Genomic DNA, 55,900 nt, shown 5'->3' on the forward strand with positions numbered 1-55,900 from the left:
GGTTTCTTGCGGCAAATGACAGCTGGAAAGCGCAACACCCAGACTGAAGGTGTTATTGGCCGCGTATTGCGCTTCACGCAGGACGGTGGCGAGGTTGTAGCCGCGTTCGGCAAAATAGCCGGCGATTTTATGCACCAGGATGGTTCCCGCAATGCCGCGCGGGTGTTTGTTATCCGGCAGGGAGATGTCATCGCCGACAATCAGCATTTCAACGTTGTAACCAAGGCGACGGGCTTTCTCGGCGGCAAGACCGAAATTAAGACGGTCACCGGTGTAATTTTTCACGATCAACAAACAGCCCGCCTCACCGGTTACCGCCTGAATGGCGGTCAGTACCGCATCTACGCTCGGGGAAGCGAACACGTCGCCACAGACCGCGGCCGTTAGCATACCTTTACCGATAAACCCAACGTGCGCGGGTTCGTGCCCTGAACCGCCGCCGGAAATGACCGCCACGTTATTTTTGTTAAGGTCACGGCGGACCACGATGCGAATAGCCGGATCGCTTTCCAGACGCGCCAGATTATTCCACGGGCTGGCGATAATCGTACCGTCGATGACGTCGCTCACGAGATGGGTGCGTTGATTAAAAAAGAATTGAGACATAACGGCTCCTTGAGGTTGAGTGTAAGACAAACCCCCGGAAGCATGGTCATGGTGCGGAGGCGATAGAGAGATTCTGGCGAAGTCAGCGTGGAAAAAAACAACGTTAAAATGAGTTTCATTACGGAACGTTGTTATTGTTTTTTGTTCCGAAATGAAACCGAAAAGAACGGGGAACGACCACAATGCGAGCTTGCTCGACTTTTTCCTCTCGCGATGAATGCAGGTCACACTGCACTGTCAGCTTTTTTTTACCGGTATTTTGGCAAGTGAGTGGGTAAAAGAGAAAGTGAGATTCGTCTGTGCCGGAGATTTGGTGGTAAATGAACGGATCGGGATCGCAAACCTTATATTTTTTATGGTTAAGCGTTCCAATATGAAACATGTGTTGTTTTTATCTGTTTCATATCAGAACAAAAAGACGAAAGATTTTTTTGTGCACGCCTCGCCATACAGTTATTGCATCGCTCCGGTACCTCCCGTTTTCGCCGTCAGCATCAGGCTAAACAGGTTAACGCCAGGGCTCACCATGTAAAAACATGTACTTATTTGAGGATGAAAGGAATGCTAAAAGTTATTCAATCTCCAGCCAAATATCTCCAGGGTCCTGACGCTTCCACCTTGTTTGGTCAATACGCTAAAAATCTGGCGGACAGCTTTTTCGTGATTGCGGATGACTTCGTGATGAAGCTGGCGGGAGAGAAGGTACTAAACGGCCTGCACAGTCATGACATTAGCTGCCATGCGGAACGCTTTAACGGTGAATGTAGCCATGTTGAAATTAATCGCCTGATTGCCATTTTGAAACAGCACGGTTGCCGCGGCGTGGTTGGGATTGGTGGTGGGAAAACGCTGGATACCGCCAAAGCGATTGGCTACTACCAGAAGTTGCCGGTGGTGGTGATCCCGACTATCGCGTCTACCGATGCGCCAACCAGCGCGCTGTCCGTTATCTATACCGAAGCCGGTGAGTTTGAAGAGTATCTGATCTACCCGAAAAACCCGGATATGGTAGTGATGGACACTGCAATCATTGCCAAAGCGCCGGTACGTCTGCTGGTGGCCGGGATGGGCGATGCGCTCTCGACCTGGTTTGAAGCGAAAGCCTGTTATGACGCCAGAGCGACCAGCATGGCGGGCGGACAGTCCACCGTGGCGGCGCTGAGCCTGGCGCGCTTGTGCTATGATACCCTGCTGGCGGAAGGCGAGAAGGCACGCTTTGCCGCGCAGGCCGGCGTGGTGACCGATGCGCTGGAGCGTATTGTCGAAGCTAACACTTACCTCAGCGGCATCGGTTTTGAAAGCAGCGGTCTGGCAGGGGCGCATGCGATCCACAACGGCTTTACGATTCTGGAAGAGTGCCATCATTTGTACCACGGTGAAAAAGTCGCCTTTGGTACGCTGGCGCAACTGGTGCTGCAAAACAGCCCGATGGAAGAGATCGAAACCGTGCTGAATTTCTGTCAGAAAGTAGGCCTGCCGGTAACGTTAGCGGAAATGGGCGTGAAAGAAGACGTTGACGGCAAGATCATGGCCGTAGCAAAAGCGACCTGTGCAGAAGGTGAAACCATCCACAATATGCCGTTCCCGGTAACGCCTGAAAGCGTACATGCCGCTATTTTGACGGCAGACCTGCTGGGACAGCAGTGGCTGGCGCGTTAATCAGTCGTCGGTAGGTTTTTATCCGGCATCTTCTCCCCCTCTGACAGTCTCTGCCGGAGGGGTTGTCTATGGTTAAACAGCGGAAAGGGATATGACGGCGCACACGCATAGCATCGGGAAGGAAGTCTCTTCAGTCATTGCCCAGTCATGGCATCGTTGCAGCAAGTTTATGCAGCGGGAAACCTGGCAGGCGCCGCATCAGGCGCAAGGGCTGACCTTTGAGTCGATTTGTCGTCGCAAGACGGCGTTGCTGACGATTGCTCAGGCTGCGCTGGAAGATGCCTGGGAGTTTATGGACGGCCGCCCGTGCGCGCTGCTGATTCTGGATGAATCAGCCTGTATTCTCAGCCGTTGTGGTGATCCGCAGACGGTGGAGCAGCTGGCGGAGCTTGGGTTTCGCGACGGCAGCTACTGTGCGGAAAGCATCATTGGCAGTTGTGCACTGTCGCTGGCGACGATGCCGGGCCAGCCGACAAAAACCTCTGGCGATCAGCATTTTAAACAGGCTCTGCATCCGTGGTCGTTCTGCTCGACGCCGGTCTTCGATAACCATGGTCGACTGTTCGGCTCCATCTCGCTGTGTTGTCTGGTGGAGCATGAGTGCGTTTCTGATTTATCCCTGACGCTGGCGATTGCCAGAGAAGTCGGCAACTCTTTGCTGACCGACAGCCTGCTGGCTGAATCCAACCGCCATCTGAACCAGATGTACGGGCTGCTGGAGAGTATGGATGATGGTGTGATGGCCTGGAACGAACAGGGCGTATTGCAGTTTCTCAATGCGCGTGCGGCACTGCTTTTGCATCTCGATGCGCAGGCCAGTCAGGGAAAAAACATTCACGATCTGCTCAATCTCCCCATGCTGCTGCGCCGGGCGATCAAACATGCCCGCGGCCTGAATCACGTCGAAGTTACCTTTGAAAGCCAGCATCAGTTTGTTGATGCGGTCATCACCCTGAAACCGATTGTTGAGGAGCAGGGCAACAGCTTTATCCTGCTGCTGCATCCGGTGGAGCAAATGCGCCAGCTGATGACCAGCCAGCTTGGCAAGGTGAGCCACACCTTTGAGCAGATGTCGACTGACGATCCGGAAACCCGCCGCTTGATCCACTTTGGACGCCAGGCGGCGAGGGGGAGTTTCCCGATCCTACTGTGCGGGGAAGAAGGCGTTGGTAAGGAGCTGCTGAGCCAGGCCATTCACAACGAAAGCGAGCGCGCCAGCGGGCCGTATATCGCCGTGAACTGTCAGCTTTATGCCAACAGCGTGCTGGGGCAGGATTTTATGGGCAGTGCGCCAACCGACGATGAAAATGGCCGGTTGAGCCGTCTTGAACTGGCGAACGGCGGCACGCTGTTTCTGGAAAAAATTGAATATCTGGCGCCGGAGCTGCAATCCGCGCTGTTACAGGTGATCAAGCAGGGGGTATTAACCCGCCTGGATGCCCGTCGGTTGATTCCGGTGGATGTCAAAGTGATCGCCACCACCACGGTTGATCTCGCCAATCTGGTGGAGCAAAACCGCTTTAGCCGTCAGCTGTATTACGCGCTGCACTCTTTTGAGATAGTGATCCCCCCGCTGCGGGCTCGGCGTAACAGTATTCCCTCGCTGATTTATACGCGGCTGAATAGCCTGAAAAAACGCTTTTCATCCAGTTTGAAGATCGACGACGACGCGCTGGCACAGCTGGTGGCCTATTCGTGGCCGGGCAATGACTTTGAGCTGAACAGCATTATCGAAAACATCGCCATCAGCAGTGATAACGGCCATATTCGGCTGAGCAATCTACCGGATTATCTGTTTGCCGAACGTCCTGGTCTGGAGACGGCGTCTTCACTGCTGCCAGCCAGTCTGACCTTTACCGCTATCGAAAAAGAGGCGATTATCCATGCTGCTCGCGTCACCAGCGGACGCGTACAGGAGATGTCGCAACTGCTGAACATTGGTCGCACTACCTTGTGGCGCAAGATGAAGCAATACGATATTGATGCCAGTCAGTTTAAGCGCAAGCATCTGGACTAGTTTCTTCAATTCTCGCCATCGAGAACAGCGCGTCTGACAGTCGGTTGATATAGCGTCTGGGTTCATCGCGTAACGTCAGCGTTCTGCTCATCGCGATAAGGATCCGCTCCAGTCGGCGGGTTAGGGTTCGCGCAACGTGTAGCTGTGCCGATGGCAGATTTTTCCCCGGAATAACAAACTCTTTGAGCGGGCCGCTTTGCGCCATATTGCGGTCAATAATCTGCTCCAGCGCCTGAATATCCTCCTCGCCAATACGCTGTTGTAAGCGCGCGAGTCCTTTCTCATCGCTGGCGAGTTCCGCACCCAGTACAAACAGCATCTTCTGCATGGCGTGCAGATCCTGGCGTAGTTCAGCCTGGTGCGTGCTGGCATAGCAGACGCCAAGCTGGGAAATCAGTTCATCCACCGTGCCATAGGCCTCAACGCGGATGTCGTCTTTATCGATACGGCTGCCGCCAAACAGCGCGGTCGTGCCTTTATCGCCGGTTCGGGTGTGGATGCGGTACATTTATTTTATCTCGCTGAAGGGAAGTACTTTGACCAGTTGACCGGCATTGGCACCAAGCGTTCGGATCTGCGCAATTCCGGCGCGGATATGCCCACGGATCAGCGCCCGATCTTCGGGCAATTGGGCGTGGGTTAAAGCAATATCACCCGTGGCGTTAAGACCCAGACCGACACGTAGCGTTGAGCTTTTGGCCGCAAGTTTGCTCAATGCCAGCGCGCAGTCATGCTGGTCGCAACAGATTGCCCGGCAAGGGACGCCTTGCTCTTCCAGTCCCCAGCACAGCTCATCAAGCACGCGAGTATCCTGCCAGCGTGAGTGATAAAACAGATGTACGCCCGGTGATGAAAGTGACATTGCGCCCCCTGCGTTATCAGAATGCCTGACGGAAGATCTCGGCAATTTCTTTCTCGTTCCCTTTACGCGGGTTGGAGAAGGCATTGCCGTCTTTCAGCGCCATTTCCGCCATATACGGGAAATCGGCTTCTTTAACGCCCAGATTGCGCAAATGCTGCGGAATGCCGATGTCAGCGGAGAGGCGGGCAATGGCGTGAATGGCCAGTTCGGCGGCATCCATGGTGGAAAGTCCGTCAGTGTTTTCGCCCATAAATTCTGCGATATCGGCAAATTTCTCCGGGTTAGCGATCAGGTTATAGCGCGCCACGTGCGGGAGCAGAACGGCATTCGCCACGCCGTGTGGCATGTCGTACAGACCGCCAAGCTGATGCGCCATTGCGTGAACGTAGCCGAGGTTGGCGTTGTTGAAGGCCATGCCCGCCAGCAGAGAGGCGTAGGCCATGTTCTCGCGAGCTTTCAGGTTGCTGCCCAGCGCTACGGCCTGACGCAAGTTGCGTGCGATCAGGCGAATAGCCTGAATAGCGGCGGCGTCGGTGACCGGGTTGGCATCTTTGGAAATATAAGCTTCTACGGCGTGGGTCAGGGCGTCCATACCGGTCGCGGCGGTCAGCGGAGCGGGTTTGCCGAGCATCAGCAGCGGATCGTTAATGGAGACCGACGGCAGGTTGCGCCAGCTGACAATCACAAACTTCACTTTGGTTTTGGTATTGGTCAGCACGCAGTGGCGGGTGACTTCGCTGGCGGTACCGGCAGTGGTATTCACCGCAACGATAGGCGGCAGCGGGTTGGTCAGGGTTTCAATCCCGGCATAGCTGTAGAGATCGCCTTCGTGAGTTGCCGCGATACCGATGCCTTTACCGCAGTCATGCGGGCTACCGCCGCCAACGGTAACGATGATATCGCAATGCTCTTTGCGAAAGACCTCCAGACCATCGCGCACGTTGGTGTCTTTGGGATTTGGCTCAACGCCGTCAAAAACCACCACGTCAATGCCCGCTTCACGTAAATGGGCGAGGGTTTTATCTACCGCACCGTCTTTAATAGCCCGCAGACCTTTGTCCGTAACCAGCAGCGCTTTTTTACCGCCTAACAGTTTGCAGCGTTCGCCGACAACGGAAATAGCATTGGGGCCAAAGAAGTTCACATTTGGCACCAGGTAATCAAACATACGATAGCTCATAATATACCTTCTTAGATTTAAATTATAATTCAGAGAAACAATTCAGTGCGGTTTCTGCTAATAATATGTCTTGTTCGACAGTGCCGCCGCTAACGCCAACGGCACCAATTAATTTACCGTTTAATATGACAGGTAAGCCGCCGCCGAAAATAACAATGCGCTGTTGGTTAGTAAGCTGCAAACCATATAGCGAAGCGCCAGGTTGTACCGCGTCGGTAATTTCATGGGTACCCTGACGCAGGCAGCAGGCGGTATACGCTTTATTAAGAGAGATATCACAGCTGGTGACAAACGCATCGTCCATGCGTTGCATTAGCAGCGTATTCCCGCCGTGATCCACCACGGAAAAGACCACCGGAACATTGATCTCAAGCGCTTTAGCCTCAACGGCCTGCGCCATTTTTTTTGCAGCCGCCAGCGTAATGGTGGCAATTTGTTGGCTCTTATTCACAGTCTCTCCTGAAAATGTTGTAGGGCTGAGGTCACGAAACATATCGCGCAACAGCTATTTTTATCATTGGCTTTACCTTATTTTCTCGCCGCACGTTATTAAGTCAATAGGGTGGATTTTTCATAAAGATTAAATTCATTTCCCTGATTTTGCGTTTATTGATAATGATCATTTAACCTCGTCACAATTCACGATGAATATTCCTGAATTGCGTTTCAATATGGAACGATGCGTTTTTATTAGGTGCCAAATTGGAACGAAATTAATTTTATTTTTTTATTGCTTGGCTCATTTAGAGTTCGGCCATTGCTGATGAAAGGCGAATGCCGGGTGTGGTGTCCCCGGTAATGCGGCCCGGCGTCCCTATTTTTTACCTTTTGAGTCAATAAATCATGAGAAGATCAAAACGATTCGAAGTGCTTGCGAAGCGGCCTGTAAATCAGGATGGGCTGATTGGCGAATGGCCTGAAGAGGGGCTGATCGCCATGGAAAGCCCTTACGATCCGACGTCGTCGGTGAAGGTGGAAAATGGTCGTATTGTTGAGCTGGACGGTAAGAGCCGCGCCGAGTTTGACATGATCGACCGTTTCATTGCCGACTATGCGATTAACGTGGCCGAGGCGGAGCGCGCCATGCAGCTCGACGCGCTGGAGATCGCCAGAATGCTGGTGGATATCCACGTCAGTCGGGAAGAGATTATTGCCATTACCACCGCCATCACCCCGGCGAAAGCGGTGGAAGTGATGGCGCAAATGAACGTGGTGGAGATGATGATGGCGCTACAAAAAATGCGCGCCAGACGCACTCCCTCCAACCAGTGCCACGTGACTAACCTGAAAGATAACCCGGTACAGATTGCCGCCGACGCTGCTGAAGCGGGGATCCGCGGCTTTTCCGAGCAGGAAACTACGGTCGGGATCGCCCGCTACGCGCCGTTTAACGCCCTGGCACTGCTGGTGGGTTCCCAGTGCGGTCGCCCCGGTGTGCTGACGCAATGTTCCGTTGAAGAGGCCACGGAGCTGGAGCTGGGGATGCGCGGGTTAACCAGCTACGCCGAAACGGTATCGGTATACGGTACAGAGTCGGTGTTTACCGACGGCGATGATACGCCGTGGTCCAAAGCGTTTCTCGCCTCGGCCTATGCGTCGCGTGGCCTGAAGATGCGCTACACCTCCGGCACCGGCTCGGAGGCGCTGATGGGCTATTCCGAAAGTAAATCGATGCTTTATCTGGAGTCGCGCTGCATTTTTATCACTAAAGGCGCGGGCGTACAGGGGCTGCAAAACGGTGCGGTCAGCTGTATCGGCATGACCGGCGCTGTGCCGTCAGGGATCCGCGCGGTGCTGGCGGAAAACCTGATTGCCTCAATGCTCGACCTTGAAGTGGCCTCCGCCAATGACCAGACCTTTTCCCACTCCGATATTCGCCGTACTGCCCGTACCCTGATGCAGATGCTGCCGGGTACCGACTTTATTTTCTCCGGTTACAGCGCGGTACCCAACTACGACAACATGTTTGCCGGGTCGAACTTCGACGCTGAAGATTTCGATGATTACAACATTCTGCAACGCGATCTGATGGTTGACGGCGGTCTGCGGCCGGTCACGGAAGAGGAAACCATCGCCATTCGCAATAAGGCCGCACGCGCCATTCAGGCGGTGTTCCGCGAACTGGGCCTGCCGCTGATTAGCGATGAAGAAGTCGAAGCTGCTACTTATGCTCACGGCAGCAAAGATATGCCTGCGCGTAATGTAGTTGAGGATTTGGCTGCCGTGGAAGAGATGATGAAGCGCAATATCACCGGGCTGGATATCGTCGGTGCGTTGAGTTGCAGCGGCTTCGAAGATATCGCCAGCAATATCCTCAACATGCTGAGACAGCGTGTTACCGGTGATTACCTGCAAACGTCGGCCATTCTGGATCGCCAGTTCGACGTCGTCAGCGCCGTCAACGACATCAATGATTATCAGGGACCTGGTACCGGCTATCGCATCAGTGCCGAACGCTGGGCGGAAATTAAAAATATTGCGGGCGTGGTTCAGCCCGGCTCGATCGAATAAGGCGGTACACAGTGGAATGCACAACTGAACGTAAGCCGGTTTTCACCTTACAGGTGAGCGAAGGCGAGGCAGCTAACGCGGATGAACGCGTGGATGAGGTGGTGATTGGCGTCGGCCCGGCATTTGATAAGTATCAGCATAAAACCTTGATTGATATGCCGCACAACGCGATTTTGAAAGAGCTGGTTGCTGGCATCGAAGAAGAGGGACTGCATGCGCGAGTAGTGAGGATCCTGCGTACCTCGGATGTTTCTTTTATGGCATGGGATGCGGCAAATCTCAGCGGCTCAGGCATCGGGATTGGTATCCAGTCGAAAGGAACTACGGTGATTCATCAGCGCGATCTGCTGCCGCTAAGTAACCTGGAACTGTTTTCTCAGGCTCCGCTGCTGACGCTGGAAACCTATCGTCAGATTGGTAAAAACGCCGCGCGCTATGCACGTAAAGAGTCGCCTTCTCCGGTGCCAGTGGTCAATGACCAGATGGTGCGCCCTAAATTTATGGCCAAGGCCGCGCTGTTTCATATCAAAGAAACCAAACACGTGGTGCAGGATGCTGCGCCCGTCACGTTGCATATTGCACTGGTAAGGGAATGACCATGAACGACAACATCATGACCGCGCAGGATTACCCATTAGCCACCCGCTGCCCGGAGAAAATCCAGACGCCTACAGGTAAGCCGCTAACCGACATTACTCTTGAGAATGTGCTGGCGGGCCGCGTAGGACCGCAGGATGTGCGTATTTCTCAGCAAACGCTGGAGTACCAGGCGCAGATTGCCGAGCAGATGCAGCGTCATGCCGTGGCGCGCAATTTTCGTCGTGCGGCAGAACTGATTGCGATCCCGGATGCCCGCATTCTGGAGATCTACAACGCGCTGCGACCGTTTCGTTCTTCGTTCGCCGAGTTGCAGGCCATTGCCGATGAACTGGAACACACCTGGCACGCCACGGTGAACGCCGGGTTTGTCCGCGAATCGGCAGAGGTATACCAGCAGAGAAATAAGCTGCGTAAAGGCAGTCAGTGACGGAGGCAGCATGCCGTTAATTGCAGGGATCGATATCGGCAACGCCACCACCGAAGTGGCGTTGGCGCAGGATGGCCGGTTTATCGCCAGCGGGATTGTCGCCACGACCGGGATGAAAGGCACGCGGGAAAATATCGCCGGGGTAGTCGCGTCCCTGCAGCAGGCGCTGGATAAAACGCCGTGGTCGCTGCAGGATGTGGCAAAAATCTGCATCAACGAGGCCGCGCCGGTGATTGGCGATGTGGCGATGGAAACCATCACTGAAACCATCATTACCGAATCAACGATGATTGGCCATAACCCGCAAACGCCCGGCGGCGTTGGCGTGGGCATGGGAACAACCATCGCCGTGGAGACGTTGGCGGCGTTGAGCGAGGATCGATTTGCCCAGGGCTGGATACCGTTGGTGGGTGAGGAGATGGATTTCCTTGAGGCGGTTTGGTTTATCAATGAAGCGCTGGATCGCGGCGTCAACGTGGTGGCGGCCATCCTGAAAAAAGATGATGGCGTGCTGGTGAATAATCGCCTGCATCGGCCAATACCGGTGGTTGATGAAGTCACTCTGCTGGAGAAGGTGCCGGAAGGCGTGCTGGCGGCGGTGGAAGTGGCGGCCCCGGGACAGGTAGTGCGGGTGCTGTCGAATCCTTACGGCATCGCGACCTTCTTTGCCCTGACTCCTGAGGAAACGCAAACTATCGTCCCCATCGCCAGAGCGCTGATTGGCAACCGTTCCGCCGTGGTGCTGAAAACCCCGCAGGGCGATGTGCGATCAAGAGTGATCCCGGCGGGTAAGATCTTTATCCGTGGTGAAAAGCGTGGCGGTGAAGCCGACGTAGCGCAGGGCGCTCAGGCCATTATGCAGGCGATGAGCGCCTGTGCGCCCGTGTGCGATATTCGTGGGGAAGCTGGCACGCACGCAGGCGGCATGCTGGAGCGGGTGCGTAAGGTGATGGCCTCGCTGACCGGTCATGACATGAACACGGTGCATATTCAGGATCTATTGGCGGTCGATACATTTATTCCGCGCAAGGTGCAGGGCGGCATCGCCGGAGAGTGTTCAATGGAGAACGCCGTGGGCATTGCGGCGATGGTGAAAGCCGATCGTTTACAGATGCAGGCCATCGCCAGTGAGCTGAGCGTCCGGTTAAACACTCTGGTTGAGGTGGGCGGCGTGGAGGCCAACATGGCCGTGGCGGGGGCGTTAACTACGCCCGGATGCGCCGCACCGCTGGCGATCCTCGACTTAGGCGCAGGATCTACCGATGCCGCCGTCATCAATAGCGACGGCGTAGTGAAAGCGGTACATCTGGCCGGCGCGGGGAATATGGTCAGCCTGTTGATTCAAACTGAGCTGGGCTTAAGCGATGCATTTCTGGCGGAGGAAATAAAAAAATACCCGCTGGCAAAAGTGGAGAGCCTGTTCAGCATTCGCCATGAGAACGGCGCGGTGGAGTTTTTCCGCGAACCGCTCAGTCCGTCAGTATTCGCCAAAGTGGTGTACTTGAAAGAGGGTGAGCTGATCCCGGTAGATAACCAGACCTCGCTGGAAAAAATCCGTCTGGTGCGCCGACAGGCTAAAGAGAAGGTTTTTGTGACCAACTGCCTGCGCGCGTTACGCCAGGTGTCACCCGGTGGCTCTATTCGCGATATGACTTTTGTGGTGCTGGTAGGCGGTTCTTCGCTGGATTTCGAAATCCCGCAGATGATCACCGATGCGCTGGCGCATTACGGCGTTGTCGCCGGGCAGGGCAATATTCGAGGTACCGAAGGGCCGCGTAATGCGGTGGCTACCGGACTGGTTTTAGCCGGACAAGCAAAAAAATAGCGCAGAAAACAGCCGCGCAAGCGTTTAGCTGCGGGGTAAGTCAAATAAAGGCGATGTTCTCTTTGATATCCCGGCGGAGTTGGGTACATAGTATAAATGTGTCTCTCACGTGGTTAATTTTAAGGATAAGAGCATGCCAACAGCAATTGAGAAAGCATTGGATTTTATTGGTGGTATGAACACTTCGGCGTCAGTACCACATTCAATGGATGAAAGTACGGCTAAGGGAATCTTAAAGTATTTGCATGACTTAGGTGTGCCAGCGAGTCCGGAAGTTGTGATGGCACGGGGTGAGCAAGAGGGATGGAATCCCGAGTTCACGAAAAAAGTGGCCGGATGGGCAGAAAAAGTCGCCTCCGGTAACCGTATCCTTATCAAAAACCCAGAGTATTTTTCAACCTATATGCAGGAGCAGCTCAAAGAGCTAGTGTGAGCTGACTATCGAATTAAACTCTAACGGACGTTTCCATCCCAGGATGGCGGCGTCCAAATGGTGTTGCCATTAACATGCTGTTTTCTGAACAGGTGTATCGCGTAAATAGCTTTAGTCCCCGCCAGCCATTTTCTTCCGTGTACTCATTCAACATATTAATGCAAGCAAGTATTGATTTTTCCAGGACAAACTCTTTTTTACTACATACCAATTTCTACGGATTACCCATAAAAAAAGGACCTGCGATTTCTCGCAAGTCCTTGAAATTTGGTGGCCCCTGCTGGACTTGAACCAGCGACCAAGCGATTATGAGTCATAAAATTGGCATGTTTTTAATTGTTCGTCATTGTCTCTATTTGTATTTTTAATTGTCTATAATCAATCAGTTATGAAGTTATTTTTGTTTCTGATTGGTTCTCTCATTTCCCCATTGTACTATCCTTACCTGACCCGTTACCTGACCCGAAATGGGCATCGGGTCAGGTAACGCATATTCTTAGAAAGGTAAACTTATGGCCGCTAATCTTACCGAGACTGCTATACGTGGATTGAAGACAAAAAGCACGGCGTACTACGTGTGGAGCAACAGTGCTCAACGTGGTACTGGCAGGCTTGGCGTTAAGGTTCAGCCGTCAGGCAGCAAAGTTTTTTATTTCCGTTACTACGTTGAGAAAGGTAAGAAAGAGAAGTTCATCCAGTTGGGCATCTGGCCTGAGATGAAACTGGTGACGGCCAATGAACTGGCGAAAAAGTACGGAGCCTGGCTTGTCGAAGGAAAGGAACCCCAGCAAGAGCTTGAGCAACAGCGCCTGGCCGAACAGCACATTATGCAGATCCATCGTTCTCAGGGATCTTTTGAAGAACTGGTGCATGGCTACGTCAACAAGATGAAGCTCGATAATAAGCGGACCTGGGCTGATGTTCTGAAACGTCTTGAAAGAGAGTGCTACACGGTTATTCCTCGTGAAACCAAAGCGAAGGACGTGACGCCTCTGCAGATCAAAACCATTCTATCAGGCATTATCCAGCGTGATGCGGTGGTCCATGCTAATCGGATTCGCTCGTATCTGATGGCGGCATTTAACTACGGCCTGAAAGCCGATAACGATCCGATGAATACCAGCGTAGGTATCACGTTTGGCCTTGAAGTTAACCCTGTGTCGGCAATACCTAAGCAGTCTTCGGCAGAAAAGGTGGGTGATACATGGTTAACGCTGGAAGAGCTACGTTTTGTCATGGAGCAGTTCGCTCAGGCAACTAACGTTGGGCCGCTGATGCAGCACCTAATCCGCTTCTGTGTTTATGCTGGCGGGCAGCGACCATTTGAAATGATTGCCAGCCAGTGGAGCGCGATTGACTGGCAGCAAAAGACGTTACTGGTTATAGCTGATGTATCGAAAAACAAGCGTGAGCACCTGATCCCGCTGACTGAATCGGCACTACAGGAATTAACCTCAGTGAAAGAACTGACTAAGGAAAGCAAGAGTCCCTATATCTTCCCACTCTCGACCAATGGAGAGCGCCCGGTACGTACCGATAGCCTGGCCCGTTCCATCATGTATTTCCGGGCTTTTAATCCTGAGTTTAAAGTTTTCACAGCGCGAGATTTACGTCGGACCTGTAAGACTCTGATGGGGGAGGCAGGGATCAGCAAAGAGATCCGTGACCGTATCCAAAATCACGCTTTGAACGACGTTAGCTCGAAACACTATGATCGTTATGATTACCTGACTGAAAAGCGCAGGGCGCTTGAGATCTGGGAAGATCGGATTAACAACTATCAACGACAGCAGGAAAACAACGTTGTGAACTTGTTTGGGCGGAGGTGAGAGCTTGGCAAAATATGAGCTTAATTCAGCAGAAGAGCGATATCAGCCGGGCTCTGGAGACTTGGTACTGGCTAATAAGTTAGGGATCACAGATGAAGAGAAAATGGAGGCGCTGGAATCTGGCCTTCTGCTGATGCTGTATGAGCAGCTATTTATTGAGGGCCAGCCGCCTGAAGCGCTGGCTTTTGAGCACATCAGCAGGTGGCATCGCCAATGGCTAGGGAATGTGTACGACTGGGCGGGAAGGCTGCGTAATGCCAACTTGACTAAGGATGGCTTTCAGTTTGCTGCTGCCGACAGGATTCCGCTTCTTCTTGATGGTTTCGAGAAGCAGTTTCTCTCCAGGTCTGGTGAACTGAAATCTCTGGCTCGTCCGGATCTGGTCAATTATCTGGCTGAATGCCACGTGGAGTTTATTTTGATCCACCCATTCAGAGAAGGTAACGGGCGTCTGTCGAGACTGCTTTGTGATGTGCTGTCGGTTCTGGCAGGGAAGGGCTTACTTGATTACAGCCTGTGGGATGAGCACAAGGCGTTTTACTTTAAGGCAATACAGGCAGGTGTATCAGGGAACTACAGCCCTATGAAGCAACTAGTGAGCGATATCTTGCCAGATTAACGGGCGAGGCCAACGGCTTTCGCCTGTGCCTGGTTTTTTTTGAGTTGCTGCTCAATTTTTTGCACAGAAACACCCGTTTCGATCGCGGTCGAGCTGGCAACGGCACGGTAGATGTGAGTTTTGGTAATCTGAGTATGTGCTGTTTTTTTTGTCATGTTTGAAGCCTCATTTTTATGTTCTGATTTTAGTGCGGATAGGGATTGGCTGCAAGGCTGCTAATTGGGATACCACGTTGAATGCTTATATCGTTCATAGAGTAGCGGGCTTTGTTGAATAAATCAGATTTCGGGTAAGTCTCCCCCGTAGCGGGTTGTGTTTTCAGGCAATACGCACGCTTTCAGGTATACCTGCTTTCGTCATTTTGTTCAGCGCTCGTACCAGGGCCATAGCCTCCGCAACCTGACCATCGTAGTCACGCAGCGTCAGTGAACCCCCGAACAGCTGTTTTACCCGGTACATCGCCGTTTCCGCTATCGAGCGACGGTTGTAATCTGTTGTCCATTTCCACCGCGCATTACTCCCGGTCATTCGCTGATTAGCCACTGCACGGTTACGGTCTGCATATTCACCGGGCCAGTAACCCGCACCTTTTCGGGGAGGGATAAGCGCGCTGATTTTCTTACGCCGCAGTTCATCGTGACATAGCCGGGTATCGTAAGCGCCATCGGCGGCGGCTGACCTGATTTTCCGGTGGGTTTGCCGGATTAACCCGGGGAAGGCCTCTGAGTCCGTAACGTTGTTCAGCGACAGGTCAGCGCAGATGATTTCATGTGTTTTACTGTCAACGGCGAGATGCAGCTTACGCCAGATACGGCGGCGTTCCTGGCCATGCTTTTTGACTTTCCACTCGCCTTCACCGAAGACCTTCAGCCCGGTGGAATCAATTACCAGGTGTGCGATTTCACCCCGGGTGGGCGTTTTGAAACTGACATTAACCGACTTTGCCCGCCTGCTGACACAGCTGTAATCCGGGCAGCGTAGCGGAACGTTCATCAGAGAAAAAATGGAATCAATAAAGCCCTGCGCAGCCCGCAGGGTCAGCCTGAATACGTGTTTAATGACCAGCACAGTAGTGATGGCAAGGTCAGAATAGCGCTGAGGTCTGCCTCGTGAAGAAGGTGTTGCTGACTCATACCAGGCCTGAATAGCTTCATCATCCAGCCAGAAAGTTATGGAGCCACGGTTGATGAGGGCTTTATTGTAGGTGGGCCAGTTGGTGATTTTGAACTTTTGCTTTGCCACGGAACGGTCTGCGTTGTCGGGAAGATACGTGATCTGATCCTTCAACTCAGCAAAAGTTCGATTTATTCAACAAAGCCAGAGTAGCGCTGTACATCTCTTGATTTGAGATCATGAAAATACTTACTTGCCATTAAATAGCCTTTAAACTCATTGCCTTACCTTGATACAATCCGTTGTAATTTATAAGGTCAATGCATTGGTGGTGATAAATGACAAGTAAATCTGATTTTTTTGATGCTTCTGATCTGTTTAATCTTCCTGAAGAATTCGACATCCCCGATACTTTTTGTCGTGCTGACGAGTTCTCGAAAAAATCTAAAGTGAGCTTGGAAGATATTATATCTACATGGCTGGATGATAAAATCAGTCTCTATGTTAACCTTCGTTCAGAATACTGCCGAATAATTCGTTACGCGAATAAAAAAGAACATCGTTATGATACATTTGATATCAGAGCTGGAGGAGACTTTTATCAACATAAGGATAGCTCTCAGTTTGCAGTAAGAACATTCATACCTTGTGATAAATCAGAAATAAATGAGTATCCGGTTTTTAATGGCAGTTCTTTTTTTAAATATGTTTACAATGGATATGCCAGTGGTTTTTGGCGACTGCAACCTACAAGCACCACTCGATTAGCAAGGCAAAATTACAATCTCAAAAATGCTAATGAATCTTGGGAAACCATTCCTGGAGAGGTTAAAATATTTGGTCGAGATGAAAGTGATTGTTTGCTTTTTAATAAAGATACTTATGTCTCCTTTGAAAGGGTTTATATAGCTGATTCTGGATGTGAAATTTTATGTGAATTATTTCCCTCTAATGAAGCTAGTAATATAGAAAAATATGACCCACCTATTAACAGAGTTGCAATGGTTTTACTTATTAATGAACTGTTCAGCATTAATGGAAATGTGACTTATTCAAATGTCAGCACAATTCTTTTAAGTAATGGAATTGAAGTTACGCAATCAACCATAAAAAAAGTCCTCGAAGAAACATCTGAAAAAAGAGATCAGCCTTACAAACATCAGCCTCAGCATTCGAAGATAGCTTCGTGCTTAATCACACTTTATTGCAAAGGCAAAAATCTTGCTAAGACACCATCAAATGTAGCTCAAATATTGAACGAGCTTGCCAGGTCATCACCAAGAGAGTGGAGCATTATTTTCACCTCTAAAATGGCTGCTAACCTAATGAAAATAAAATAAAAAACACCTCTTGCTAAAGGCTTAACAAAGCCTTAGCAAGAGCTCCTCAGCTTTACTCCACACTCGCACTGTTTCATGCTGCACTCACTGAAACAAAGGAGGCAGTATGAGTACAACATCTATCATTCCAACCCCTGAACAACGGCTGCAAATTCTGCATGTCTACGGTGAGAAAGGTGACCGTCTGGTGCGTGAAAAAGAGCGACAGTATATCACTTCGATTTCTCGCTCGACAGCCTGGAAGCTCGAAAAGGCTGGGAGGTTTCCTCAACGCAAATCACTTGGAGCTAAGTCGTGCGGGTGGTTGCTTAGCGATCTACTCTACTGGATTAATGAACGCTAAGAACCATGGTTTTTTAGTATTTTTCATCTAATGGTTGGGAATGCATCTTGCTATTTCCACTATTAATAGCGGAATAGCAACTCAACCGGAGGTACTTTTTACATTAAATGATGATGAGGATTTATGTCGGGAGATCAAGAGTTCCCCATACATGTGTTCCCCGCGAGGGCGGGAAATGCAATTTATGAGATAGTGCAACATACTCATGCACCGCTTCCCATGGTTGCAGCAGAGATGCTTGGCGTCATATCTCTTGCTTGTCAGAACAGAATTGATGTTTGTAGATTGAATAATCTGCGTAGCCCTACATCGCTTTTTATTGTGACAATTGCGGAATCTGGGGAACGGAAGAGCACGGTAACTAAGTTGTTAATGAAGCCCATTTACCAACTAGAGGAACGGCTATTTGACCTATATAAACAAGAAATAATTAAGTGGCGGTATAACGTAAAGATTTTCAAGGCGGAAGAGAAAGCTTTGATGTCAAAACTGAAGTCAGAGATCCGTGGTGGCAAAGATCCAACCATAACACGTGAAAGTCTGAGTATGCTGCAAGATAGTTATCCTGTAGAGCCTGTCAGATATAAGTTGACGTTTAATGATACCACACCAGCGGCGATAAAAGAGTATCTCTGTGGTGACTGGCGATCAGTTGGCATTTTATCAGATGAGGCTGGGACCATATTTAATGGTTATGCATTAAATGAATTGCCGTTTGTCAACAAAATGTGGGATGGCGCAACGTATTCAGTCGAAAGGAAAAACGCACCTGAGAGGTTAATAAAAAATGCCAGATTAACATTATCCCTACAGGTTCAGTCTGTAGTTATTAATAGATATATTGAAAGAAAAGGGGATATAGCAAAAGGGATAGGATTTTTTGCTCGTACACTTATTTGTCGTCCCTTTTCCACACAAGGATATAGACAAATAACTAATCCTGTTGTCTCAAGTGAACATTTGCCTGTGTTCCATGAGCGATTAATGGAGATCGTCAATGAGAGTATCGAAAACAAAGATGAACGTATTTGCCTTCATTTCTCGCCAGAAGCAAGACAGAGATGGATTGCATTTTATAATCAAGTTGAAACAGAAATGCGGTTACTCGGGTTTCTTTCAGACTTTAAAGATTATGCATCTAAAATCGCTGAAAATATGGCAAGGATTGCTGCATTATTACACTATTTTAATGGTGATGAAGGGGATGTATCACTTACCGCTGTTGAAGCTGCTATAGAAATAAGTGCATGGTACGTAGATGAGTATATAAAATTATTTTCCAAACAACAGGAGCTAGATATGGTCAATACAGATGCAGATGAGCTTTATTGGTGGATAAAAGAATATTGCAATCAAAATCTTTTACCATATATGAGGAAGAATACCATACTGCAATATGGGCCTAACCGGTTCAGGGACCGCGGTAAAGTAAATGAATTATTAAGCACTCTTTATTCTCAAGGGAAGATAAAGGCTGCTAAAAAAGGAAAAACTATCTTTATACAGGCGATGGATACCTGGGGGGTTTAATGAAGTAAAAAAATACCATCGATATACTTGCTTGTTCTAACTAATTGCAGAGTTATTTTGGAACTGCCACCGCAGGCAGGTGATAGCTTTTGCCTAAATTTAAATGTTGGAAAGGTAATATATATTTATTTGATAAATCACTCACAACATATCCCTGTGAATAGCAGGGATATTAAAATCAGAGATGTATGATGAAACTTTACCAAGGTACTCATGGCGATCATATTCTCGCTTACAGAGATAAAATTGCTCTGACAGTCAGTAATGCTATCAATCAGTTTCCACGTACTATGGCATTAAGAGCGGATCTTCATTACCCACCTATTTTAGATAATGGTGATACGGTATGCTGTTTTCCTAACCTTGAACCCGGTGCAATATCACGATTTCTGGATTCGATGAAAGCGATTTTGGAAGCACATGAACATCGCAGAAAGTTTGCTGGGATCAGAGTCAATAAGAACGTTGTACGTAATGTCTGGGCAAGAGAATACTCAAAGAATGGCAAATGCCATTTCCACATTTGCTTGTTCTTTAACAAAGATGCTTACTACCATCTGGGGCATCTCAAACATAGTGGTACACTTAGCAATCTGATAGTCAGGGCGTGGTATAGCGCTCTCGGCTTGGAACTTGAAGATTGTCGTGAAATTGTACATTTTCCGGACAATTGCAGGTATGTGCTCAACGTAAACGATCCTGATTTTGACATCATATACAATGAGTTGCTTGAACGACTGGATTACTTGACCAAGCTTGATACGAAGGTATTTGGTGAGGGAGATAGAAGTTTCGGGTGTAGTCGGGGATAATTTTTACTGCAATGGCCTTTCTTATGCGAGAAAGGCCAAATCAAACCAGATAACGTTAATTATTTAACTTATTCACTTACTGCAATCTGCGCTTCGGACAAAAATATAGCATCCAAAATTTTTGTAGATTGTAGTAGCTTGTCAAGAGCTGTTTGCAATGGAAAAAATACTTCATGTTCCACTGGAAACTCACCATGCTCTTTCCAGCACTCAGTGAGTAAATTAGGTTTAATCGTGACAGGTAGGAAATAGTTACCTTTCCCTTGTTCCAATAGCCCTAGTGTCTGCAGTTGCTCACGGTAGGATTGTTGAACATTACTCGCATAACTAGCAATCTTTTTGACTCCACCAAAATACCCGGCATTCAATTTAAACTCAAAACCAAACAGCCCCTGCTCGGTTCCCGTACCCGTCAGGACGGCTAAAATATAATCATTTCCTTCAGTAACAGTCGAACTGTTTTCAAACCAATATTTGCAGTTAACGCCTTCAATGACCCAAGCTGGATGGGCCAGCCAGCAATAATCCTGATGTTCATAATTTGCTTTACCTACCCAGCTGTTGTCTTTCATAAATCGTTCAACACACTGATCAAAGCTTTTCCAGAAGGCAGGGCTTAAATGCTGTTCAAAATAAACAACAGCTTCGTTAAACATCTTTAGTTGCGAAAGAATCAGTATACCGGCCTGACGTTCTGCATCGCTGTGTGGATTCATGTCTAATCCCTTAAATTAAAATGTACGAACTCGATTAAGAAAGCAAAATGCGGCATGGGCAGCCATTTGGCGTGAAGGCGAGTTTTCATTATCAGAAATGAATTCTTTGTAATGCGGTTGCAACGAAGACTCTAAAGCTGTGGCGAGATATCGCCAGGAAATACAGGGAACATCCTCTGGTTTGAAATCTAAGCCACAGGTCAGCGGTTTTCCGCCACGAGGCGTTAAAAATATAACGGCCCAAGGACGTGACATTGCGCGTAATTTAGCATCAGAACAGTATCGGGCGACTTGTTCTGGCTGTTCATACGCATCAATTTTCACCTCTATAAGCAGGAAAAAATTATCCGCATTGATTTCTACATCAACACGATTGGTATTATCGCCAGTAGGATTAGTTTCAACCCGCACCCGACAATAGTGAAGGTAATCTTCAGGGATATCATTTCTGCTGTGTCGTATTGCCTGCAGGAATGCCTGTAAAGGTAGTCTCCCGAAACCATGAGTCCCCTCAGGATCAAGAAGCCAGGCAAGAACAGCTGTGTTACGAACTTCTTTACGCCCAAGGCCTGCTACTTCCCAGGGATCAAAAGATAAAGATCGATGCTGAACAACTATCAGTGGTTCAGAGAGAAGGCTGAAGAATTCAGTTAGCTGAGATGCATCAATATTTGTTTTTTTATCTTTTTCTCTGGCCCACTCCAGGTTTTTTGGCCATTGGTGAAAAAATTCCGGTAGCAACTCAACCAGTGAAGAATTGTCATGTTCCATTAGATGCCCACTCAAAAAAGACGAATTGTTCATATTAGCGGCAATTCAAAACACTTCACCGGTTTCCCGTCCTGCATTTCTACCAGTAATCGTGCGGATTGCGGCTGCTCAGCCAACAATCCTTGTTGGAATTTCCCGAACGACGAATGTGCCTCTTCAATAGCCATCTTTTGCTGCATTAACGTTGTTGTCGTCCATTTCCGCAGTAATACTTTATTAGCATTGGTGGTATTGCTCTGTTCCGTCAATGCGCTGATACCTTGTATCCGCTGGTGAACCTGACGCTCAACTTTATCAACAACGCTTTCGAACTCCTGATAGTTATGAACAATGGTTTGTTGGCGGTGCCTGACGAGTGTTGTGTTACCTTCGGCATGAGTCAGAAGATGCAACGCTTGCGCACGAACCTTCATCGCCAGGTCCCATTCATGGATTCGCTCATCAAGGATCTTTTGTTGGGTCTGGATCTTATTCGTAATCTCCGTACTGCCAAAGAGCCCACGGTCTTTAAGTGCAGCCACTTTGTCACCAGCAGCAGTAATATCAGTCAGTAAGTGTGCCTGCAGGGCGGAGAACTGGACTTCAATATCCTCCAGTTTTTGGCGTATTGCTGGCGAACATTGCTCCTCAATAGCCACGGGAGTAATTTGCTGCAAATACTGTATGGCCCCAATGATCTCTGACTTGCGCGCGTTATTCTGGAATGCAGAAACTTCACGTACCGCCTCAACAATTTCCGTCAATTTCTTGCTGATATCAGCCAGGTGCTTTTGCGCTAGCACGGCAGAAGCAACATTCAACAACATACCGGCGTTAACAAGCTGACTGAGTTTGTTAGGATTCAGCAGAACGGCATGTTCTTTAATCCCTTTTTCTCCCAAGCTGAAGCCTCGGAAACCTGGGCCATCTTTTACACTCGCCAGAGGACCATTAATAATGACCTCCATATATTGATGGCTGGCAATATGTGTAGAGGCCGCCAGAGAGGGTAATGTTTGCAACAGCGGGCTCAGCCGTGAAATACCGGTAATATCCTGCTCCTGCATCGCACCGGTGTTGATACTTTCCGAAGGTGGAATTGTAGCAACCGTAAGCGCAGGTTGGTGAATATCATGCCCAAAACCCCAGCGTTGATCGTATATGAGAGCAGGCATCGTGGCGGGTGATGGCCGGGTGGCAAGCCGGAACTGGCGGGAGTTTTTTAAGCGAATCCAGGCAATTTGCACCACGCAAGGCAGTGTCACTCGAAACGCGGGGGGTTGAGATGTCATAGGCGGTATAAAGACCGGTAATAGCCAGGCCAACCGGTCCGGTTAATACACCCAACGCACGCCCTATGCCAAGCCCTGCAATTAAAGGTAGCACTTTGCCAGCTGTCGTTTGAGCAAGACCATTGGCAACTAATGCCGCTTTCTGCCAGACGGGAATGTCCAGACTGACAGGGGCGCTAATGCCCATACCACGTAGAATTTGGCGGCGCTCATCATCCGACATTTTTTTCCATGACGAGGTAAATACACAGTCAATAATCAGCGCTTCTTTTTCTTCTACCGATGCAGCGGCCGGGACTTTCATCTTCAGATGGCTGGCAACGTCAGCTACAATTTCGCTGTAGCTAACGCCGTTGCGACGGAATAGATTAACGAACGTATTACCGCCGAAATGCTGCAACTCCCGAACAAGGAGACGGAGAGTTTCTTCATCGGGTATATCCTGGCGTTTGGCATCCTGTAATACAGTCTTCACGCTGTCTGACATGGAAAAACCAAGCTTACCGGTGTTAGTGACGTAATCGATCAGCAGATCTATATCGCCTTTATCTGCGTTCAACAGCAGTTGAAGCAGCGCTTCATCACCCTGGATATCTATCTCGCTCATGAAAATACCTTTGCCATATTCATCACTAAAATCTATTAAAACCCGCGCATTCCATTGATAAACGTTTCAATCACATCGCGCACGCGGTCGTAGACACGTGCCCGCACGTTCTTACGTTCCAGAATCTTCGGCGTCCAGGTCAGCGTTTCTGCCACTTCATCTTCTCGCGGCATCACGTCGGTAAAGAGGTAGTTATCCAGTAAGCCGGTCAGTTTGATGGAATCGAGTCGCTCTTCGCTGCACAAGGTCGCCAGCGCCTTACCTTTTTCCTGTTCGACATAGGCTTCAAACACCTGAGTGATATCTTCGTCATGCGCGGCATGCAGCAGACTTTTTTCAATAAAGTTATCGATAAGCTCACGTTTGCTACGCAGCGTCACGTCGCTGTCGACAATATCCATGATCTTTTTCTTCTGCTCCTGCTGCTCTTTTGGCGGCATCGCCTGGATGCCCGCCAGCAGACGCAGAATGTAGCCAACGTTAATTTCATCGCGATGAATCAGCGAAACTTCAAAATCCACGTCTTCAAGAATCGAGACTTTTTCTTTGCTGGAGTGCTTTTTCACCTTGTCGTGGATATCGAGGTATTTACTGGTGAAATCGGCCAGCGTCTGGTCCGACAGCGGTTTAGCCGCATCGTCAAAATCGGCAAAGCTTTCGAGTATGTTTTTCAAACGCATCACATCACGGAACGCCGTTACAAATGCCAGTTGTGCTTCCTCATCCGGTAAATCGTCCACGCTTTCTACAGTTGGCGTCAGTGTTAACAAGCGATCGACGGCGTCCTGATAATCCCCGAAGTATTCATCAAAGGGCTTGACCAGCACCGTAGAAGAGGCATCTTTATTCGAGAACAAGGCAATAGCATCGTCGGTAGCTTTCTTCAGATTGCGGAAGCAGACGATATTCCCGTGGCTTTTCTTCTCGTTGAGAATGCGGTTGGTGCGGGAAAATGCCTGCACTAGGCCGTGAAAACGCAGGTTTTTATCGACGTAGAGCGTGTTCAGCGCAGGGCTATCGAAGCCGGTGAGGAACATATTCACCACCAGAAGAATATCGATGCCTTTCTCTTTGGTGCGCTGAGCAATATTTTTGTAGTAATTATAGAAGCTCTTTGAATCATTGGCTGAGTAGCTGGTGCCATACAGCTCGTTATAATCCTTGATAAAACTATCCAGATGATCGCGACTCGAGGTATCAACTTTCGCTCCCTGCGGCAGGCTAATATCCTCTTCATCCAGCAGACCGTTTACCGCCTCTTTATCACTTTTGTCCGCTTCATTGGCGGCATAAGTGAAGATGGTGGCAATTTTTAATGGCTTGTAGTTGGCATCCGCTGCCTGCAGTGCGGCCTGCTTTTCTTTAAAGAGTTTGTAGTAGGTGATCAGCATATCGACTGACCCGACGCAGAACATCGCGGTGAACTCGCGATTGCGGGTCTTGGCGTTATGATGGGCAAGGATATAGTCTGTCACTTTGCCTAACCGGATATCGCTTTCCATCACCTCTTTGGTGTCGATATCTTCCACATCGATATCGATCTCATTGCTGCTCTCTTTGCGCTTGTAAGTGCCGACATATTCCACGGCAAAGCGCAGAACGTTTTCATCGCGGATGGCGTCGACAATCACGTATTTATGCAGGCATTTATCGAACAACAGCTCGGTGGTCTGTTTGACCCCATTGGTGATATTGACGTTATCGGCAAAGATTGGCGTCCCGGTAAAACCAAACAGCTGCGCATTCTCGAAGAAATTCACAATTGCTTTATGGGTATCACCGAACTGACTGCGGTGACATTCATCAAAGATAAAGACGATACGCTCTTTGCGCAGGTGTGCGAGCTGCGCTTTATACCCTTCATGGGTGATGGCGTTATTCAGCTTCTGAATGGTGGTCAGGGTCAGTTTGGTGCTGCTTTGCTTGAGATGTTTTATCAGCGTACCGGTGTTGTTGGTGGTGTCCACGCTGTCTTTCGCAAAGCCGTTGAACTCTTTCGCCGTCTGATAATCCAGATCCCGGCGATCGACCACAAAAATAACCCGGTCCACTTCCGGCATCTCCATGATCACCTGGCTGGCTTTAAAAGAGGTCAGCGTTTTACCGGAGCCGGTGGTATGCCAGATATAGCCGTTCTCCGGCCGTCCCTGCTTGTGGAGATTTTCCTTCACATGACGGATCATCGCCTCACAGGCGTAAAACTGATAGGGGCGCATCACCATCAGGCACTTACGGGTTTCATTTAGCACCGTGTAGTGGGTGATCATTTTGGCGATGTGGCACACTTTCAAAAATGCGTCTGTGAATTTCTCCAACGCTTTTAGCGGGTTATTCTTTTCATCGGTCCAGAAGAAGGTCTGTTCGAAGTGGTTGGCGCGGTTGTTGGCGTAGTATTTGGTGTCCACGCCGTTGCTGATAATAAAGATCTGCACATACTGGAACAGGCCGCTGCCGACCCAGAAGGCATCCCGATGGTAACGATCAATTTGGTTGAAGGCCTCTTTCAGCCCCAGGCCGCGACGCTTCAGCTCGATCTGCACCAGAGGCAGGCCATTGATCAGCAGCGTGACGTCGAAGCGGGTTTTACGCGTGTTTTGCTCGGCGTTGAACTGCGTCACCTGGCTCGCCACCTGAAACTCGTTCTGGCACCACTCCTCTTTATTGATAAAGCTGAGCCACTTCTCGGTGCCGTCATCACGCAATAACTGGTAGCGATCGCGCAGAATTTTGGCGCGATCGATGACTTCATTACCTTTTGTCAGGTGCAAGAAAATACGGTTAAATTCGCCGTCCGTTAGCGGAGAAGATTCCAGCCGGTTATGTATTTCAATCTGCTTTCGCAGGTTGGCTTTCATACTGGTTTCGTCGGTGACATTCACCCGTTCGTAGTGCATGCCAACCAGCTGTTCCACCAGTTGCGCTTCTAACTCGTATTCGCTTTGCGTTGCCATCAGTACATAGTGCCTTTTATTATTTTGCAGGCCCGAAGTTGGTCGGGCCGGATTATTTTTATACAAACATTTGCTGGAGCAGGCCATGCTTCCAGGTTATTAGCTTGTCCAGTTCTGCTTTTTTGACGGTAATTTTATCGTCGAGAGAGGAGAGGAAGTTGGCGATTTTGGTTTGTTCTTTAATGATTGGCAATTTGATCTGCATATCAGCCAAAGTCCCCATAACGATATAAGGGGTATTTCCTTCTTTCTTTTCCCCATAAATTCTTTCATTCAAATACATATCAAGAAAATATTTCACATACTCAATATTATGAATGAAACCGTCCAGTACATACGTTCTCTGGTAAGCATTAAACTTTCCTGAGTAATAATGTATGTACCCAACATTCGCACCGTTACCTGATATTAATAGGGCTTCAGTGTCAAATGCATACTCATCAATTTGATAAAATTCTCTCGCGCATGTATAAAATCTATATTTTCCACCAACAACCATTGCATTAGCATCTAGTTTTCCAGTTCTTATTCTACAGATATCACCTAGGTTTTTATGATGCCATACTGGGAAATCTTCGCCGCATTCATCCTTAAACCGCAATTCCTGACTGAAAATCTTCTGCATCATCCCTTTTTTGTACCGACACAGCAGGTCGTGCTGCTTGCTCAGTAGCACGATTTTTTCGTCAACAGAGGACAAAAAATCGGCGATTTTGGTTTGTTCTATTTTATTGGTTGCATAAAATCCAAAATTTTTAATTGTGCTTAAATTAAGCCCAGACTTAGCTCCAGAATCATTCTGCTGATTTAATATATTATTATATTTTTTCGTCGACAAAAGATTTGCGATGAACTTGGACGAAACTATAGATAAATTAGGTCTAACTAAAGCAGTATGTTGATTAATATACGCAGTTCCCAAATCATCTGGAACCCATCCCAGTTTACCCAGTTCCGCGGTAATAGAAATCAAAATATCATGATGCTGTAAGGCTGTGCGTTTACCTTCATTCGAATTTTCAGGCAAACGAACAAATTTTAAATCTGACAAGTTTAATGTAATTCCATCTCTTACGAGATTTGTCATGCGAATAAATTTATCTCCGCCGTCAGCATAGTACTGTGCCCAATCACGAGAACCGCTGGTAATAAATGAAGATATTTTACCGAGCGAGGTTTCACTCCATGGCTCATTGAACCCCGCAAATCTAAGCTTCGGCACCATCACTTCCCCCCCTCCGTCAGAGTAAACGGCGCATCAATCCCCAGCTCCTTACAGAACCCAGCAATGGTCTTATCAATCTCCGCCACTTTCCCTTCCAGATCGCGAATCTCCTGCGCCACGGCGTTGAGGTCAATCTCTTCTTCCGCTTCAAAAGTATCAACATAGCGCGGAATATTGAGGTTGTAATCGTTGCTACGGATTTCTTCCAGCGTCGCGATATGGCTGTACTTCTCAGCCGCTTTCCAGTCGTTATAGGTATCGGCGATTTTGTCGATATGCTCCGGCAGCAGGCGGTTCTGTGTTTTCACCTTCTCAAAGTCATTGCTGGCGTCGATAAACAGAATAGTGTCGTTGTGCTTGCGGCACTTGCGCAATACCAGCACGCAGGTCGGAATACTGGTGCCGTAGAAGATATTGGCTGGCAGGCCGATCACCGCATCAATGCAGTTCAGCTTCTCAATCATAAACTGACGAATATGGCCTTCCGCTGCACCACGGAACAGTACGCCGTGGGGTAACACCACCGCCATAGTGCCGTCATCTTCCAGGTGATGGAACATATGCTGTACAAACGCCATATCTGCTTTGCTGGACGGTGCCAGTTTGCCGTACTGGGCAAAGCGGTCATCATTCATAAACAGCGGGCTGGCGCTCCACTTAGCGGAAAAAGGTGGGTTAGCAACGATGGCGTCAAATTTCAGATGCGTATGCTGCGGATGCTCCAGCGTATCTTCCTGAATGATCTCAAAATCCGCATAGTGAACCCCGTGTAGGATCATGTTCATACGCGCCAGGTTGTAGGTGGTACGGTTCATCTCCTGACCGTAGATTTTACCCACCGACGAGGCTTCACGCTTCACGCGCAATAACAAAGAGCCAGAGCCACAGGTCGGGTCATAGACGTTTTTCAGCTTCAACTTGTGGGTGGTGACGATTTTAGCCAACAGGGTGGAAACCGGCTGCGGGGTATAAAATTCACCGGCTTTCTTACCTGCGCCTGAGGCGAACTGGCCGATCAGGTACTCGTAGGCATCACCCAGAATGTCGGAACTCGCTTCACTCAGGTTAAAGCTCAGTTTATCGAGTTCCGTGACGACTTTGCCGATCAACTCATTTTTCGCTTTCGCAGTGTTGCCAAGCTTGCTGGAACCTAAATCGAGATCTTCAAAAAGGTTGCTGAAGTCATCCGCAGAATCAGTGCCCAGCGTGCTCTGTTCAATACTGCGCAGGGTAGTAGCGAGGTCTTCCAGAATAAAGCCGGTGCCTGTGCCTTTCGGGTCTTTAGCCACACGTTCCGCCATCGTGTGGAACAAATCCGTTGGTGGCAGGAAATAGCCTAAGGTCTTGATACTGTCTTCTTTTACCGCATCAACGATGTCCTGATATGCCGGATGCTCCGCAGTCAGCTCGTTATACTGAATGCCATCTTCCGCCAGAATTTTGTTCGCGTAAGCAACGAATTTTTCAGAAAGATATTTGTAGAAAATAAAGCCTAAGCAGTAGTCGCGGAATTCATCGGCATTCATCTTACCGCGCAGGGTATCGGCGATATTCCACAGGCGGCCTTGCAGTTCACTTAAATTTTGCGCTTCAATCTGGGGAGACATAGTTGTTCCTGTTGTTTTTCTTCGTCACAAAGAGGTGACGTAATAAGTCAAATCATACCACTGAGCAGGCTCAGGATCTGTTGTTCACTCAGGGCGGCAATTCGCTGCTGATAAAAGCGTTTTTCTCGCGCCGCCAGATAGAGCCCTCCCATCGCTTTTTGCTGTGCGAGTGGCGGGAGGGTAACGGTAAAATTTTTCAGTTCATTAACCGCGATACGCTGTACGACGGTAGAACCCTGGGTGGTCTGAATCCGCTGACGTCGTCCCTCCGGGCTTTCATTGAAATGCCAGAGGAACCACGCGGCATCAATCCGACTGGTATCAACATCCACTTTGACGTAGTTATTACCTAAAATACGTCCGGCATTTTCGGTGCTCACGCGAACCGCCTTGCCATGAATCAAGCTGATGACAACATCTCCTTTCTGCGCCAGCACAACATCCTGATGCGTTTTCACCCACTGTTCTTTCTCGGCTGACACAATAGCTGACTGCCAGTCATCTACCAGAAACTGTTCGGTCGCATAGAAACGAAATGCGGACCCATCTGCGCTTTCCTGGATACGGCTGATGTGCGAGCCTGCCGTAAACGTAGCTATTTCCTTGTAGGTGAGCAGCATTCAAACTCCGAATAAAGATAAATTACATATGCTTTGTGCGGTGTAGCATACTCATGCCGAATAGATTAAATCAAGTAATTTAAATTTATTACACGCGATCGTGATCAAATTTTTTCTGGTAAGAATAGCGTTATATAGTGCTCAGATATCAGGTTGAACACTAAAAAAATCATTCATAACTTCAAGTTTTAAAGCATGAGAACTGACCTGCTCCCCGTTGATTAGTACACCCCGATGTTAGTAATGTCTTCATAAGCCACATGAGGACATCCCCATGAAGAAGCGTTTTTCCGACGAACAGATCATCAGTATTCTCCGCGAAGCCGAAGCTGGGGTATAGCCCTGGTTTTGTTAATAAGACACCTGCACTCTAAAATTTTTCAGACATATATCATTTCCATGAACGCAACATCATTACGGCGAATTCCTCAAGGATTCGCCTTTTTTGTTTTATTTGTCTCAGGAGATGTCATGAGAAATCGGGAAGGCTTGCATTCGCTGCAGAACTCACTTTCTGGGTTACCGCAATGGGTGTCTGAACGCATTTTGCACCAGGTAAGCCAGTTAACCAGTTATGAACCAATGATCGGCATTATGGGCAAAACCGGGGCTGGTAAATCCAGTCTGTGCAATGCTCTGTTTGCCGGTGAGGTATCGCCGGTCAGCGATGTAGCAGCCTGTACCCGTGAGCCACTGCGTTTTCGTTTTCAGGTTGGAGGGCGGTTTATGACACTAGTGGATTTGCCTGGTGTCGGGGAAAGTGGCGCACGTGATACCGAATATGCTGCTCTTTACCGTGAACAGCTTCCTCGCCTCGACTTGGTACTGTGGTTGATCAAGGCTGATGACCGGGCGCTGTCAGTGGATGAGCACTTTTATCACAAGGTGATTGGCGAGGCATACCGGCATAAGGTGCTGTTTGTTATCAGCCAGTCGGACAAGGCTGAACCCACCAGCAGAGGAGAACGATTATCCACAGAACAGAAACAAAACATCAGCCGTAAAATCTGCCTATTGCATGAGTTGTTCCAGCCCGTGCATCCGGTGTGTGCCATTTCAGTTCGGGCTAAGTGGGGACTGCGGGTGATGGCCGAGCGGATGATTAAGTGCCTGCCGCGTGAGGCCAGCAGCCCGGTGGTGTCGCAACTGAAGCCCTCCTTTCGCACACCGACAGTCCAGAAAAAAGCGCGTGACGATTTTGGTGAAACGATCGGCACGGCGCTGGATGCGGTAAGTGCCCTGCCGTTGATACCGGCTCCGGTGAGGGCAGTCATACGCGCGGTGCGCGATACCGTGGTGTCGGTTGCCCGGGCCGTCTGGAATTTCTTCTTCTGAACGTTTAACGATTGTCTGTTCTTTCCCGAGCCCTGTCGCCTGTGCGACAGGGCTTTCTTTTATTTGTTTTTCCGTTATGAGGAGTCTGCTTATGACCCGTCTGGCTTCGCGCTTTGGCGCTGCAAACCTTATTCGTCGCGACCGCCCGTTAACCCGCGAAGAGCTGTTTCGCGTGGTGCCCAGCGTGTTCAGCGAGGACAAACACGCATCCCGCAGTGAACGCTACACGTATATACCCACCATCTCTCTGGTCGATAGCCTGCAGCGGGAGGGCTTCCAGCCGTTCTTTGCCTGCCAGACCCGCGTGCGTGACCCGGGTCGTCGTGAACATACGAAGCATATGCTGCGCCTGCGTCGGGAGGGGCAGATCACCGGTAAACAGGTGCCGGAAATCATTCTTCTTAACTCCCATGATGGCACCAGCTCGTACCAGATGTTGCCAGGATTATTTAGAGCCGTGTGTCAGAACGGCCTCGTCTGCGGCGAGTCGTTTGGTGAGGTCAGGGTGCCGCACAAGGGGGACGTGGTGAGTCAGGTGATTGAAGGCGCGTATGAAGTGCTGGGCATTTTTGACCGGGTGGAGGAGAAGCGGGATGCGATGCAGTCGTTGCGGTTGCCGCCACCTGCGCAGCAGGCACTGGCAAAAGCCGCGCTTACGTATCGCTTTGGTGAGGACCACCAGCCTGTTACTGAATCGCAGATACTTTCCCCGCGCCGCTGGCAGGATGAGAGTAACGACCTGTGGACTACCTACCAGCGTATTCAGGAAAATCTGATTAAAGGCGGGCTCAGCGGACGTAGTGCAAAAGGCGGGCGAACGCATACCCGTGCCGTGCGCGGCATTGACGGCGACGTTAAGCTCAACCGGGCGCTATGGGTGATGGCGGAAGCTATGCTCTCCAGATTTGAGGCAAACGGATGTTAGCTCCGGCAGCATACGGACACCTCCTGTCCGTTCGTTGATCGATTTCCAGGCATTTTTTCCTCAAAAAGACGATGAAGCCGCATTCTGATTGCATTCATCCTGCAGAAAAAATACCGCTTCCGCTGTCCGTATCCTGTCCGACCCTCTCGTTACACTAATCACTTAATTTTCAGTCCATTAACAGGGTGGAGAACGCCTCTCATGTCTCAGTCTGAGCGCCGCCATGAGCGCCTCGCGGTCCGGCTGTCGCTGATTATCAGCCGTCTTGTGGCGGGAGAAACGCTGATCATACAGACACTGGCCGCCGAATTTGGCGTGTCAGTGCGCACATTGCGTCGGGATTTTCGCGAGCGTCTGGCCTATCTCGATCTGGAATTCCGTAACGGGCAATGTCGTCTGCTGTCCGGCAGCCGTCAGAGGGAGCTGACGGTGCAGACCTTTGTCCGTCAGTCCGGTGTGGAGGCGCTTTTTCCGGATATAGACAACCAACTGGTCAACTCTCTGTTGAGCGCCAGCGAGTCTCCTTGCCTTATCTGGCACAGCACCAACGTCAGGACGCAAGCACGGCCTGAAGTGTTTACGCGACTTATTCGCGCCATCACAGAACACCGTCGGGTAACGCTACTGGCAGAGGGTCATCGTTGCACTGGTCTGGCTCCCTATCGACTGGTGTGCAGCGACGGCTGCTGGTACCTGACCGGTGAACATGAGGGACATATAACGGTTTTCACGCTGGGTGATATTCACACGGTCACATTCAACCCTGCGCTTTTTGTCCCGGATACACAGGTACGTAACCTGTTGTCACACCCAGATTTTCTTCGGGTTTTACCTCACTTTCAAACTTTCCATTCACTTTTCGTTGTCGGTGACGACGGTTTTTCACCCTTTAAGGAGCAAAAATGAAATTACTCACTGCCACCACGCTGGCGCTCAGCCTGTGCGTCGGAACAGTTTTACCAGTAGCCGCTGAAAATATCGTGGGTACGGTTAAGGCCTGGCAGTACATGCAGGCAGATGGCTGGAAATCAGCTGATGGTCTGGACAACCATACCCTTAGCAACGCGCTGTATGGTGCCAGAGTGATCGATAATTATCCCTGGACCCGGCAATTCCTGCTACGTCAGGGATACAATGGAGGCTATTTTCTGGCCGATAAAAATACTAAAACGGTACGCAAACTGGCGCTCAAAACAGCCAGTGGTTCTTCCTCCGATTTGACATCTGTCTACCAGGGTGAGGGAAAGGCATGTGGTTTCGTTCTGATTGATACACAGGCTGCATTGCTTGACGAGGCGCAGCAGCGAGCGAGTGGAACTGATGACCCGGCAGAGACAGTGCGACTAGCCCGGACAAAATTTAAACCAAACACCCTGATGGTCGTGCCTGATAACTGCGTCAATCCCAAACAACAGGCCGCGCTGGAGGCTAAGCGTTCTCAAAAAGATAGGGAGCTGCAGCAATGGGTGGCAAAGCAGAGTATGGCTGAACTCTGCCGCCGAACCGGTAACTGTTGAGGATCTGGTTACAGATGTTTTAACCGCGCCAGATGGCTTGCAGGTATATCTGGCGCAATCCGGTTCGCATTTATTCAGGAAGAAGACCATGCTAAAAATAGTGACCTCTGTTATCCCGGCTTTAATTCTCTCGCTCGCGGCTTTCAGCGCCGGTGCCGCGCAACTTCCGGAAAGTCTGATGGATAAAGACAATCCCGGCCAGGAATACTGGTGCCAGGGTAATGACATCAACACTACAGTCTGCTCAATGGCCGATGTCAGTGATGACCGTAAGTTTGCCCTGATTCAGGACATGCCCGGTCCAGCCTGTGAAGATTTAAGTTTCGGGCTTATTGACCTGGTATTTAACACCGGACTTAACATCCCTTTTGACGGCGGCGACTGCAAAGGGGATGTGAAGGCCGGGTTTGTGCGTGGCACAAAAGATAATGCCCTGTATGTAAAGATTGTCCGGGGCAGCAAAACTTTGCGCTTGTATAAGGTGCAAACGGGTTTCTGACTGAATCCGCACAACAACACTCTCTCAAAGCCCCTGACGCGTCTGCGTCAGGGGCTTTGTCTTTAAAGGTTATCAGAATGTCTGAACTTCAATTACTGCCAACGGGACCTTTCACCCGACAGCAGGCCGAAGCTGTTACCAGCCGGTATCAAAACATCTCTATTGAAGATGACCAGCGCAGTCACTTCCGCCTGGTGGTTCGTGACGCTGAAGGTCGAATGGTCTGGCGGGCGTGGTGTTTTGAACCTGATGCCGGTGAAGGACTTAACCGCTATATCCGGCAGTATGGCATCCTCAGAGCATCCTCCTGCTGACCACACCCATTCATCATTCCTGCATACCCCCATACGCCAGCCATCGTCGCTGGCGTTTTTTATTGACGGAGAATATCCATGACGACAGAAACTCAATGCGAATTGATATCCGCTAATGAACCTCAATTAGACCTTACTGCAACACCAGTACCTGACGAACAACGCATCCGCTTCTGGCCACTGCACTTTGGCGCTATCCCGCAGTGGATAACGCTGGAACCCCGTATTTTCGCCTGGATGGATCGCTTCTGTTCGACCTACAGCGGTGGTATCTGGTCCTTTTACACCCTCAGCAATGGCGGGGCGTTTATGGCTCCCGAGTCTGACAATGATGAGATATGGCGTCTGTTTAATTGCCTGAACGGCAACGATGCCCAAATGAGTGCAGAAGCCGCAGGTATTGCTGTCTGCCTGATTGCGTACAGCCATCACGCCTGTCGCACCCAATGCGATGCCATGACTGAACACTATTACCGCCTGCGGGACTACGCCCTGCAGCATCCAGAGGCCCACGCCATTCTGCGTATTATCGACTGACCGAAGGAGCAACAGATGAAACAGCTTTCCTTTTTACCCGGCGAGATGACGCCACAGGACCGGCGTCTCATTCAGCGGGCGCTCAGGGCTCTGGACCGCCACCTGCATGAGCCCGGCGTGGCCTTCACCTCTACCCACGCCGTACGTGAATGGCTGCGACTGCATATGGCCGCGCTTGAGCGGGAAGAGTTCCGTGTGTTGTATCTGGACAACCAGAATCAGTTGATTGCCCATGAGACGCTCTTCACAGGCACGATTAACCGTACCGAGGTGCATCCCCGGGAAGTGGTAAAACGTGCCCTATACTTCAACGCGGCGGCGGTGATACTCGCGCACAACCATCCCTCTGGTGAGACAACACCCAGCCAGGCTGACAAAACCCTCACGCAGCGACTGGTGCAGGTGCTTCAGCTGGTGGATATCCGCGTCCCTGACCACTTGATTGTCGGCGGCAGGCAAATCTATTCGTTCGCAGAACACGGTCTGCTGTGAGGTATGACATGAAAATTATCAGTAAACGCCGTGCAATGACGATATACCGCCAGCATCCTGAGTCCCGAATCTTTCGCTACTGCACCGGAAAATATCAGTGGCACGGTAGCGTCTGCCATTACACCGGCAGGGACGTTCCGGATATCACAGGAGTCCTGGCTGTGTACGCCGAACGCCGCCAGGACCGCAACGGGCCTTATGCCTGCCTGATGAGCATCACCCTAAACTGACAATAGTGGAGAACTGTAATGAGCAACATCACTTGGGGCTTGCAGCGCGATATCACGCCGCGCCTGGGAACACGTCTGGTGCAGGAGGGCAACCGGCTGCACTACCTAGCTGACCGGGCCAGTATCACCGGTAAGTTCAGTGACGCCGAATGCCAGAAGCTGGATGAAACATTCCCGCACTTTATCAGCCAGATGGAATCGATGCTGACCTCCGGTGAACTGAATCCCCTACACGTTCATTGCGTCACCCTGTACCACACCGGTTTTACCTGCGAAGCCGACACCCTCGGCAGTTGCGGCTACGTATACATCGCCATTTACCCCACTAAGCGCTAATTACTTTCACGAGAGCAAGCATGAAACCTCAATCTGCAGCAACTTCGCGGGCGGTAAAACCCTGCCTGTCACCCGTGGCTATCTGGCAAATTCTACTGACACGCCTGCTGGAACAACACTACGGCCTGACCCTGAACGACACGCCGTTCAGGGATGAATCCGTTATACAGGAACATATCGATGCAGGTATCACGCTGGCCAATGCCGTTAACTTTCTGGTGGAAAAATACGAGCTTGTTCGTATCGATCGCAGAAGGTTTAGTTGGCAGGAACAATCACCTTATCTTCGGGCAGCAGATATTCTGCGAGCACGGCAGGCAACTGGCTTGTTGCGGCAAAGCCGTAACAACGTAGTACGGTGAATATTGCGTACAACCTTCCTGATTTAAATTTCTGAGCTTTCTCCCTTGTTTACATATTGCATAATGCGCCTGCCATTACCCGGCGGGCGCGTTTGCTTTTTAAGGACAAAATGTCATGCAAACTAAAGCTGAAGTATTAACCGATCATAGCGAGCTGATTTGCTCGACCAGTATTGAACGCATAGTGACTGGCCGCGATGCCGCACTGAAACAGATAGAACAACTCATTCAGCAGCTTGATGCCATTTCACGGCTAACCTCAGAAATTGGCGGTGGCACAGCGCAAGACTGGGCGATGAAGGCCGGGCACCGTTACGATAGCTGGATGACCGAAAAGGTAGACAAAGCGCTGCCTTCCGTTACCCGCAATATTGACCGTAGTATCTGGCGAGACTTGATGTTGAAGTCTGGCATGATGGCCTTGATGGATGCTCAGGCCCGTGACCAGTGGCATAAGAACCTGGAGGAGGGGGATCTGCCCGCCATCAGCGAGGCAAATATCCTCAGTACTTTTGAGCAGCTACATCTGAACAAAATGGATGTGTTTGAGCGTGGCATTATCAATGTCTTCAAAGGGCTGTCGTGGGATTACAAAACCAATAGTCCCTGCAGCTTTGGTAAAAAGATCATCGTCAACAATCTGGTGACGCATAGCCGCTGGGGATTTAGTTTGAACTGGGGATGGCGGCGGGATCAATTAGCGGACCTGGAACGAATGTTATTTCTGCTGGATGGTAAACCGATACCCGATAACCGTGGCGATGTTACTACTCGATTGATGGAACATATTCGGGATAACCCTTCGAAGGATATTTACGAAGATGATTTTTTCAGTATACGTTACTTCCAGAAAGGAACCGCGCACATCACTTTTAAACGTATCGACCTGACAGAAAAGATGAATGATATCGTGGCGAAGCACTATCCGGTGATGCTGGCAGCGAGATGAAGAGGGCAGGGAGGCAATTCCTTACCTGACCCATTACCTGACCCGATTCGTATAAAACGAAAAAGGAGTCAGATGATTGCTCATCTAACTCCTTGTTTTATTTGGTGGCCCCTGCTGGACTTGAACCAGCGACCAAGCGATTATGAGTCGCCTGCTCTAACCACTGAGCTAAGGGGCCGTGGCGGTGGATTATAAAGTAACTCCGCGTTGCAATCCAGACATAAGCGTACGGATGCTGTTTTTATAAACAATGTATTTTCAGTCCGTTATACTGGTTCCTCTGATGTATTGTTCGGAGTAATTATGGTTAAGGACATACTGGCACCGGAGCTGCGGGTGGTGTTTTGCGGCATCAATCCGGGGCTTTCTTCCGCAGGTACAGGATTCCCCTTTGCGCACCCCGCTAATCGCTTCTGGAAGGTTATCCATCAGGCGGGATTCACCGATCGCCAGCTTAAACCTGAAGAGGCACAGCATCTGCTGGACTTTCGCTGCGGCGTGACTAAGTTTGTCGACAGACCAACGGTACAAGCCAATGAAGTGAAGCTACAAGAGATGCGTAGCGGCGGTCGTCTGCTTATTGAAAAAATAGAAGAGTATCAGCCAGCCGCGCTCGCTATCCTTGGGAAACAGGCATTTGAGCAGGGTCTTAGCCAGCGTAAAGCGCAGTGGGGAAAACAAATGCTAACCATTGGCGCGACGCAAATATGGGTATTGCCGAATCCCAGCGGGTTAAGCCGGATCACGCTGGATAAACTGGTAGAGGCGTATCGGGAAGTGAATGATGCCTTGCTCAGGCGGGGACTATAAAGAAAAACGCCACCTTGCGGTGGCGTTTATGCTTATGCGGCGAGATTAATCGTCCAGGAAGCTACGCAGTACTTCAGAGCGGCTCGGGTGGCGCAGTTTACGCAGCGCCTTCGCTTCGATCTGACGGATACGTTCGCGGGTAACGTCGAACTGTTTACCCACTTCTTCCAGCGTGTGGTCGGTGTTCATATCGATACCGAAACGCATACGCAGAACTTTCGCTTCACGGGCGGTCAGGCCAGCCAGAACGTCGTGCGTTGCGGCACGCAGGCTCTCGGTGGTCGCAGAGTCCAGCGGCAGCTCGAGGGTGGTATCCTCGATGAAATCACCCAGATGCGAATCTTCATCGTCGCCGATCGGCGTTTCCATGGAGATAGGTTCTTTAGCAATTTTCAGCACTTTACGGATCTTGTCTTCCGGCATCAGCATGCGTTCAGCCAGTTCTTCTGGCGTCGGCTCGCGGCCCATCTCTTGCAGCATCTGACGGGAGATACGGTTGAGCTTGTTGATAGTCTCAATCATATGTACCGGGATACGGATGGTACGTGCCTGATCCGCGATCGAACGGGTGATCGCCTGACGGATCCACCAGGTTGCATAGGTGGAGAACTTGTAACCACGACGGTATTCAAACTTATCAACCGCTTTCATCAGACCGATGTTACCTTCCTGAATCAGATCCAGGAACTGCAGGCCACGGTTGGTGTATTTTTTAGCGATAGAGATAACCAGACGTAAGTTCGCTTCAACCATCTCTTTTTTCGCACGGCGTGCTTTCGCTTCACCGATGGACATGCGACGGTTGATATCTTTAACCTGCTCGATGGTCAGGCCGGTTTCTTCTTCAATCTGCTGCAGTTTCTGCAGGCCGCGGTGAACGTCATCTGCCACGTCGTGCAGTTTTTCAGACCACGGTTTGTTCATCGCGATTGCCGCGTTGAACCAGGTTTCACTGGTTTCATTGCCAGTAAACAGGGTGATGAAGTTTTTCTTCGGCATTTTGCACTGCTCAACGCAGAGCTTCATGATCAGACGTTCCTGAGTACGCACGCGGTCCATCATGACGCGCATGCTGTTTACCAGGTAGTCGAACTGCTTCGGCACCAGGCGGAACTGTTTGAACACTTCGGACAGCTTCTGAATTTCTTCCTGCGCGGCAGCATGGCTGCGGCCTTTCGCTTTGATGGTGTCGCGAGTGATTTCGTACTGAGTACGCAGTTCACCGAATTTTTCACGCGCTAACTCAGGGTCGATGCTGTTGTCATCATCGCTGCTGTCGTCGTCGCCATCTTCTTCATCTTCATCTTCATCGTCATCCATCTCTTCCTGAGAGAGTTCAGAACCGACGTGGGTCGCCGTTGGCGCCATGTCTTCTTCCGCATTTGGATCGACAAAGCCTGTGATCAGATCGGAAAGACGTGCTTCTTCAGCTTCTACGCGATCGTACTGCTCAAGCAGGTAGGTGATAGCTTCCGGGTATTCGGCAACGGAGCATTGAACCTGGTTAATCCCGTCTTCGATGCGTTTAGCGATGTCGATTTCGCCTTCGCGGGTTAACAGTTCAACGGTACCCATTTCACGCATGTACATGCGGACCGGGTCAGTCGTACGACCGATTTCGGACTCAACGCTGGACAGAACCTGGGCAGCCGCTTCTTCCGCGTCTTCATCGGTGCTGTTGGAGGTTTCAGCAAGCAGCAGATCATCGGCATCAGGTGCTTCTTCCATCACCTGAATACCCATGTCATTGATCATTTGGATGATGTCTTCGATTTGATCTGAATCGACGATATCTTCCGGCAGATGGTCATTGACCTCGGCATAGGTCAGATAGCCTTGCTCCTTACCACGTTGGACAAGAAGCTTCAGCTGTGACTGCGGGTTTTGCTCCATAAGACGGTATCCACACTTAATTCGTTTGATTGGTGTTGGGCGGTAAAACCGCCAACGGCAAAACGAGGGCATACTTATATTTTGCCGCTGCCTCTCCGTGCGGCTGTCGGGGGCTTCCCGAACGATATTCGGCAGTTAAGCCGTTAAATACTTCATCTTTCACGTTGTCTCTGCGTTAGCTGCGTTCGTTACTCGGCTCATCCTGAGCCTCGCCCCTTACGGGGCCGCCGCAAGCAGCGTTCAAATCCGCTCCCGGCGGATTTGTCATCCTGGTCATGTACTTATGTACACTCCCAGGCGTTCGTTCACTTGCTGCCTTGATACAACGCGAATGATTTTGTCTTTGTTTTGTCTTTCTCTTATTTCTTGGCCAGTTCCTGGTTCAGTGTCCAGAGTTCCCGGCGTTCTTCGCTGCTTAAACCGTGTGTGCGCTCACGAGCTATCAACTCTTCCTGGCGCAGTTCAAGCATCGAATCAAACATATGGTTGAGTGAGTCGGTGAAGGTTTTTTCCGCGATATCTTTATCTGCTATATCGTCCCACATCGACAGTTTTTCAAGGGTCGCAGCATCATTTGTGCCACGATAGTGTTCTAAAAGTTGCCCGGTGGTCAGACCTGGCTGAGCCAGACAAGTGTTGACCAGTTCTCTGAATAAGCCAAGTCCAGGCAGCTTATTACTATCCAGTGCGCCTAACGGTGGAACCAGCGGGGCGAGGCCCGGGTTCTGTACCAGCAGCCCTATAAGTATACGCATGGTCGTACGTTTTAGCTGTGGAACAGGGCGGGAAGCCCCATTTTCTGCCAGTTTAGGCATTAAACGTTCAAGCTGGCTGTCATCCAGAATGCCGAGCTTGTTTCCCAACTCCTGTCGCAGGTAAATGCGCAACGTTTCGCCTGGTACCTGAGTAATCAGCGGTAATGCCAGCGTACTGAGCTGTGCGCGTCCGTCCGGGGTACTCAAATCCACCTGCGGCAGCAGGCTGTTAAATAAAAACGCGGAGAGCGGCAGCGCCTGCTCCATCCGGGCTTCAAAGGCCTCTTTCCCTTCTTTACGCACCAGCGTATCGGGGTCTTCGCCGTCAGGTAAAAACATGAAGCGTAGCTGGCGTCCGTCTGTCATATAGGGCAGTGCGGTTTCCAGCGCGCGCCATGCTGCGTCACGTCCTGCTCGGTCGCCGTCGTAACAGCAAATTACGTTGTTCGTCGCGCGGAACAACAGTTGGATGTGATCGGCAGTAGTTGACGTCCCTAGGGATGCAACGGCGTAGTTAATGCCGTATTGCGCAAGCGCCACCACATCCATATAGCCTTCTACCACTAACAGGCGCTGTGGATCGGCGTTATCCTGCTGGGCTTCATAAAGGCCATACAGCTGGCGACCTTTATGGAAAATATCGGTTTCCGGGGAGTTCAGATATTTCGGCAGGGCATCGCCCAGCACGCGTCCACCAAAACCAATGACCCGACCACGTTTGTCGCGAATGGGGAACATCACCCGTTCGCGGAAGCGATCGTAACTGCGTCCCTGATCGTTGGTGACCAACATCCCCGCATCGACCAGCGATTTGCGATTCTCAGCATTGCCGCCAAACCGTTTCAGGACGTTGTCCCAGCCGGGGGGCGCAAAACCAATAGCAAAACGGGTGATCACGTCGCTACTTAATCCTCGCTTTTCCAGGTACTGGCGCGCAGGGGTAGCGGCGGGCTGCATCAAAGACTGTTGATAAAAAGTGTTCAGGCCGTCCATCAATTGATAAAGGCTTTGCCGTTGATGGCGCTCTATCTGACTGGGGCCACTGCCTGCTTCATAGGGCACTTCAAGGTTGTGCATTGCGGCCAGTTCTTCGACGGTTTCCACAAACTCGAGCTTGTCGTAGTTCATGAGAAAGTCGACGGCGTTGCCATGCGCGCCACACCCAAAGCAGTGATAAAACTGTTTTTCACCGTTTACGGTGAAAGAGGGGGTTTTTTCGTTATGGAACGGACAGCACGCGTGATAATTTTTGCCCTGCTTTTTCAGCTTTACCCGCGCGTCGATGAGATCGACGATGTCGGTTCTTGCCAGCAGGTCATTGATAAAAACGCGAGGAATTCGTCCAGCCATAAGCCCCTGTTTTTTGATGACTCATATACACAAAATCATTCAGGATGCATCAAGGCGGCAAGGAAGCGAATCCTCAGGAGCGTACAGCAGTACGTGACTGGGGTGAGCGACTGCAGCCAACACTGAGGCAGCTTGAATGATGACGTGTATAAACGAAAATAAGCCGCGCATTCCTTCCGGAAGCACGGCCTTACAACTACAACTCAGTCTGAATTGAGAGCTTTGGCTCTCAATGGATTAGTACAGACGAGTACGGCGTGCGTTTTCGCGAGCCAGTTTCTTCGCGTGACGTTTCACAGCAGAAGCTTTAGCGCGCTTACGTTCGGTAGTCGGTTTTTCATAGAACTCACGACGACGAACTTCCGCCAGAACACCTGCTTTTTCGCATGAACGCTTGAAGCGACGCAGTGCTACGTCGAACGGCTCGTTTTCACGTACTTTAATTACCGGCATGTAACTCTCACCTTTAATAAATTCGGTTTGCCGCTGGCATCAACGCCAGCTTATTTCAAAATGGTGCGGAATTTTACTGCAATTGCTGCTGCTTTGTAAAGCACCGACGCGATTTTGAAAGGGACTTTTATAAGGACAAGGAGTATACACGAGCCGAACTCCTGGGGCGAACAAAGTTTTACATCAACCCGCATTGGTCCTACACTGCGCGGTAATAGAGCGAGGTAAAACAAGTCATGCGTGTACTGGGTATTGAAACATCCTGCGATGAAACCGGCATCGCCATTTACGACGATGAAAAAGGTCTTTTAGCCAACCAATTGTATAGTCAGGTGAAATTACATGCTGACTACGGCGGCGTAGTGCCTGAACTGGCCTCGCGCGATCACGTACGTAAAACCGTACCGTTGATCCAGGCCGCGCTGAAAGAAGCGGGACTGACGGCAAAAGAGATCGATGCGGTGGCGTATACCGCAGGTCCTGGTCTGGTTGGTGCGCTGCTGGTTGGCGCAACCGTAGGACGTTCGCTGGCGTTCGCCTGGGGCGTACCGGCAATTCCTGTGCACCACATGGAAGGGCATCTGCTGGCGCCAATGCTGGAAGATAATCCCCCTGCGTTCCCGTTCGTCGCGCTGCTGGTTTCCGGCGGTCACACGCAGCTGATCAGCGTCACCGGTATCGGTCAGTATGAATTGCTGGGCGAATCGATTGATGATGCTGCCGGTGAAGCGTTCGACAAAACCGCCAAGCTGCTGGGGCTGGATTATCCTGGTGGCCCAATGCTGTCAAAGCTGGCATCACAAGGCGTTGAAAAACGTTTTGTCTTCCCGCGTCCGATGACTGACCGTCCGGGGCTGGATTTCAGCTTCTCCGGCCTGAAAACCTTCGCTGCGAATACCATTCGTAATAACGAAAATGACGATCAGACCCGCGCTGATATCGCCCGTGCGTTTGAAGACGCGGTAGTTGATACGCTGATGATCAAGTGCAAACGCGCGCTGGACCAAACCGGTTTTAAACGTCTGGTGATGGCGGGGGGCGTGAGTGCGAACCGTACGCTGCGCGCAAAGCTGGCTGAGATGATGCAAAAACGTCGTGGCGAAGTGTTTTACGCGCGTCCGGAATTTTGTACCGATAACGGGGCGATGATCGCCTACGCGGGCATGGTGCGCTTTAAAGCGGGTGCAACGGCGGATCTTGGCGTGACCGTGCGTCCACGCTGGCCGCTGGCGGAATTACCGGCAGCATAAGTTTTTTTGCCCGGTGGCGCTGCGTTTACCGGGCTTACAAAACCGTAGGCCGGGTCAGGCGAATCCGCCGCCCGGCGATAGCTCTCACTACATCCGCAACATTCCTTTCTCTTCCAGAAACGCGATAATTTTTTCCAGGCCTTCTCCAGATTTTAAATTACTAAACGTCCATGGGCGCTCGCCGCGCATGCGCAAGGTATCGCGCTCCATCACCTCCAGCGATGCGCCGACGTAAGGGGCCAGATCGGTTTTATTGATCACCAGAAAATCGGATTTGGTGATCCCCGGACCACCTTTACGCGGGATCTTCTCGCCTTCAGCAACATCGATCACATAGATCGTCAGATCCGCGAGTTCCGGGCTAAAGGTGGCGCTCAGGTTATCGCCGCCGCTTTCCACAAAAATCAGATCCAGATTGCCGAATTTCTCGCTCAGCGCTTCTACGGCGGCCAGATTCATCGACGCATCTTCGCGGATGGCGGTATGCGGGCAGCCACCGGTTTCCACGCCGACGATCCTCTCTGGCTCCAGTGCGCCCGCCTCGGTGAGAATGCGCTGATCTTCTTTGGTGTAGATATCGTTGGTCACCACCGCCAATTGATAGCTGCTGCGCATGGCTTTGCATAACGCTTCCAGCAGCGCCGTTTTGCCCGAGCCAACCGGGCCGCCAACGCCCACACGCAGGGGATGCTTGTAGTTACTCATTTTTTCTCCTCAGGAGCGGAATAATCGGGAATATTGGGTTTCATGCCGGGCAGACGCGATAGCGGCCAACGGCGTTGCGGAGCCGAGGCTGGTGTCAGGACACGTCAGCGCCTGTGCCAAACCCTGCGCATAGCGATCGCAGAGCGCAATAATCAAACGCTGGGCCGCCTGTTGTCCAAAAGGAACCAGCTTGACGCCAGCCATGACAGCGCTCTCAATCCAGCTGTAGCCGAGGCTTAACGCCAGCTCCATCAGCGGAATTTTCCAGCGCACGCCCAGCCAGGCCATGCCGCAGAGTTGGCTGTCGACAAAGAGGGTGCGCCATTCTCGCGAGCAATCCGACTCCCAGTCGGTGACCAGCCGCGTAAACGCCGCACCCCGACTGCGTTCTTCATCCCGCAGTTCGCGGGTTTCGCGACAGGCCAGCAGGTAAGCGCTCCAGCGGCGTGCTGCGTCGAGATCGTCCAGCTCGCAGGCGCGATACAGTCTCGCCAGCAGCGGTAGGTCAACGGTAAAAAAGTTCTGCTCCATCTGCTGGATTTGCCAGGCAGAGAAGTCATCGACGCTTTTCACCCAGCCGATTTCCACCGCCCACTCCAGACCCTGGGACCAGGTAAATGACCCTACCGGGAGCGCGCTGCTGGCGAGCTGCATCAGACGTAGCTGTTGGCTGTTATGCATCAGTGCGCATGACCATGGTGATGCCCGTGTGACTCGCTCGCATAGGCACCCGCTTCCGGCTCAAACGGCAACTGGGCGAATGTCACCTCAAGGTTGAACTGGCGCAGCATGTCGTCCAGCACATGATCGTGATGGTAACGCAGTTCATCCGGCAGGATTTGCAGCGGAACGTGGCGATTACCGAGGTGATAACAGGCTTTGGCGAGCAGGAAAGGATCGGCGCAGCGCACCACGGAAACCGACTCCGGTGCGGCGATCACTTCGATCACTTCGCTGCCATCGTCGGTACTTAGCAGATCGCCACCGCGCAGCAGCAAACCACGCGGTAGCATTAGCCCGGCTTCGCGACCGTCGTTCAGTGCTACCCTGGCGCGACTTTTTACCCGGATATCAATGGGCAGCGTGACGCTTGCAGTAACGCGGTGAGCGTGGTCAAGGCGTTGGGTCAGATAGATCATCGTCACTCCTCAAAACAGAAAATAGCGTTGCGCCATCGGCAAAACATCTGCCGGTTCGCTGGTGATAAGTTCGCCATCAATACGCACCTCGTAAGTCTGAGCATCGACGGTGATATTGGGTTGCAGGCCGTTGTGGATCATGTCGACCTTTTTCACTGTCCGACAGCCTTTGACGACGGCGATAGCGCTTTGCAGATTGAGCTGCTGCGGGATGTTTTGCGCGTCAGCGGCCTGCGAAATAAAGGTCAGCCGGGTGTGGTGCCGCGCCGCGCCAAGCGCGCCGAACATCATGCGGTAATGCACCGGCTGCGGGGTGGGGATCGAGGCGTTGATATCGCCCATTGGCGCGCAGGCGATCATCCCGCCCTTGACGATCGTCGCCGGTTTTACGCCAAAAAAGGCGGGCGACCACAGCACCAGATCGGCCAGTTTGCCAGGCTCAACGGAGCCGACTTCATGGGCGATACCGTGGGTTAATGCCGGGTTGATGGTGTATTTGGCGACGTAGCGTTTAACGCGCAGGTTGTCGTTGTCACCGGTTTCTTCTGCCAACGGGCCACGCTGAACCTTCATGCGGTGCGCCACCTGCCAGGTACGCAGGATCACTTCGCCAACGCGCCCCATCGCCTGTGAATCGGACGAGGTCAGGGAAAACGCGCCAATGTCATGCAGCACATCTTCGGCAGCGATTGTTTCCCGGCGAATGCGGGATTCAGCAAAGGCCACGTCTTCGGCGATATCCGGATCGAGGTGGTGGCAAACCATCAGCATGTCGAGATGCTCGTCGATGGTGTTGACGGTATAGGGCAGCGTCGGATTCGTGGAAGAGGGCAGAATATTCGGATGCGCGCAGGCGGTGATGATATCCGGCGCATGGCCGCCGCCCGCGCCTTCAGTGTGAAAAGTATGAATGGTGCGATCGCCAATCGCCGCCAGCGTATCTTCAACGAAACCGGACTCGTTGAGCGTGTCGCTGTGCAGCGCGACCTGGATGTCCATTTCGTCGGCCACGGTTAGCGCGCAGTCGATAGCGGCAGGCGTGGCGCCCCAGTCTTCATGGATTTTCAGGCCAATTGCGCCCGCGCTGATTTGCTCGCGCAAGGCGTCTGGGTTTGAGCCATTGCCTTTGCCCAGCAAACCGATGTTAACCGGTAACGTGTCTGCCGCCTGCAGCATGCGCGCGATATACCACGGGCCCGGCGTGCAGGTGGTGGCGTGAGTGCCTGCTGCCGGACCGGTGCCGCCGCCGATCATCGTCGTCACGCCAGAAACCAGCGCCTCCTGCGCCTGCTGTGGGCAAATCCAGTGAATATGCGTATCCACGCCGCCCGCGGTGACGATCTTACCTTCTCCAGCGATGACTTCAGTTCCTACGCCTATCGGGATCGTGACGTTGGGTTGAATATCGGGATTACCTGCTTTGCCGATGGCGAAGATCCTGCCGTTTTTGATGCCGATATCCGCTTTCACGATCCCCCAGTGATCGACGATCAGCGCGTTGGTTATCACCAGATCCACGCATGCATCGGCGCGCATTTGTCCCTGGCCCATGCCGTCGCGGATCACTTTTCCGCCGCCGAATTTGACCTCTTCGCCGTAGGTGGTGAAGTCTTGTTCCACCTCGATCCACAGGTCGGTATCCGCCAGGCGCACTTTATCGCCAGTGGTTGGGCCAAACATGTCGGCGTACGCCTGCCGGGAAATGTCACTCATTATCAGCCTCCAGTGCGCCCATCACTTCGCTGCGAAAACCCACGATCCTTTGTGCACCAGCAACGCGCACCAGTTCGACTTCGCGTTTTTGTCCCGGCTCAAAACGCACCGCTGTGCCCGCAGCAATGTTCAGACGAAAACCGCGTGCAGCCAGCCTGTCAAAGCGGAGCGCCGGGTTCACTTCGTAAAAGTGATAGTGCGATCCCACCTGGATGGGTCTGTCGCCATGATTTTCCACCACGATCGTGCAGATCTCCCGCCCTTGATTAAGCGCAATATTGCCTTTTGCGATCTGATATTCACCTGGGATCATTGCTGCTCCTTAGACGATCGGATTGTGGACGGTGACCAGCTTCGATCCGTCCGGAAATGTGGCTTCAACCTGAATATCCGGGATCATCTCCGGTACGCCTTCCATCACCTGATCGCGGCGCAGGACGTGACGCCCGTCTTCCATCAGCGCGGCCACGGTTTGCCCGTCCCGCGCCCCTTCCATGATGAAAGCGCTAATCAGCGCCACCGATTCCGGGTAGTTCAGCTTCAGCCCGCGGGCCAGGCGACGTTCCGCCACCAGCGCGGCGGTAAATAGCAACAGCTTGTCTTTTTCTCTGGGAGTCAGTTCCATAAGGGTTCTCTTAGGTTTGCCAGATTCGCGGGAGTACGGGCGCTTTGTGTGTCAGCAGCGGGCGCAGAAATTGCCAGATGTCGCGCATAACGCGCTGGACAACCAGGTTGTCACTAGCAAGAAAACGGATTGTCAGCAGCGAATCGTTAAGCGTTGCCCCGGTGTAATCGCCAAGCGCCGTAAGCCGCTCCCGCGTGCCCTCGAGCATATGTTCGCTGGCCGGATAACACAGCAACGTGCCGACCCAGGGATGATGTGCGACGCCGCTCAGATTCCCCTCCTGCAACTGCAAGCGTTCTATCAGCAGTGGCTGCCCATCTCGCCATACCTCCAGGCGGTTTTGCAGCGTGCCGTAACTGAAGGTCTCCTGCATAACCGGTCGGCCAAGACACAGCAGATCCCAGGCCAGCAGGCGGCTTGCGGATGTCAGATGAAAGACGGTCTGAATAGCGGCGTTGGCGCCGGGAAAGAGGATCGTATCCTGCGGCAGCCACTCCAGCGTCGCGTGGGGTGCGAGGGTAAAATGCTGGCGCAGCAATGCCTGCGGTCCACGGCTGCGGTAAAACTTTCCCGCGCCAGGCTGGGTGATTAACGTGTGGCTGTTTTCGTCGAGCGTTACGGCGATATGGAGCTCATCCCCGCCGACGATCCCCGCCGGTGGATGAAGCAAATAGAGATGGCAAACGTCCTCTTCCGGGTAAAACGGGCGTTGAACCGTCAATGGACCATGATGACGCGCCGAGGCGAGCACCGTTTTGTGCCCGGTGCAGGTAAAATGCAGATCCAGTTCGGCCTGCCAGCCCCGTGTGAGTGTCTCGTGCGCAACCGTGTCCAGAGCGTTTCCCCTATCAGCATGAGGGTGTTTGCATACAAAAAAGTATGCCTCAGCGCATCGGGAAATCGATCATATGAGAAGCTTATGGATAAAGGGGCGACAATACGTCGCCCCACCAGGGTTTTACAGTAAAACGAGGGGCATCCAGACCAGACCGGTAATCACCAGCAGCACGAGGAAAATCAGGCCAAAAATAGCACCGAGTCGCCAGTAATCCACCGTTGGTAAATAGCCGCTGCCGTAGTAGATAGGGCTAGGGCCGGTAGCGTACGGGGTCAGAATGCTGCCCAGACCAATGGCGGCGCCGACCATCAGGCAGAAGACCGGTAGCGGGATTTCCGGCATTGCCAGCGCGGCGGCAATCATCATCGGTGCGAGGGCAGAGGTATAGGCTGTGGCGCTGGCAAAGAAGTAACGCAGCAGATAGAACACCACGATCAGCGCTACCATCACCATCATCGGCGAATAACCGCTCAGCCCGTTTGCCAGCAGCTTGCCGAACCAGGTAATAAAACCGGTGTTATTGAGCCCGGTGGCCAGCGTGATCAGCGAGGCCAGCCAGAAAAAGACGTTCCATGCGGCTTTATTGCTGACGATGTCATCCCAGCTAATGATGCGCAGTACCAGCATCAACGCCACCACGCTGTATCCGACCATCGCAGCGTCAATATAATCGCCGCCGAAGATCCACAGCACCAGCGCGCCGACCATCAGCACCAGCATCTTTTTCTCGCGAGCGCAGAGCGGTCCCATCGCTTTTAGTTCGGTATCCGCCCAGCGTGGAACCTGATCGCCGGATTTCAGCATCGGTGGATATAACACGTACGCCAGCCACGGCACGATCAGCACCAGTAAAATGCTCAGCGGCAGCATGCCTAAGAACCAGTCACCCCAGCTTAGCGCGGTGTGGGACGCGCCTTTCATCAGACCGATCAACAGCAGGTTCGGCGCCATTGCCGTTAAGAAAATGGCGCTGGTAACGCAGTCAGCGACAATACCCATCCACATGATGTATGAGCCAATGGAGCGTGAACTGGCGCTATTGGGCTGTGAGTTATACAGCGGCGGCAGGTTGCGGATAATCGGGTAGATTATTCCGGCCCCACGGGCGGAGTTGGAAGGTGTGACGGGAGCGAGGATAAGTTCGGAGAACATCACCGCATAGCCGAGAAACAGCGTCCTATGCCCCATCTTTTTCACCAGCATCAGCGCGATTCGCCGACCGAGTCCGGTTTTCTCATAGCCAGTACCAAACATAAAGGCCGCGAAGATCAGCCAGATGACCGAGTTTGAAAAGCCAGATACCGCCCAAGACAGCGATTTGGCGGTAAATTTAAAACCGTCCTGCGCGAGTTGCTCCGGGCTGAACAGCAGCCACGGTGAAAGGACGGCGATGATCGAAATGCCAATCATCGCCACTACCGCGCCCGGTAAAGGTTCCAGAATAAGCCCGACAATCACACCGGTAAAGACGGCAAAATAGAGCCAGGTGTGGCTCTCAAGACCGGTGGGGACGGGTAGAACAGCAATAATGGCGATGACCACCAGCGGAGCCAGGTATCGCCACCAACCAGCTAAAGGTGCCATTGTTGTATCCCTACGAAAGGGGAGAGGCGTAGCGCCTCTCCGGGAGGGTTATTTGATGTAATGCACGTGCTCGCAGATTTCATCGACGATAGGGTCGCGACGTTCAGCGAACAGCTTTTTGTTTTCAGCGATCAGGTTATTGCCGTGGGTATCGATGGAAACGATCAGCGGGCCGAACTCTTTTACCCGACACACCCACAGGGACTCCGGCATGCCGAGTTCCGTCCAGTGCACCTCTTCGATCTCCTCAACCTGGGTTGCCGCCACGACTGCGCAGCCTGCCGGGAAGATGACGTGCAGCGCTTTAAACTGCTTGCAGCCTTCTTCCGTCAGCGGTCCCATGCCGCCCTTGCCGACCACCAGTTTGACGCCGGTCTGCTCGATAAAGTCTTTCTCAAACGCTTCCATACGCATGCTGGTGGTTGGGCCGACGGAAACCATTTCCCATTTTTCACCGTTCTTACGTACGATCGGGCCCGCGTGGAAAATGGCTTTGCCGTTCAGGTCATAAGGAATCGGGCGCTTCAGTTCGATCAGGCGGCGGTGGCAAACGTCACGGCAGGTCACCAGCGTACCGGTCAGGTAAATGACATCGCCAACGCGAATGTCTGCCAGATCTTCGGCTTTGATCGGGGTTGTGAGGATCTTTTTCATAACGCGCTCCGGGTGTGAGACAGGTTTTCGAAGGAGAGGTCAGCATGAACCAACAGCGTGCCGCGACGGTGGGCCCAGCAGCCAGTAGAGACGGCAACGCCGATAGTCGACGGGTGGCGCGCGGCGGATTCGATATGCACGCCCATCACCGAGCTATTACCGGTCAATCCTTGCGGACCAATGCCCAGACGGTTAAGTCCTTCTTCCAGACGCAGTTCCAGTTCGGCCGCTTTCGGATTCGGATGACGTGAGCCGATAGGGCGCAGCACCGCTTTACGAGAAAGAACGGCGGCGGTTTCTACGGAGGTGGCAATACCTACGCCCACCAGCACTGGCGGACAGGCGTTGACTGCCAGCGTGGAGATATTTTCAAAAACAAATTTCACCACACCTTCGTAGCCCTCAGAAGGCATTAACACTTTCGAGCGTCCCGGCAGCGTACAGCCGCCGCCTGCCATGTAGACTTCGATTTCCGCGTCATCGTTATCAGGGATGATGTCCCAGGTGACCCACGGCACACCGGTACCTGTATTTTTGCCGGTATTCACTTCGTCAAAAATCTCGACCGCGTTATGGCGCAGCGGCGCTTTTACCGTGGCGTCTTCAACGGCCTGCTTCAGAATGCTTTGCAGTTCGCCGAGGAGCGGAAAACGGGAACCGACCTTCACGAAAAACATAATCTCGCCGGTGTCCTGACAGGCTGGGCGGTTCAGGTCGATAGCTTTCTGCATGTTGTCAAACATGGTGTGGTAGATGATTTTACCCATCGGCGAGGTTTCGCCTTCACGCAGCTGTTTTAATTTATCCACGACGTCATCGGGCATGCGGGTAGAAATCATGGCGGTAAAATCAGCGACAATGTTCGTCAGCGTATTTATCGCATTTTGGTTATTTTGATTGCTCATCTTGTTAACTCCAGTTCTTTTATTTATCTGGAAATAAATTCTCCGCCACAAACTACCACTAAAAATGTGGATTAATATTATTTGCCACTGTGAATATCTAATTAACAGTTCGTGAATGATGTCCGGATAAGGCAATAAAAATTGCGCAAAGGCAGGGTTTAAGACGCATGAGAGAATTACACTGCGGTGAACAACATTACGGATAGACCGATCATGCTGAACACGTATCCCCTTGCGAAAGACCTGCAGGTGTTGGTTGAAATTGTGCATAGCGGCAGCTTCAGCGCCGCCGCCGCGACGCTGGGGCAAACGCCGGCGTTTGTGACAAAACGCATTCAGATCCTAGAGTCCACGCTGGGGACGACGCTGCTAAGCCGCTCTGCGCGTGGTGTAGCGCTCACGGAAAGTGGTCAACGTTGCTATGAACATGCGCAGGCGATCCTCGCGGGCTATCAGCATTTGGTCGATGACGTCACGCAACTCAAAACGCGCCCGGCAGGGATGATTCGTATCGGCTGTAGTTTTGGCTTTGGGCGCAGTTATATTGCACCGGCAATTACCGAATTGATGCATAGCTACCCTGAATTACAGGTGCATTTTGAGCTTTACGATCGGCAAATTGATTTGGCGCAGGATAATATCGATTTAGATATTCGTATTAATGACGAGATACCGGATTATTATATTGCGCATTTGTTAACGAAAAACAAAAGAATATTGTGTGCGGCCCCACCGTATTTACAAAAATACGGTGAGCCGATGACGTTACAGGAATTAAGTCGTCATGATTGTCTGGTCACCAAAGAACGCGATATGACTCACGGAGTGTGGGAACTGGACAATGGTCAGGAGAAAAAGTCGGTCAAGGTGGCGGGACATCTTTCCTCTAACAGCGGTGAGATTGTGTTGCAGTGGGCGCTACAGGGAAAAGGGATCATGCTGCGTTCTGAATGGGATGTGCAGCCGTTTCTGGCCAGCGGTGAACTGGTGCGTGTGCTACCGGACTATGCGCAGAGCGCTAATATCTGGGCGGTTTATCAGGAGCCGCTGTATCGCAGCGTGAAGCTGCGCGTGTGCGTGGAATTTCTGGCGACGTGGTGTCAGAACCGATTAGGCAAACCGGTGGAGGGGTATCACATCCCCCACGCCGGATAAGACGCCGTTGCGTCGCTATCCGACAATAAATTCACTCGGGGTCTCGTTCGCGTTTTTTCTTCAGTTTGGTCCAGATCTTCGGCTCCTGACGACGCCACAGACGCTGAATGTTGTCATGGTGACGTAGCAGAATTAAGCACGACAGCATGGACACCGGAAAAGTGAACTGGGGATTGAACCACCAGACGTAAAAAGGGGCGATCAACGCGCTGACGATAGCGCCTAACGACGAGTAGCCGCTCAACAGGACGGTCAGCAGCCAGGTCCCTGCCATCACGCCAGTTAAGTCCCAACCAATCGGCGCAATCGCGCCAAAGGCGGTGGCAACGCCTTTCCCACCTTTAAAGCCGAAGAACACCGGCCAGATGTGGCCCAGACAGGCGGCGATTGCGATCAATCCCAGCCAGAAGGGGCTGACGCCTAGCGCATAGGCACCCCAGACGGGTAACATACCTTTCAGGACGTCGAAAATCAGTACCGCGACGGCGGCTCCCTTGCCACCGATGCGCAGCACGTTTGTCGCGCCCGGATTCCCAGAGCCGCTGTCGCGCGGGTCCGGCAATCCAGCAAGGCGGCATACCAGAATAGCACTGGAAATTGAGCCACAGAGGTACGCGAAGATAATCATTCCAGGCGCGATTGCACTCATAAGCTGTTCCGTTTTGAAAATGTCGTGTAAAACGCTACTTCTGTGGATAATACGCATATTTCGCCGGAAGTGGTATCCGGGTTAGCCAAAAAGCAGGCAGGTCGTGATGGATATTGTATTTATAGAGCAACTTTCTGTAATCACCACTATTGGTGTTTACGACTGGGAACAAACGATCGAACAACGGTTGGTGTTCGATATCGAAATGGCATGGGATAACCGCAAATCGGCTAAAAGCGATGATGTGGCTGATTGCCTGAGCTATGCTGATATTGCTCAAACGGTTGTTAATCATGTGGAAGGTGGGCGCTTTGCGCTGGTAGAACGGGTTGCGGAAGAGGTGGCAGATCTCCTGCTTAGCCGCTTTAATTCTCCCTGGGTACGGATCAAACTCAGTAAACCTGGCGCGGTAGCCCGTGCGGCGAACGTCGGGGTTATCATTGAGCGTGGCAATAATCTGAAAGAAAATAATTAATTTAATAATTTCTAAAACAAACGGGTATAAAAGGGTCCTTTCGTCGGCTCTTTTTTGCCGTGGTTTCTCTATCTAGGGGTTTATTAATGAGTGATATGCACTCGCTGCTGGTGGCGGCAATTTTGGGTGTGGTCGAAGGATTGACGGAATTTTTACCCGTTTCCAGTACCGGCCATATGATTATTGTTGGCCACCTGTTGGGTTTTGAGGGTGACACTGCAAAAACATTCGAAGTGGTTATCCAGTTAGGTTCTATCCTGGCAGTTGTGGTGATGTTCTGGCGACGTCTGTTTGGCCTGATCGGCATACACTTCGGCAAGGCTCCGCATGAAGGCACTGGCAAAGGTCGACTGACGCTGGGACATATCCTGTTGGGGATGATTCCAGCCGTGGTACTGGGGCTAATATTCCACGACACCATCAAATCGCTGTTTAACCCGATCAACGTGATGTATGCGCTGGTGGTGGGTGGTGTACTGTTGATTGCCGCAGAATGCCTGAAGCCGAAAGAACCGCGTGCGCCGGGGCTGGATGATATGACCTATCGCCAGGCGTTTATGATTGGCTGTTTCCAGTGTCTGGCGCTGTGGCCGGGTTTTTCTCGCTCCGGGGCGACGATTTCTGGCGGCATGCTGATGGGCGTGAGTCGTTACGCGGCCTCTGAATTCTCCTTCCTGCTGGCCGTACCGATGATGATGGGCGCGACGGCGCTGGATCTCTACAAGAGCTGGTCTTTCCTCAGCGCATCAGATATCCCGATGTTTGCAGTCGGATTTGTGACGGCGTTTATCGTGGCGCTGGTGGCGATCAAAACCTTCCTGCAACTGATTAAACGCATCTCGTTCATTCCGTTTGCGATTTACCGCTTTATTGTGGCGGCTGCCGTTTACGTCGTGTTCTTCTGATGACTTACCGTGGTGCCGGATGGCGGCGTTCTGCCTTATCCGGCCTACGGGTTATATCCGTTTCGAACCTGTAGGCCGGATAAGCACAGCGCATTCGGCAACGCAGTGTCTACGCTTTCGGGCAACGCTGCTCCTTCCAACTGGCTACTGCCGCGATGCGACGTCGGGTCAGTTCTTCACGAATTGCCTGACCTTTGAATCCAGCTTCAACCACGTCTTTCGTTGGCACCGCCTGCGCAACCTGCCAGGCTTCGCGCAACAGCCTGCCTTGCGGATAATCTGCCGCTTCAAAACCGGTTCGCCCACGCACATCGGCCTCGCTGGTGAGGGCGATTTGCTCCACGCGCTGCGGTTTGCGCCAGGCATCGATGGAATCAAACAGCTTAACGATGGTTTTCGGCTGCAGGATCGGGAAGGTATGAATGAGGTCGTGGAACTCGGAAACCAGTTTGGCTAAATCACGGATGTCATTCGGCACGCGCAGGCGCTGGCACAGTTGTTCGACAAGCTTAACACCTGCCGGACCGTGGCCATGATGGCGCGGCCACAGCGCTTTAGGCGTCAATGCCTTGCCAAGATCGTGGCACAGCGTAGCAAAACGCACGTCGACTTCCGGACTTAACATGGCTGCCATCGACAGCGTCATCAGCGTGTGAATGCCGGTGTCGATTTCCGGATGCCACTGTGCGGGGGCTGGAACGCCAAACAAAGCATCCACTTCCGGAAACAGGACGCGCAGTGCGTCGCAGTCGCGCAGGACCTGGAAAAATACCTGTGGGTTACGGGTGGTTAATGCGCCTTCGGTTTCTTTCCACACCCTCTCTGGTGTCAGATGCTCCAGTTCACCAGCGGTGGTCATGTCACGCATCAGCGTCATGGTTTCGTCAGCGATACGAAAACCGAGGTGCGCATAGCGGGCAGCAAAGCGCGCCACGCGCAGCACGCGCAGCGGATCTTCGCTAAAGGCAGATGAAACATGGCGCAGCAGACGGTTTTCCAGATCGTCGCGTCCGTTATACGGGTCGATAATCTCCCCGTCGTCATCGCGGGCGATTGCGTTGATGGTCAGGTC

The 55,900-nt window shown here is 51.5% G+C and carries 60 protein-coding genes and 1 tRNA gene (2 of these 61 only partly in view); 30 read left to right on the forward strand and 31 right to left on the reverse strand.

Going from position 1 to position 55,900, the window contains the following annotated elements; genetic code table 11:
• Window positions 1-606, reverse strand: the 5' portion of a protein-coding gene (locus SK35_RS03300) for a glycerone kinase (RefSeq protein ID WP_048215500.1). 1,053 nt of this gene lie to the left of the window's left edge; only the first 606 of its 1,659 coding nucleotides appear in the window; it begins with the start codon at window positions 604-606; its stop codon lies beyond the left edge, outside the window.
• 561 nt (window positions 607-1,167) lie between these two features.
• Between SK35_RS03300 and SK35_RS03305 the strand changes: the two genes are divergently transcribed.
• Both SK35_RS03305 and dhaR read left to right on the forward strand, forming a co-directional pair.
• Window positions 1,168-2,265 carry a glycerol dehydrogenase gene (locus SK35_RS03305; protein ID WP_003024745.1) on the forward strand — a complete coding sequence of 366 codons (1,098 nt, stop codon included), beginning with the start codon at window positions 1,168-1,170 and terminating at the stop codon, window positions 2,263-2,265.
• Window positions 2,266-2,356: 91 nt separating this feature from the next.
• Window positions 2,357-4,282, forward strand: coding sequence for a dihydroxyacetone kinase operon transcriptional regulator DhaR (dhaR, locus tag SK35_RS03310; RefSeq protein ID WP_003828512.1), 1,926 nt, complete (start codon window positions 2,357-2,359; stop codon window positions 4,280-4,282).
• Here the strand turns inward: dhaR and SK35_RS03315 are convergent.
• The 4 genes from SK35_RS03315 to SK35_RS03330 are packed head-to-tail and all read right to left on the reverse strand — an operon-like array spanning window position 4,260 to window position 6,775.
• Window positions 4,260-4,790: a cob(I)yrinic acid a,c-diamide adenosyltransferase gene (locus SK35_RS03315; RefSeq protein ID WP_048215501.1), complete on the reverse strand. Its 531-nt coding sequence runs from the start codon at window positions 4,788-4,790 to the stop codon at window positions 4,260-4,262. The genes dhaR and SK35_RS03315 overlap by 23 nt on opposite strands.
• Window positions 4,791-5,144: a glycerol dehydratase reactivase beta/small subunit family protein gene (locus SK35_RS03320; RefSeq protein ID WP_048215502.1), complete on the reverse strand. Its 354-nt coding sequence runs from the start codon at window positions 5,142-5,144 to the stop codon at window positions 4,791-4,793.
• Between the two features lie 16 nt (window positions 5,145-5,160).
• Window positions 5,161-6,324, reverse strand: a complete 1,164-nt coding sequence (dhaT, locus tag SK35_RS03325) for a 1,3-propanediol dehydrogenase (RefSeq protein WP_048215503.1) — start codon at window positions 6,322-6,324, stop codon at window positions 5,161-5,163.
• A gap of 22 nt (window positions 6,325-6,346) precedes the next feature.
• On the reverse strand, window positions 6,347-6,775 hold the full coding sequence (locus SK35_RS03330; RefSeq protein ID WP_020996341.1) for a GlcG/HbpS family heme-binding protein: 429 nt from the start codon (window positions 6,773-6,775) through the stop codon (window positions 6,347-6,349).
• Window positions 6,776-7,167: 392 nt separating this feature from the next.
• Here SK35_RS03330 and SK35_RS03335 point away from each other — a divergent pair, with 392 nt between their 5' ends.
• The 7 genes from SK35_RS03335 (at window position 7,168) to SK35_RS03365 (ending at window position 14,568) form a co-directional block, all read left to right on the forward strand.
• On the forward strand, window positions 7,168-8,835 hold the full coding sequence (locus SK35_RS03335; RefSeq protein WP_048215504.1) for a propanediol/glycerol family dehydratase large subunit: 1,668 nt from the start codon (window positions 7,168-7,170) through the stop codon (window positions 8,833-8,835).
• Between the two features lie 11 nt (window positions 8,836-8,846).
• The gene (locus SK35_RS03340) at window positions 8,847-9,431 is read left to right on the forward strand and encodes a propanediol/glycerol family dehydratase medium subunit (protein WP_008785852.1); all 585 of its coding nucleotides are present in this window, start codon (window positions 8,847-8,849) and stop codon (window positions 9,429-9,431) included.
• Between the two features lie 2 nt (window positions 9,432-9,433).
• On the forward strand, window positions 9,434-9,862 hold the full coding sequence (locus SK35_RS03345) for a diol dehydratase small subunit (RefSeq protein WP_003024721.1): 429 nt from the start codon (window positions 9,434-9,436) through the stop codon (window positions 9,860-9,862).
• A gap of 10 nt (window positions 9,863-9,872) precedes the next feature.
• Entirely contained in the window at window positions 9,873-11,687 is a 1,815-nt protein-coding gene (locus SK35_RS03350; protein WP_048215505.1) for a diol dehydratase reactivase subunit alpha, read from the forward strand.
• 109 nt (window positions 11,688-11,796) lie between these two features.
• Window positions 11,797-12,120, forward strand: coding sequence for a DUF1889 family protein (locus tag SK35_RS03355; RefSeq protein WP_001573898.1), 324 nt, complete (start codon window positions 11,797-11,799; stop codon window positions 12,118-12,120).
• A 512-nt stretch (window positions 12,121-12,632) separates the two neighbouring features.
• Complete coding sequence (locus SK35_RS03360; protein WP_048215506.1) at window positions 12,633-13,949, forward strand: tyrosine-type recombinase/integrase; 1,317 nt, start codon at window positions 12,633-12,635, stop codon at window positions 13,947-13,949.
• A 4-nt stretch (window positions 13,950-13,953) separates the two neighbouring features.
• Window positions 13,954-14,568, forward strand: coding sequence for a Fic/DOC family protein (locus SK35_RS03365; RefSeq protein ID WP_020806168.1), 615 nt, complete (start codon window positions 13,954-13,956; stop codon window positions 14,566-14,568).
• Here SK35_RS03365 and SK35_RS03370 read toward each other — a convergent pair.
• Window positions 14,565-14,723 (reverse strand): hypothetical protein, encoded by a 159-nt coding sequence (locus SK35_RS03370; protein ID WP_020324807.1) that lies wholly within the window; start codon window positions 14,721-14,723, stop codon window positions 14,565-14,567. The two genes, SK35_RS03365 and SK35_RS03370, sit on opposite strands and share 4 nt — an antisense overlap.
• Window positions 14,724-14,886: 163 nt before the next feature.
• Window positions 14,887-15,810: an IS5-like element IS903B family transposase gene (locus SK35_RS03375; RefSeq protein WP_048216386.1), complete on the reverse strand. Its 924-nt coding sequence runs from the start codon at window positions 15,808-15,810 to the stop codon at window positions 14,887-14,889.
• Between the two features lie 209 nt (window positions 15,811-16,019).
• Here SK35_RS03375 and SK35_RS03380 point away from each other — a divergent pair, with 209 nt between their 5' ends.
• The 4 genes from SK35_RS03380 to SK35_RS03395 all read left to right on the forward strand — a co-directional run bounded on the left by SK35_RS03380 (window position 16,020) and on the right by SK35_RS03395 (window position 19,706).
• Complete coding sequence (locus SK35_RS03380; RefSeq protein ID WP_048215507.1) at window positions 16,020-17,021, forward strand: hypothetical protein; 1,002 nt, start codon at window positions 16,020-16,022, stop codon at window positions 17,019-17,021.
• 106 nt (window positions 17,022-17,127) lie between these two features.
• Complete coding sequence (locus SK35_RS03385) at window positions 17,128-17,364, forward strand: helix-turn-helix transcriptional regulator (RefSeq protein WP_022631407.1); 237 nt, start codon at window positions 17,128-17,130, stop codon at window positions 17,362-17,364.
• 123 nt (window positions 17,365-17,487) lie between these two features.
• Complete coding sequence (locus SK35_RS03390; protein ID WP_048215508.1) at window positions 17,488-18,894, forward strand: YfjI family protein; 1,407 nt, start codon at window positions 17,488-17,490, stop codon at window positions 18,892-18,894.
• 191 nt (window positions 18,895-19,085) lie between these two features.
• Window positions 19,086-19,706, forward strand: a complete 621-nt coding sequence (locus SK35_RS03395; RefSeq protein ID WP_025798974.1) for an inovirus Gp2 family protein — start codon at window positions 19,086-19,088, stop codon at window positions 19,704-19,706.
• A 68-nt stretch (window positions 19,707-19,774) separates the two neighbouring features.
• Here the strand turns inward: SK35_RS03395 and SK35_RS03400 are convergent, their stop codons facing one another.
• From SK35_RS03400 to SK35_RS03430, 8 genes are all read right to left on the reverse strand, one after another.
• Window positions 19,775-20,422: a hypothetical protein gene (locus tag SK35_RS03400; protein ID WP_020324786.1), complete on the reverse strand. Its 648-nt coding sequence runs from the start codon at window positions 20,420-20,422 to the stop codon at window positions 19,775-19,777.
• Window positions 20,423-20,437: 15 nt separating this feature from the next.
• Window positions 20,438-21,193: a PDDEXK-like family protein gene (locus SK35_RS03405; RefSeq protein WP_048215509.1), complete on the reverse strand. Its 756-nt coding sequence runs from the start codon at window positions 21,191-21,193 to the stop codon at window positions 20,438-20,440.
• A 29-nt stretch (window positions 21,194-21,222) separates the two neighbouring features.
• A complete protein-coding gene (locus SK35_RS26810; RefSeq protein ID WP_251365182.1) occupies window positions 21,223-22,239 on the reverse strand; it encodes a hypothetical protein in 1,017 nt (338 codons plus the stop codon).
• 64 nt (window positions 22,240-22,303) lie between these two features.
• A complete protein-coding gene (locus SK35_RS26815; protein WP_251365183.1) occupies window positions 22,304-23,071 on the reverse strand; it encodes a hypothetical protein in 768 nt (255 codons plus the stop codon).
• A gap of 35 nt (window positions 23,072-23,106) precedes the next feature.
• Window positions 23,107-26,022, reverse strand: coding sequence for a type I restriction endonuclease subunit R (locus SK35_RS03415; RefSeq protein ID WP_048215510.1), 2,916 nt, complete (start codon window positions 26,020-26,022; stop codon window positions 23,107-23,109).
• 58 nt (window positions 26,023-26,080) lie between these two features.
• Window positions 26,081-27,247 carry a restriction endonuclease subunit S gene (locus SK35_RS03420; RefSeq protein ID WP_045889239.1) on the reverse strand — a complete coding sequence of 389 codons (1,167 nt, stop codon included), beginning with the start codon at window positions 27,245-27,247 and terminating at the stop codon, window positions 26,081-26,083.
• Window positions 27,247-28,854 carry a type I restriction-modification system subunit M gene (locus SK35_RS03425; RefSeq protein WP_045889238.1) on the reverse strand — a complete coding sequence of 536 codons (1,608 nt, stop codon included), beginning with the start codon at window positions 28,852-28,854 and terminating at the stop codon, window positions 27,247-27,249. Before SK35_RS03425 ends, SK35_RS03420 begins: the two co-directional genes overlap by 1 nt.
• Window positions 28,855-28,901: 47 nt before the next feature.
• Window positions 28,902-29,474, reverse strand: a complete 573-nt coding sequence (locus tag SK35_RS03430) for a restriction endonuclease subunit S (protein WP_048215511.1) — start codon at window positions 29,472-29,474, stop codon at window positions 28,902-28,904.
• A gap of 471 nt (window positions 29,475-29,945) precedes the next feature.
• On the opposite strand from SK35_RS03430, the gene SK35_RS03435 reads away from it, so the two are divergent.
• The 12 genes from SK35_RS03435 to SK35_RS03490 all read left to right on the forward strand — a co-directional run bounded on the left by SK35_RS03435 (window position 29,946) and on the right by SK35_RS03490 (window position 36,970).
• A complete protein-coding gene (locus SK35_RS03435; RefSeq protein WP_048215512.1) occupies window positions 29,946-30,809 on the forward strand; it encodes a GTPase family protein in 864 nt (287 codons plus the stop codon).
• Window positions 30,810-30,900: 91 nt separating this feature from the next.
• Window positions 30,901-31,734, forward strand: coding sequence for a DUF932 domain-containing protein (locus SK35_RS03440; RefSeq protein ID WP_048215513.1), 834 nt, complete (start codon window positions 30,901-30,903; stop codon window positions 31,732-31,734).
• Between the two features lie 201 nt (window positions 31,735-31,935).
• Window positions 31,936-32,640, forward strand: coding sequence for a WYL domain-containing protein (locus SK35_RS03445; RefSeq protein ID WP_046495813.1), 705 nt, complete (start codon window positions 31,936-31,938; stop codon window positions 32,638-32,640).
• The gene (locus SK35_RS03450; RefSeq protein WP_046495819.1) at window positions 32,637-33,251 is read left to right on the forward strand and encodes a hypothetical protein; all 615 of its coding nucleotides are present in this window, start codon (window positions 32,637-32,639) and stop codon (window positions 33,249-33,251) included. The genes SK35_RS03445 and SK35_RS03450 overlap by 4 nt, the downstream gene beginning before the upstream one ends.
• 88 nt (window positions 33,252-33,339) lie before the next feature.
• The gene (locus tag SK35_RS03455; protein WP_046495825.1) at window positions 33,340-33,750 is read left to right on the forward strand and encodes a hypothetical protein; all 411 of its coding nucleotides are present in this window, start codon (window positions 33,340-33,342) and stop codon (window positions 33,748-33,750) included.
• 77 nt (window positions 33,751-33,827) lie between these two features.
• Window positions 33,828-34,064 carry a DUF905 domain-containing protein gene (locus SK35_RS03460; protein ID WP_046495830.1) on the forward strand — a complete coding sequence of 79 codons (237 nt, stop codon included), beginning with the start codon at window positions 33,828-33,830 and terminating at the stop codon, window positions 34,062-34,064.
• A gap of 78 nt (window positions 34,065-34,142) precedes the next feature.
• On the forward strand, window positions 34,143-34,601 hold the full coding sequence (locus tag SK35_RS03465) for an antirestriction protein (RefSeq protein WP_046495834.1): 459 nt from the start codon (window positions 34,143-34,145) through the stop codon (window positions 34,599-34,601).
• A gap of 15 nt (window positions 34,602-34,616) precedes the next feature.
• Complete coding sequence (locus SK35_RS03470; RefSeq protein WP_046495838.1) at window positions 34,617-35,093, forward strand: JAB domain-containing protein; 477 nt, start codon at window positions 34,617-34,619, stop codon at window positions 35,091-35,093.
• An 8-nt stretch (window positions 35,094-35,101) separates the two neighbouring features.
• Window positions 35,102-35,323: a DUF987 domain-containing protein gene (locus SK35_RS03475; protein ID WP_000691995.1), complete on the forward strand. Its 222-nt coding sequence runs from the start codon at window positions 35,102-35,104 to the stop codon at window positions 35,321-35,323.
• An 18-nt stretch (window positions 35,324-35,341) separates the two neighbouring features.
• Window positions 35,342-35,659, forward strand: a complete 318-nt coding sequence (locus SK35_RS03480) for a type IV toxin-antitoxin system YeeU family antitoxin (protein ID WP_046495841.1) — start codon at window positions 35,342-35,344, stop codon at window positions 35,657-35,659.
• A 20-nt stretch (window positions 35,660-35,679) separates the two neighbouring features.
• A complete protein-coding gene (locus SK35_RS03485; RefSeq protein WP_048215514.1) occupies window positions 35,680-36,021 on the forward strand; it encodes a TA system toxin CbtA family protein in 342 nt (113 codons plus the stop codon).
• 115 nt (window positions 36,022-36,136) lie between these two features.
• Window positions 36,137-36,970 (forward strand): DUF4942 domain-containing protein, encoded by an 834-nt coding sequence (locus tag SK35_RS03490; RefSeq protein ID WP_048215515.1) that lies wholly within the window; start codon window positions 36,137-36,139, stop codon window positions 36,968-36,970.
• A gap of 102 nt (window positions 36,971-37,072) precedes the next feature.
• Here the strand turns inward: SK35_RS03490 and SK35_RS03495 are convergent.
• Window positions 37,073-37,148: transfer RNA gene (locus SK35_RS03495), tRNA-Ile, on the reverse strand.
• Between the two features lie 125 nt (window positions 37,149-37,273).
• On the opposite strand from SK35_RS03495, the gene mug reads away from it, so the two are divergent.
• Window positions 37,274-37,780 carry a G/U mismatch-specific DNA glycosylase gene (gene mug / locus SK35_RS03500; protein WP_048215516.1) on the forward strand — a complete coding sequence of 169 codons (507 nt, stop codon included), beginning with the start codon at window positions 37,274-37,276 and terminating at the stop codon, window positions 37,778-37,780.
• Between the two features lie 45 nt (window positions 37,781-37,825).
• On the opposite strand, the gene rpoD is transcribed toward mug, so the two are convergent.
• The 3 genes from rpoD to rpsU form a co-directional block, all read right to left on the reverse strand.
• Entirely contained in the window at window positions 37,826-39,673 is a 1,848-nt protein-coding gene (gene rpoD / locus SK35_RS03505; protein ID WP_003024699.1) for an RNA polymerase sigma factor RpoD, read from the reverse strand.
• Window positions 39,674-40,032: 359 nt separating this feature from the next.
• Window positions 40,033-41,778, reverse strand: a complete 1,746-nt coding sequence (gene dnaG / locus SK35_RS03510; RefSeq protein ID WP_003828467.1) for a DNA primase — start codon at window positions 41,776-41,778, stop codon at window positions 40,033-40,035.
• A gap of 237 nt (window positions 41,779-42,015) precedes the next feature.
• Complete coding sequence (rpsU, locus tag SK35_RS03515; RefSeq protein WP_001144069.1) at window positions 42,016-42,231, reverse strand: 30S ribosomal protein S21; 216 nt, start codon at window positions 42,229-42,231, stop codon at window positions 42,016-42,018.
• A gap of 236 nt (window positions 42,232-42,467) precedes the next feature.
• Here rpsU and tsaD point away from each other — a divergent pair, with 236 nt between their 5' ends.
• On the forward strand, window positions 42,468-43,481 hold the full coding sequence (tsaD, locus tag SK35_RS03520; RefSeq protein ID WP_003024694.1) for a tRNA (adenosine(37)-N6)-threonylcarbamoyltransferase complex transferase subunit TsaD: 1,014 nt from the start codon (window positions 42,468-42,470) through the stop codon (window positions 43,479-43,481).
• 87 nt (window positions 43,482-43,568) lie between these two features.
• Here the strand turns inward: tsaD and ureG are convergent, their stop codons facing one another.
• The 10 genes from ureG to ttdA form a co-directional block, all read right to left on the reverse strand.
• Window positions 43,569-44,186, reverse strand: coding sequence for an urease accessory protein UreG (gene ureG / locus SK35_RS03525; protein WP_003828463.1), 618 nt, complete (start codon window positions 44,184-44,186; stop codon window positions 43,569-43,571).
• Window positions 44,187-44,195: 9 nt separating this feature from the next.
• The gene (locus tag SK35_RS03530) at window positions 44,196-44,867 is read right to left on the reverse strand and encodes an urease accessory protein UreF (protein WP_048215517.1); all 672 of its coding nucleotides are present in this window, start codon (window positions 44,865-44,867) and stop codon (window positions 44,196-44,198) included.
• Complete coding sequence (gene ureE / locus SK35_RS03535) at window positions 44,867-45,325, reverse strand: urease accessory protein UreE (protein WP_048215518.1); 459 nt, start codon at window positions 45,323-45,325, stop codon at window positions 44,867-44,869. The genes SK35_RS03530 and ureE overlap by 1 nt, the downstream gene beginning before the upstream one ends.
• A gap of 9 nt (window positions 45,326-45,334) precedes the next feature.
• Window positions 45,335-47,038, reverse strand: a complete 1,704-nt coding sequence (ureC, locus tag SK35_RS03540) for an urease subunit alpha (RefSeq protein ID WP_048215519.1) — start codon at window positions 47,036-47,038, stop codon at window positions 45,335-45,337.
• Window positions 47,031-47,351 carry an urease subunit beta gene (locus SK35_RS03545; protein WP_003828455.1) on the reverse strand — a complete coding sequence of 107 codons (321 nt, stop codon included), beginning with the start codon at window positions 47,349-47,351 and terminating at the stop codon, window positions 47,031-47,033. The genes ureC and SK35_RS03545 overlap by 8 nt, the downstream gene beginning before the upstream one ends.
• A 9-nt stretch (window positions 47,352-47,360) precedes the next feature.
• Window positions 47,361-47,663, reverse strand: a complete 303-nt coding sequence (locus tag SK35_RS03550) for an urease subunit gamma (RefSeq protein ID WP_003024678.1) — start codon at window positions 47,661-47,663, stop codon at window positions 47,361-47,363.
• A 10-nt stretch (window positions 47,664-47,673) separates the two neighbouring features.
• Entirely contained in the window at window positions 47,674-48,498 is an 825-nt protein-coding gene (locus SK35_RS03555) for an urease accessory protein UreD (RefSeq protein WP_197082846.1), read from the reverse strand.
• A 123-nt stretch (window positions 48,499-48,621) separates the two neighbouring features.
• A complete protein-coding gene (locus SK35_RS03560) occupies window positions 48,622-50,085 on the reverse strand; it encodes an anion permease (protein ID WP_048215521.1) in 1,464 nt (487 codons plus the stop codon).
• 48 nt (window positions 50,086-50,133) lie between these two features.
• The gene (gene ttdB, locus SK35_RS03565) at window positions 50,134-50,739 is read right to left on the reverse strand and encodes a L(+)-tartrate dehydratase subunit beta (RefSeq protein WP_003828447.1); all 606 of its coding nucleotides are present in this window, start codon (window positions 50,737-50,739) and stop codon (window positions 50,134-50,136) included.
• Window positions 50,736-51,644 carry a L(+)-tartrate dehydratase subunit alpha gene (ttdA, locus tag SK35_RS03570; protein ID WP_003828445.1) on the reverse strand — a complete coding sequence of 303 codons (909 nt, stop codon included), beginning with the start codon at window positions 51,642-51,644 and terminating at the stop codon, window positions 50,736-50,738. The genes ttdB and ttdA overlap by 4 nt, the downstream gene beginning before the upstream one ends.
• Window positions 51,645-51,857: 213 nt before the next feature.
• On the opposite strand from ttdA, the gene ttdR reads away from it, so the two are divergent.
• Window positions 51,858-52,799 carry an L-tartrate utilization transcriptional activator TtdR gene (gene ttdR / locus SK35_RS03575; protein ID WP_032945042.1) on the forward strand — a complete coding sequence of 314 codons (942 nt, stop codon included), beginning with the start codon at window positions 51,858-51,860 and terminating at the stop codon, window positions 52,797-52,799.
• A gap of 31 nt (window positions 52,800-52,830) precedes the next feature.
• Here ttdR and plsY read toward each other — a convergent pair whose 3' ends face one another.
• Window positions 52,831-53,448, reverse strand: a complete 618-nt coding sequence (plsY, locus tag SK35_RS03580; RefSeq protein WP_003828443.1) for a glycerol-3-phosphate 1-O-acyltransferase PlsY — start codon at window positions 53,446-53,448, stop codon at window positions 52,831-52,833.
• A gap of 106 nt (window positions 53,449-53,554) precedes the next feature.
• Here plsY and folB point away from each other — a divergent pair, with 106 nt between their 5' ends.
• Both folB and bacA read left to right on the forward strand, forming a co-directional pair.
• The gene (gene folB / locus SK35_RS03585; RefSeq protein ID WP_003024659.1) at window positions 53,555-53,923 is read left to right on the forward strand and encodes a bifunctional dihydroneopterin aldolase/7,8-dihydroneopterin epimerase; all 369 of its coding nucleotides are present in this window, start codon (window positions 53,555-53,557) and stop codon (window positions 53,921-53,923) included.
• A gap of 86 nt (window positions 53,924-54,009) precedes the next feature.
• Window positions 54,010-54,828, forward strand: a complete 819-nt coding sequence (bacA, locus tag SK35_RS03590) for an undecaprenyl-diphosphate phosphatase (protein WP_003828439.1) — start codon at window positions 54,010-54,012, stop codon at window positions 54,826-54,828.
• Window positions 54,829-54,937: 109 nt separating this feature from the next.
• On the opposite strand, the gene SK35_RS03595 is transcribed toward bacA, so the two are convergent.
• On the reverse strand, window positions 54,938-55,900 hold the 3' portion of the coding sequence (locus tag SK35_RS03595) for a multifunctional CCA addition/repair protein (RefSeq protein ID WP_048215522.1). The gene runs 273 nt beyond the window's last position; the window shows 963 of its 1,236 coding nt (coding positions 274-1,236); its start codon lies beyond the right edge, outside the window — the gene reads right to left on this strand; the stop codon is at window positions 54,938-54,940.

This window comes from Citrobacter sp. MGH105, from assembly GCF_001037485.2.
In the GTDB taxonomy this organism is placed as follows: Bacteria; Pseudomonadota; Gammaproteobacteria; order Enterobacterales; family Enterobacteriaceae; genus Citrobacter; species Citrobacter portucalensis.

What these genes read in the sequence shown, in the direction of transcription:
- SK35_RS03385 (WP_022631407.1), top strand. Translation starts at nt 17,128, where the DNA reads ATGAGTACAACATCTATCATTCCAACCCCTGAACAACGGCTGCAAATT.
- SK35_RS03320 (WP_048215502.1), bottom strand. Translation starts at nt 5,144, where the DNA reads ATGTCACTTTCATCACCGGGCGTACATCTGTTTTATCACTCACGCTGG.
- dnaG (WP_003828467.1), bottom strand. Translation starts at nt 41,778, where the DNA reads ATGGCTGGACGAATTCCTCGCGTTTTTATCAATGACCTGCTGGCAAGA.
- SK35_RS03390 (WP_048215508.1), top strand. Translation starts at nt 17,488, where the DNA reads ATGTCGGGAGATCAAGAGTTCCCCATACATGTGTTCCCCGCGAGGGCG.
- ureC (WP_048215519.1), bottom strand. Translation starts at nt 47,038, where the DNA reads ATGAGTGACATTTCCCGGCAGGCGTACGCCGACATGTTTGGCCCAACC.
- SK35_RS03560 (WP_048215521.1), bottom strand. Translation starts at nt 50,085, where the DNA reads ATGGCACCTTTAGCTGGTTGGTGGCGATACCTGGCTCCGCTGGTGGTC.
- SK35_RS03305 (WP_003024745.1), top strand. Translation starts at nt 1,168, where the DNA reads ATGCTAAAAGTTATTCAATCTCCAGCCAAATATCTCCAGGGTCCTGAC.
- SK35_RS03345 (WP_003024721.1), top strand. Translation starts at nt 9,434, where the DNA reads ATGAACGACAACATCATGACCGCGCAGGATTACCCATTAGCCACCCGC.
- SK35_RS26810 (WP_251365182.1), bottom strand. Translation starts at nt 22,239, where the DNA reads ATGCAGGAGCAGGATATTACCGGTATTTCACGGCTGAGCCCGCTGTTG.
- mug (WP_048215516.1), top strand. Translation starts at nt 37,274, where the DNA reads ATGGTTAAGGACATACTGGCACCGGAGCTGCGGGTGGTGTTTTGCGGC.
- SK35_RS03415 (WP_048215510.1), bottom strand. Translation starts at nt 26,022, where the DNA reads ATGGCAACGCAAAGCGAATACGAGTTAGAAGCGCAACTGGTGGAACAG.
- rpsU (WP_001144069.1), bottom strand. Translation starts at nt 42,231, where the DNA reads ATGCCGGTAATTAAAGTACGTGAAAACGAGCCGTTCGACGTAGCACTG.
- rpoD (WP_003024699.1), bottom strand. Translation starts at nt 39,673, where the DNA reads ATGGAGCAAAACCCGCAGTCACAGCTGAAGCTTCTTGTCCAACGTGGT.
- SK35_RS03465 (WP_046495834.1), top strand. Translation starts at nt 34,143, where the DNA reads ATGACGACAGAAACTCAATGCGAATTGATATCCGCTAATGAACCTCAA.
- SK35_RS03470 (WP_046495838.1), top strand. Translation starts at nt 34,617, where the DNA reads ATGAAACAGCTTTCCTTTTTACCCGGCGAGATGACGCCACAGGACCGG.
- SK35_RS03550 (WP_003024678.1), bottom strand. Translation starts at nt 47,663, where the DNA reads ATGGAACTGACTCCCAGAGAAAAAGACAAGCTGTTGCTATTTACCGCC.
- SK35_RS03485 (WP_048215514.1), top strand. Translation starts at nt 35,680, where the DNA reads ATGAAACCTCAATCTGCAGCAACTTCGCGGGCGGTAAAACCCTGCCTG.
- SK35_RS03480 (WP_046495841.1), top strand. Translation starts at nt 35,342, where the DNA reads ATGAGCAACATCACTTGGGGCTTGCAGCGCGATATCACGCCGCGCCTG.
- SK35_RS03315 (WP_048215501.1), bottom strand. Translation starts at nt 4,790, where the DNA reads ATGTACCGCATCCACACCCGAACCGGCGATAAAGGCACGACCGCGCTG.
- SK35_RS03360 (WP_048215506.1), top strand. Translation starts at nt 12,633, where the DNA reads ATGGCCGCTAATCTTACCGAGACTGCTATACGTGGATTGAAGACAAAA.
- ureE (WP_048215518.1), bottom strand. Translation starts at nt 45,325, where the DNA reads ATGATCTATCTGACCCAACGCCTTGACCACGCTCACCGCGTTACTGCA.
- SK35_RS03430 (WP_048215511.1), bottom strand. Translation starts at nt 29,474, where the DNA reads ATGCTGCTCACCTACAAGGAAATAGCTACGTTTACGGCAGGCTCGCAC.
- plsY (WP_003828443.1), bottom strand. Translation starts at nt 53,448, where the DNA reads ATGAGTGCAATCGCGCCTGGAATGATTATCTTCGCGTACCTCTGTGGC.
- SK35_RS03350 (WP_048215505.1), top strand. Translation starts at nt 9,873, where the DNA reads ATGCCGTTAATTGCAGGGATCGATATCGGCAACGCCACCACCGAAGTG.
- SK35_RS03450 (WP_046495819.1), top strand. Translation starts at nt 32,637, where the DNA reads ATGAAATTACTCACTGCCACCACGCTGGCGCTCAGCCTGTGCGTCGGA.
- bacA (WP_003828439.1), top strand. Translation starts at nt 54,010, where the DNA reads ATGAGTGATATGCACTCGCTGCTGGTGGCGGCAATTTTGGGTGTGGTC.
- SK35_RS03545 (WP_003828455.1), bottom strand. Translation starts at nt 47,351, where the DNA reads ATGATCCCAGGTGAATATCAGATCGCAAAAGGCAATATTGCGCTTAAT.
- dhaR (WP_003828512.1), top strand. Translation starts at nt 2,357, where the DNA reads ATGACGGCGCACACGCATAGCATCGGGAAGGAAGTCTCTTCAGTCATT.
- SK35_RS03490 (WP_048215515.1), top strand. Translation starts at nt 36,137, where the DNA reads ATGCAAACTAAAGCTGAAGTATTAACCGATCATAGCGAGCTGATTTGC.
- SK35_RS03370 (WP_020324807.1), bottom strand. Translation starts at nt 14,723, where the DNA reads ATGACAAAAAAAACAGCACATACTCAGATTACCAAAACTCACATCTAC.
- SK35_RS03425 (WP_045889238.1), bottom strand. Translation starts at nt 28,854, where the DNA reads ATGTCTCCCCAGATTGAAGCGCAAAATTTAAGTGAACTGCAAGGCCGC.
- SK35_RS03460 (WP_046495830.1), top strand. Translation starts at nt 33,828, where the DNA reads ATGTCTGAACTTCAATTACTGCCAACGGGACCTTTCACCCGACAGCAG.
- ttdB (WP_003828447.1), bottom strand. Translation starts at nt 50,739, where the DNA reads ATGAAAAAGATCCTCACAACCCCGATCAAAGCCGAAGATCTGGCAGAC.
- folB (WP_003024659.1), top strand. Translation starts at nt 53,555, where the DNA reads ATGGATATTGTATTTATAGAGCAACTTTCTGTAATCACCACTATTGGT.
- SK35_RS03435 (WP_048215512.1), top strand. Translation starts at nt 29,946, where the DNA reads ATGAGAAATCGGGAAGGCTTGCATTCGCTGCAGAACTCACTTTCTGGG.
- SK35_RS03455 (WP_046495825.1), top strand. Translation starts at nt 33,340, where the DNA reads ATGCTAAAAATAGTGACCTCTGTTATCCCGGCTTTAATTCTCTCGCTC.
- SK35_RS03400 (WP_020324786.1), bottom strand. Translation starts at nt 20,422, where the DNA reads ATGAATCCACACAGCGATGCAGAACGTCAGGCCGGTATACTGATTCTT.
- ttdA (WP_003828445.1), bottom strand. Translation starts at nt 51,644, where the DNA reads ATGAGCAATCAAAATAACCAAAATGCGATAAATACGCTGACGAACATT.
- ttdR (WP_032945042.1), top strand. Translation starts at nt 51,858, where the DNA reads ATGCTGAACACGTATCCCCTTGCGAAAGACCTGCAGGTGTTGGTTGAA.
- SK35_RS03445 (WP_046495813.1), top strand. Translation starts at nt 31,936, where the DNA reads ATGTCTCAGTCTGAGCGCCGCCATGAGCGCCTCGCGGTCCGGCTGTCG.
- SK35_RS26815 (WP_251365183.1), bottom strand. Translation starts at nt 23,071, where the DNA reads ATGAGCGAGATAGATATCCAGGGTGATGAAGCGCTGCTTCAACTGCTG.
- SK35_RS03335 (WP_048215504.1), top strand. Translation starts at nt 7,168, where the DNA reads ATGAGAAGATCAAAACGATTCGAAGTGCTTGCGAAGCGGCCTGTAAAT.
- tsaD (WP_003024694.1), top strand. Translation starts at nt 42,468, where the DNA reads ATGCGTGTACTGGGTATTGAAACATCCTGCGATGAAACCGGCATCGCC.
- SK35_RS03440 (WP_048215513.1), top strand. Translation starts at nt 30,901, where the DNA reads ATGACCCGTCTGGCTTCGCGCTTTGGCGCTGCAAACCTTATTCGTCGC.
- SK35_RS03420 (WP_045889239.1), bottom strand. Translation starts at nt 27,247, where the DNA reads ATGGTGCCGAAGCTTAGATTTGCGGGGTTCAATGAGCCATGGAGTGAA.
- SK35_RS03405 (WP_048215509.1), bottom strand. Translation starts at nt 21,193, where the DNA reads ATGGAACATGACAATTCTTCACTGGTTGAGTTGCTACCGGAATTTTTT.
- SK35_RS03475 (WP_000691995.1), top strand. Translation starts at nt 35,102, where the DNA reads ATGAAAATTATCAGTAAACGCCGTGCAATGACGATATACCGCCAGCAT.
- SK35_RS03530 (WP_048215517.1), bottom strand. Translation starts at nt 44,867, where the DNA reads ATGCATAACAGCCAACAGCTACGTCTGATGCAGCTCGCCAGCAGCGCG.
- dhaT (WP_048215503.1), bottom strand. Translation starts at nt 6,324, where the DNA reads ATGAGCTATCGTATGTTTGATTACCTGGTGCCAAATGTGAACTTCTTT.
- SK35_RS03380 (WP_048215507.1), top strand. Translation starts at nt 16,020, where the DNA reads ATGACAAGTAAATCTGATTTTTTTGATGCTTCTGATCTGTTTAATCTT.
- ureG (WP_003828463.1), bottom strand. Translation starts at nt 44,186, where the DNA reads ATGAGTAACTACAAGCATCCCCTGCGTGTGGGCGTTGGCGGCCCGGTT.
- SK35_RS03395 (WP_025798974.1), top strand. Translation starts at nt 19,086, where the DNA reads ATGAAACTTTACCAAGGTACTCATGGCGATCATATTCTCGCTTACAGA.